Raw genomic sequence first — 57,671 nt, forward strand, 5'->3', positions numbered from 1 at the left:
CAAGGTCTTGCATTATTGAAGCTAGGGGATCAGAGTGCAGCGATGAAGCGGTTCAATAAGCTGGTGGATTATGGAGAAACCCATATTTTTGATGATATCAAAATCGATTATTTCGCTGTATCGCTGCCTGATCTATTGATATGGGACGAGGTTCTTAATGTGCGTAACCATATCCATTGTAATTATCTGATTGGGTTAGGGAAGTTTGGTAGGGGAGAAATATCCGCAGCTCAAAAAGCAATGAAAACAGCTTTAGACTTGGATGTGTATCATTTGGGCGTTCATTTTCATAAAGCACTAATGGATGATAATTATGTTATTTTCTAAAGTGGAATTTTGAAATAATCGAGCTTAGAAAATATAAGTATTTGTAGCAATTGAACAACCCTTAGGATATACCTAGGGGTTGTTTTTTATTTATTGTATATCTGAATAATAGTATGTATTGAAATTCAAAGCAGTTTTTTCTTATTTGATCTTTCCTACTTTTTATTCAGGTATTGTTGTGTTCTTGAAGGTCTTCATGAATGCTGTGCATTTCCATTGATGAAAATTTGGGGAAAAATCTAGGCGATGGAGCATTCTTCAAATTGAGTCAGTTTTGTTTTCAAATACGGTGATTTTGGCTCAATTTGATTTTGTGGTAGCTGCTTTTGGCTAAAAATGAGCGGATATAGGCTCGATGGTGATCGGGATAGGTTCTTTAGGCTGAGGAAACCACCTTAAACGAGAGAATCTGCCCTGCAAACAGGCTACTCGCTAAAAACAGTCACTGACTGTTTTTTTTTACACTCGTCCCTCCACGAAGCGAGTTAGCTCATATTTTTTACGCCTCAATCAATCGCCACAAAACCGAATGTCAAATGCCATTGGAAGGATTTTAGTTTAATATTTCATTATTACTTCATACAAAATCCTGGAAAGTCAGATTTCTTTTTTCTGTATATCCGCAATTGCACCAGTAAGGTTCACCGTCCAAAATATGTTCTCAAAAATAGCCCATATCTAACCGAAATGAAGAATTAAATCAGTGTAAATCTGTGGAATCCGTGAGAAATAAGGTGACTGGTGTGAAAACGGATAATCATATTCTTTTTTATTGAAGGATAGGTTGGGTGAAAATCCTTGATTATATCAAATGGCGGAAAACTAGTTTTATAAGGGAGAATGAAATTGTAAACTAGGGGCAATTGTATATTTTTCAAATAAGTGTAAATTACACAATTGTAAATAATCCCGAAATAGTCATGTTAAAAAATACCGTTATCACTATAGTATTTATTTGCTGCATTTTTTTGACGCCCCTCTTATCGGCCCAGGAAATCTGGGATAAATTGAAGGAGATGCCTCAGCGATTGGGGATAGAAAATGGCTTCATTGAATTAGAAAACCAGTCATTTAATATCAAGTTGGTAAAAGATGCCCAGACCTTGGCCAGTTTGATTCCCAAAGCAGATCCCAGTTTTGATTATTCCCCATTTGAGCATTTGGAAAAGCGTGGAGGGGATGGTGTATATCAGTTGGGGGATATTAATATTAGGCTTAAGGAAGTGGGAGCAAATGCATGGAAGGAATACTCCAGTGCCGAAAAAAGGGAGCCAATAACCGCTATTAACGGGAATAAAAAATCTTTGGCGGCAGCTGACCTTTCCAATACCTTCCCATCCGAATTTCCCCTTTCAATAAGTCGGTATTGGGAGGAGAATGGGGAGAATTTAGTGATGAGATTTGAGTTGAAGAACAATTCCTCCAAAGCGCTTGAAATTGGCGGATTGGGCTTGCCATTGATTTTTGACAATATTCTCCACCATAAAAGCCTGAAAGAAGCTCATCATCAAAAAGTGTTTTATGATCCTTATATCGGAATGGATGCAGGTTACCTGCAAGTAAATAGGCTGGATGGTAAGGGGCCTGTACTGTTGGTAATGCCTTATGGACAAACCCCTTTTGAAGCTTATAATCCACTATTAGATGACCCAACGCCCAAGGGGATTACTTTTGAGGGATTCCATGAATGGCAGGTTTTTACTAAGGCCTTTGAGGAGGAATGGGCAGGAGCAGCACCTTGGAATACACCTCATTTTAAAACTCTGAACCCTAGTGAGACAATGGAAGTGGGATTGAAATTTGCATTGGCAGATGGTGTGAGGGAAATAGAGAATAAATTGATTGAAGAGGAGCGGCCAGTGGCTATTGGCATTCCTGGATATGTTCTTCCCAAGGATGTTCAGGGAAAGTTGTTTTTGAAGTATCCTAAAGAAATAAGTTCCATTGAAATTTCACCCAAGGGTGCATTGACCATTAAAAAGACCAATCGTAAAGATGAGGCTTGGGCAGCCTATAATGTCATTGGAGAAAAATGGGGCAGGGCAAGCGTGGAGGTTGAATATACAGACGGCACAATTCAGAGCATACAGTATAAGGTGATCAAGCCAGAAGCAGAGGTTTTGGCCAATATGGGCAGTTTTCTTACCCACGAACAATGGTATGAGGATGAAGCAGACCTTTTTCATAGAAGTCCTTCTGTAGTATCGTATGATTATGAGGATAAACAAAAAGTCCTGCAGGACAGTAGGGCCTGGATAGCTGGGATAGGTGATGAAGGGGGATCGGGTTCATGGTTGGCTGCCATGATGAAACAGTTGGTGTCTCCTGATCCAGAGGAAATCCAAAAGCTAGAGCAGTTTGTGCATCAGACACTTTGGGGAGGCTTGCAGTATAGTGAGGGCGATCTCAAATACGGTGTGAAGAAAAGTCTTTTCTATTATGAACCGGACAGTATGCCCAAGGGTACCTACAGTGAGGATATCAACTATAACACTTGGGCTGCCTGGAGTAAGAAGGATGCCAGTTCCACTGGGAGATCCTACAATTATCCTCATGTGGTGGCAGCTTATTGGGTGATGTACCGGCTTTCTAAAGACTATATTGACCTAATAGATAAAGAAAAATGGGATTGGTATTTGGATCAGGCTTATGAGACTTCTCTGGCTATGGTCGCCCAAGCGCCACATTATGCCCAGTTTGGTCAGATGGAGGGAAGTGTTTTCTTGTATTTATTGAATGACCTCCAGCGGGAAGGTTGGATAGAAAAGGCAAGGGCTTTGGAAAGTGCCATGCGAAAGCGAGCAGATATCTGGGAATCCCTGGATTTTCCTTTTGGGAGTGAGATGCCCTGGGATTCCACCGGACAGGAGGAGGTTTATATGTGGTCCAATTATTTTGGCTTTGACAAAAAGGCTGAAGTAACATTGAATGCTATTTTAGCCTATATGCCCACAGTGCCACATTGGGGCTATAATGGCAGTGCCAGAAGGTATTGGGATTTTCTTTATGGAGGGAAAATCAGCAGAATTGAGCGGCAATTGCATCATTATGGATCGGCACTTAATGCCATTCCGGTTTTGGATGCTTATAGGAGTATGCCGGAAGATTTGTATTTGCTTAGAGTGGGCTATGCAGGAATGATGGGGGCTTTGGCCAATATTACTGAAGATGGTTTTGGCCCTTCAGCTTTCCATTCTTTTCCCAATACTTTGAAGATTGATCCTTTATCCGGAGATTATGGTCCTGGTTTTTATGGTTATGCGGTTAATACCAGCGCCTATTTGTATAAGGATGAACGATTTGGCTGGTTGGGTTTTGGAGGTAATGTAAAAAGCCAGCAAGGTAAGGTGGTTTTGGATAATACCACAGGAGCAAAGAATGCGGTTTTTGTGTCTCCAGCTAATGTTTGGGTTACTTCTAGGGTAGGGAAAATCACTCAGGTGACTTTTGATGAAAGTACCAAAGTGATCAGTCTTCAAATGCTCGGAGCTGCTCATGCACAAGTAGCCAAGTTAAATATAAAAGCAAAAGGATATCATCTTGAAGGCAAGCTTACTGAGGAAAAAGGGATTTTGGTAGTTCCTTTGGGAAGCGGGGAGGTAAAAAAGCTTGTTTTGGTGCCAGATGAAAATTAGCAAATTGGCCAGGTTGCAATAGGGGGGAAATCACTTTTGAAAACTGTCAGTAAAGTGATGTCAGCCTGAGCGGAGTCGAAGGCCAGAAAACGGACCTCGACTCCGCTCGGTCTGACACCTAACTATTTTAATTAAATAATATCAAAGATTAAAAGCGATTTCCCTGAGGTTACAATGGGATAGTAAATTTTATCTGATTATCCGCTATGATGCCAGTAACCATAAATCCTTTGCTCAAGTGGTCCGAAGACTGAAGTCTGAAGACCGAAGTAATTGATACTTTCTTCAAAAGGATCGTTTCGATTCCCTTTTAAAATTTACTGGTGAAATAGCGGATATACAGAATTTATTTTTTGATCAGTTTGATCTCACCGTAAACAGGACCTGCAGTATTATTTTCATGAGGTACAAATTTCACCTGAAAGGTGTCTTTTCCCTTTGTCAGTTCAAGAGGAATATCATAACTGATATGGTAAAATTTGCTGTCCTTATATTGGTTGAGATCCTCGGTGGCAATTTTTACATCGTCTACAAAAATATCAAAATTCCTGCCCCGGTTGTCCATTCCCCAATAGGAACAGATCAATTGGTGCTTCTCACCATTTTTGGGAGATAAGGTGAAACTAAAATAACCTCCATCTTCAGCAGAACGCCAGCGCTGACGGTGTTCCTCACCGGTTTTTGTCTTTTCGCCTTCAAAATCATGGTCCCGTTCAGGTTGCATTTCCCCTAAGCGTAACTTATCAACAGTTTTTGCTTCCAGCGCTAGTTCTTCCTGACGTTGTTGCGCTAAAATATTTTCTTGCTCTTCCCATTCTTCAGGCGTAAAGACATCCCAATAAACGGTATAATATTCTTCTTTCGTTTGGTTGAAGGGGATCAGCTTTACATCATTTGGTTGGCCAATATTATTGGTGGTAAAGATCAATGGGTTTTCTGGACTTTGCTGGATGATTTTATTAGGACTTTGGTCTTCACTTACCAAGGCAGGTATCCCTTTCAAAGGATCAGGCTCTGTATCTCCAAATACTCCCGATAGCAATACTGGCCCATAAAAATAAGCCTTCCGATTGTTATTGTCAGGCATTTCCACAGCATAGAGGTTCATCGGGAATTCAAAGGTAATTTGATCTCCATCTTTCCATTTTTTCTCTAAAATAAAATAGCCATTTGCTCCCAGTTTAGCCTCGTGGGTCTTGCCATTTATTTTAATTTTTACTTCTGAAGCGGCTGCCCAACTGGGCTTTCTAACCATTATAGGGAATTTAGATTTTTTGGAAGTATTGATCCTTAGCTTGGTTTTTCCATCTTTTGGTAGCTGGCTTTCTTGGGTGATTTTCAGCCCCTTTTCCTCCCAATTGAGTTCTGATGGAATAAACAAATTAACATATAAGCCTCCTGTGGGAGATTTGAAATAGATGGATTCACCATATTTTACATGGTTTTCCATACCTGTGCCCACACAACAGGTAAAACTGTGTTCTTTATTGCTATACCATTTTCTGGTTCCCATTCGTAAGGGGACAAAGTAGCACATCATACCGGTATCGGGGTTTTGCGATGCCAGAATGTGGTTATAAAGCGCCCGCTCATAATAATTCATCAGTTTAGCACTGGGTTCCAAAGCAAAGAGATGACGGGTCAATTTCAACATATTATGGGTATTGCAGGTCTCCATAGTATTGTCTGTCAGTTTATCATTGAGCTCGTCCTCTGCACCTAGGTATTCATAATTCGCATTGCCTCCTGGGGCATAGCTGTGGTGATCCACCATGGTGTTCCAAAAAAATGTACCAATGATCTGGTCATCCTTATTGCCAGTAAGTTCATATCTTCTGGTGGCTCCAATGACTTTGGGAATTTGTGTGTTGGAATGCTTGCCTGGCAATGGATTAATTTTCTCTTCCAAAGGTTTCAAAACAAAATTATCATGGAACTTATAGGATAATTCCAGGTATTTATTATTTCCCGTCAGTGCATAAGTATTGACCAAAGCTTCGTTCATTCCCCCATATTCACATTTAAGCATTTCCTGAATTTGGTCCTCAGAAAGCTCCTTCAGTAAATTATCTGCCCAGTCAGCTATGCCAATATTGATTTCTAGTGCTTTTTTATTTCCGGCATATAAATAGGCATCCATTAAGCCGGCCATGATTTTATGTACTGTGTACCAAGGCGCCCAGGCTCCGTTAAGGTCAAAACCTCTTGACCTGATATGGCCAGAGGCCACTTCTGCCCACATTTTGTCCTCATTGGGAATAGCCCCTATATATCCGGTTTTGCGGGCTTGCTGACAAAGGGCAAGTTCATCAACTGTATAATTGATACGGTCCAAAAACTCTTTTTTTCCGGTGGAGGCGTAATGCATGGAAAGTGCCGATAGGTAATGGCCCAAACTGTGCCCTGCCAAGCCCATGGATTCCCAGCCTCCATAGACCTCATCTTTTGGTTCCAGTCCGGCATGGCTCCTAAATTGGGATAATAGCCTGTCTGGTTTTAGAAAAAGCAGGTAGGACTCATCAGCTTCCATGGCATCCAAAAAGGGGCTGGGAAGTAATTTTACTTCATTTAGATTAAATGGGTATGCCTGAATAGCCACACTTGATTTAACCTTTAATTTTCCCTCTGATTCAGTGGGAAGGTAGGATTGACTTTGGGAAGATTGGATGGGAAATAATATCCCTATGGTCAATAATAGGAAGCAGGAAAAAAGCTGTTTAATGTATGGTTGGGTTCTAATAGGGCTTATCATGGTTTTGTCCTCTGGTGGTATGAATATTAATTAATGTAATTTATACACTTTAGTGAGAATAGCCACTATTTTTTCAAAAACATAATGGATCCTAAGCGATAATGGGCTGTTAAAAAATCTCATTGAACAATTTCCCTGTTGGCCAAGGGAATCCCCCGGGAGGGGATTAATGTGCCGATTCACTCATATATCTCAACCACCACTCTTCTTGAGGATAGTCTTGCCCAAGCTGGATACGCTTGCCAATAAATGGGTGGATCATGGTCATGTTCTGTAGCTCACTTTCCTTTTTAAATCGTGTTACCGGTTCAGTCCAAGAATGGGTAGATAAGTTAAAGGCTCCCCAGTGAATGGGCATGATCACTTTTGCTTTTACTTCATTTCCAGCGGCAACGCTTTGCTCTGGAAGCATATGGATGTCCGGCCAGGCATCATTATACTGCCCACATTCCATCAAGGCCAAATCAAAAGGGCCATATTTCTGGCCAATGTCTTCAAAGTGGGGACCATAGCCTCCGTCTCCACTGAAATAAATGGAAGTGTTTTCAGATTTGATAATCCAACTGGCCCATTGCGTTTTATCCCGGTCTGTCAATCCTCTTCCAGAAAAATGGCGGGAAGGACTGGCAATTATTTCAATTGAGCTTAGTTTCGAGTCTTCCCACCAGTCCAGTTCCGTGATTTTGGATGTAGGAATTCCCCAAGAAATGAGATGTGAGCCGACTCCCAATGGAGTATAGAAATGATTGGTTACTTCTTTTAGTTGAAGAATGGATTGGTAATCCAAATGATCATAATGGTCATGGGAAATAATGATCGCATCAATATCAGTCAGTTGATCTATAGGGATAGGGGATTCATATGGGAAGCGTTTTGTACCAATGGGAAGGGGAGAGGGATTATCAGTGAGCATAGGGTCAATAAGAATTCTCTTTCCTTCCAGCTCAATTAAAAATGCTGAATGACCATACCAGGTGATATAGCACAAACTATCCATTTTTTTGTCAGGGATAGGCTCGAAATTAACTTCAAATGGCTTAATAGGGGTGCTTTGCTCTGAGAATAGTAACTTTGGCAATAATGGTAATACATCCCATAGTGATCCGGTACTGGTCTCAATTAGGTTTTTGAACTGCTCGCCATCATAATTGGGAGAATTATTGATCCTTGTCAAAAAATCCCCTTCGGGAGTCTCGCCGAATTGTGGAGCGACTTTAGTGTAGGAGTAGGAAATGGTTCCAAAAATTAGAATAATTAGGACCAGAAAAATGGTGTAACGGAAAAGGGTATTTAATTTTTTATTAGCCATCACTTGGATCTTTGTGCAAACTATGGTTAAATGCTTGGGGGTTAGGAGAATACGAGTGTTATGTTAAATGTAATGTCGTTTGAGCAGGGTCTCGACTCTACCTGTTGGTTAGATAGGTCCCCTCGACCTGACAATCCTGCGTCACTTTGAGCACCTGAGTAACGATAGTTACGAAGTCGAAAGGTCATTTCGGAGTTAACACAACACTGGTTCTTTTAAGACTAAATCGAAAGAGTGGGTAATATAAAACTGGGCTAGGATACAATTTGTTGGCTCAAATATCATATTATGGACTCTAATCTCAATGTCAAAACCCCAATTCTTTACGCAATTGGTTGTAGATTGTTCAAGATAATTTGAATGAGTTTTGCTTGGAGACGTATTTCTATTATTTAATCTATATATCCGCTATTACACCAGTAAAGTTCACCCTTCAAAACATTCCCTCAAAAATGGCCAGATTTTACTGAAATGATGAATTAAACCTGTCTTCCATTAGGTAGATCAATGTAAATCTGTGGAATCTCCCGATAAATCGGGACAGGCTGTGAGAAATAAGGTTACCGGTGCGAAAAAGGATAATCATATTATTTAAAAATTCTTAATTGTTATCCATAATCCAGCATAATCAAAACATTTTAGCATCTCACTTGATATGTGAAATTCATCGGAATTTATTGAGCTTAAATAAGCTTAGAGGGAAAGGGCATTTATTCATTATAATAATGCTAATATTCACTCAAATATCAATTCTATTGGCGATTTTGTGCTAAAAGAAGGATTTCTGTTACTTTTTTGAAGGATAAGTGGTAGTAGGAAGGCTTGATGACTTTTTAACTTTGGGTTTTGGATTTGTTTATGGTTAGCAAAATCCTTTTAGCAAACAAATTAAAGCAAAAACATTAAACTCAAAACTACTAATGCGTACAAACAAACTTTTTGGAGTCGTTACACTATTTTGGTTGGTGATGAACGCCAGCGCTCAGCAGTGGACCTCCAAGCAAGCACCTTTAATGACTAAATTTGCCAAGGATGTGGATCCTGAAAATGTTCTTCCAGAGTACCCACGGCCACAGATGGTAAGAAAAGAATGGAAAAATCTCAATGGGCTTTGGCAATTCCAGCCCGGGACATGGGAAAGAGAACCTTATCCAAAAGGAAAGTTGTCTAGGAATATTCTTGTGCCTTTTGCTGTAGAGTCGGCGCTTTCCGGAGTACAAGAAACCACCCATGAGAGATTATGGTACCGTAGGGAATTTACGGTTCCTAAGGATTGGGATGGACAACGTATCCTAATGCATTTTGGTGCGGTGGATTATGAAGCGGTGGTGTTTATTAATGATAAGCCGGTAGGAAAACATGAGGGAGGATATGATCCATTTTCCTTTGATATCACAGATCACCTCACAGAGGGAACTCAGACGGTTACTGTTAAAGTTTGGGACCCAACAACGAGAGAGGGCTTCCCTAGAGGAAAGCAGGCCCTCAATCAGATAGATATCATGTATACTCCTGTGACAGGTATATGGCAAACCGTATGGCTAGAACCTGTAGCTGAGAATAGAATCGTGGACTTTGAAATGATACCGGATATCGATAATTCTGAACTTAATTTATCAGTGGAAACTTCAGGAGGAAGGTTTTTGACTTATACAGCGGAAGTTAGGGACGGAAATAAGGTGATTGCGACGGTTGATTCTAAGCCTAAGAAGCCAACAGCCATTTCGATCAAAAATCAAAAACTTTGGTCTCCCGATTCCCCTTTTCTCTATGATATGACCATTACACTGAAAGATGGAGATAAAGTCGTTGATGTAGTGGATACCTATTTTGGTATGAGAAAGATTTCAATGGAGCAGGAAGGAGAATTCCAAAGACTTTACTTGAACAATGAATTCGTTTTCCAAATGGGACCATTGGATCAAGGTTATTGGCCTGATGGCTTGTATACCGCTCCTACTGACGAAGCGCTGCGCTATGACCTAGAAATGACCAAAAAACTGGGCTTTAATATGACCAGAAAACATATTAAAGTAGAACCTAAGAGGTGGTATTACTGGGCAGATAAATTGGGATTAATGGTATGGCAGGACATGCCTTCTTCAAGCAGTTATACCCATGCTGCTCCAGAACCCAATAAAGAAGCCTTTACCAAGGAACTGATGCGTATGGTAGATAACCTTAAAAATGTACCAAGTATCGTGATGTGGGTGATTTTCAATGAGTCACAGGGACAGCATGACACAGAGCGATATTCAGCTTTGGTAAAAGGGATGGATCCATCAAGGATCGTTAATGAAGCCAGTGGAGGTACCAACCACGAAGCTGCAGATGTGGCAGACGTACATAGTTATCCTCCACCTGCCTATGCCCAAAGCTTTCACCAAGCTACCGTTTGTGGAGAATATGGCGGAATTGGCTATCAGATGGACGGGCATATCTGGAATCCTAATGATTTGAAGGAATATATCACTATAGACAGTGAAGAAGAGTACTTGTCCATGTATGATAGATTTGCGGATATGCTGGTGCAGTTTAAGACCAATCAAGGGTTGAGCGCGGCAGTTTATACTGAAATTACCGATGTGGAAATAGAACTTAATGGAATCATGACCTACGATCGCGTGATGAAGGTGGATGCAGATAAGATCGCTCCGATTAACAAGAAGATCATAGAGCAAGAGGATCATGTATATCCTTTGGTTTTGACGGCCAAGGAGCAAAATATTGACTGGAAGTATACTGTTGATAGACCAGGTAGCAATTGGATGAAACCAGACTTTTCCGCTTCAAACTGGAAAACTGGTAGAGCTGGATTTGGATCTAAAGGTACCCCAGGGGCAATAAATGGCACCACATGGGAAAGTGATGGGATTTGGTTAAGAAGGAATTTCGAATTGGGAGATCTTTCTAAGATCAACTTGGATGATATTCGCCTAAGAATCCATCATGATGATGAATGTGTGGTATATATCAATGGCGTTAAAGCAGCAGAGTTAGATGGATTTACTTCCAATTATATCAATACTGCCATTTCTGAGGAAGCTAAAAAGGCCTTGATAGCCAATGGCAACAATATTATTGCTATCCACTGTAAACAGGATATAGGAGGGCAATATATCGATGCAGGTCTTTCCATTGCTACTGGTGATAAAGCACTATCTGAGAAAACATTGGGAAGTTTATTGAATAAATGATTTAGGAGTGCATCCTGAAGAATAGCACTTTTAAGAGACCATCTCAATTAAAAACCTCGCTTCAAACAAACAGAGCAGGGTATTTATGAGATGGTCTATTTTTTATGAAAACTATCTTCAGCAATTATTACCAAGGCCAATTGATTCCTCTTTTTATAGAATTCAAGTGATCAATATATCCAAAATCGAATAATATAAAACGACATTTATTGAATGTTGCAATTGTGAGTGTTTATTGGATAAAAGCATTCAGGTTAATTGAACTGAAGGTCTGCAATAGCTGCCCATTTTCGATTATTTACTTCAGATACCGATACAAATTTCACGAATTTTGTAGGATAGCTTTGGTCAAAGCGTACAATTTGTTTTTCTGTGGAATTTTCAAACTCTCCTGAGGCAATGGGCTTGGACCAGGTTTTCCCATCTTTTGAAACGTAGATTTCATATTTCCTCACCCTTCCATTTTCGGAATCCTGTCGAGGAGTGTAGATGCATTCTGCTATGTTTTTTTCAGTTCCGAATTCAATGACGATATGATGTGAGTAACTTGCACGCCATTCTCCATTCCACTCACTACTCCAGAATGTATCCGGATTACCGTCCAAGACATCTCTGTAGTCATGCAAAGGCCATCTGCTAGAACCTTCTACCACCCTGTCAATGCTATTTGGGTCAGGAAGGAAGCTTGTTAGCTCATTCCAACTCATAGCAGTATTTGGGCTGAACTGATTGCTTTCCATATAGTTTAAGATGCTTTTTTTCAGCGTGGCAGCTTCTGGCCTTTGTTCAAGATCAGCATGAATATTCAAGCCACAAACCACCAACTTTCCTTTACCTACCTTGGTCTCAAATAGCGCCGCTAGTTTATTGTTTCTGTGGTAGTCATCTATGATCTGAACCAATGGATCGATTTTTTGCAGGTCATTTAGGATGAATGCATTGGCGTAATGGATGAGGTGCATCCATCTTGGGTCAGCGTAGAAATTGGTTGGGAATGCTTCAAATACCGGATGGTTGGGGTCACAGAGCATGCCTGCAGTACCAGGATAAGTTCTTCCCAAGGCTCCTCGGTTAAAGGACCAGAACTGGGGCGTAAACGAAACCTTTTGCACGTTTTTTCCAAAGCCATCTTTTGGCCAAATCAATAAGACTTTTTCCCCATTTTCTAATTTGTCTTTGGCTTTTTGATCCAAATTTTCTGTGATATAAACTGATTGAGGAGCAACGGCTGTTTGTTCCGGATAAACAAAGAATTCCCAATTGTTTTTATACGGAGTACCTTTTAATTCTAGCTCGACTTTATAGGCACCTGGTGCTTTCAGGTTTTCAAGGGGAAGCTTAATATGGCCGATTTTGGAGATTTTTCCCTGTGGTAATTGTTGAATATTAAACTGGCCTTTTTGGACTTCTTTCCCAGTTGAAGTGATAATACGCCAATGAATTGGGGTTTCCTGCATATCCTTTGGACCAAAATTGCTTAGCGAGGCTTGTGCTTCAAAGGTTTCATCTTGACGGTAAACCCATTTTTCAAATCGAAGCAGTGGTACTACGCTTTGGCAGAAATTCCTAAAGTCTTCTGGGCTGATATAGCCCTTGCTATCCCAAAAAGGATCCAATATGCCTACCATGGCTTCAGATTGGCCGGGGAAATCCTGTAATCCTAAATACTGAAAACCAGCAAGACCTTCAGTTCTGTACATGGATTCAAAGACTTGCTTGATATGCCATACGCCATGTTTTCCTGATGCCAAAGCCATGGCGCTGTCCTGCTTTTCTAGCCCGTTTTCTTTTAACCTTTCGAATAATGGGTAAAAGTTGTCAGGTTGTTTTACACCAGTGTATTTGTCCATAAAGTCAAAGCCCGGATACATTACCCATTGACCATTTTCGTGGATGATCAAAGGAGGCTCATTTTGGGATTTGCCATCAGAAAAATCAAAGTTGTTGGTAAGGATAAGCTCTTCTCTAGGCAGATTACAGCTTTCTCCATTTTCCCATTCTTTATTATAGCGAATATCACTGGATGAGTGCTTTTTATCTACATGGCCAGCTTGGGTAGAATAAAGTCTCCTTGGGTCGTGTTCCCTTAAGGCATTTACAACCCGGTTTTTAGGCGTATTGTCATCATGGGAAAGTTCATTTCCTAATGCCATTAGGACAAAGGAGGCATGGTTGCCATATTCATCCAATATTCTAAACCCATCATTATAGAGATATTTAAGTACAGGGCTTTCAAAACTCGGTTCTGGACCTCAAATTAATTCAGCCTGCAAGTATATTCCCAATTCGTCGGCTACTTCAAAAGCTACTTTGGGAGGACATACTGAGTGGTACCTTACATGGTTCATGCCATAGCTTTTAATGGTCTTCAAGGTCCTTTCCCATGATGGCCTGTCCATAGGCATATAGCCGGTTTTGGGATAGATAGCACAGTCCAAGGTACCACGTATAAAAACAGGCCGGTCATTGATCAGGATGGAAGAACCGCTCGTTTCAATTTTTCTGAATCCAAAATTTTCAGTGTAGGTATCAAAATGTTTTCCGTCTTCCGTTATCAGTTCTAAATGCGCAGTATATAATTCAGGAGTGAATTCATCCCATAGTGTGATGGGCTTTTGGATATCAAGATAGAGTTCCTTGGTCTTATCACCTTTCTCGAACTTTCGTTGAAATGTTTTTTCAGCTAAAATATTGCCTTTCTTGTCTTTTATCTGAAGTAGGAGTTTTCCTGGGGTAATTGTTCCACTTTGGTTGGATACAGTGGTTTCGACACGGACATTCTTATCGTAAATGTCTGTAAATATCCTAGTATTTTTAATGGACACTTGTTCATGAGGTCGAATCTCCATACTTCCCATGATGCCGTTCCAATTGGTTTGGGTATGGTAAGTATAACTATGGGCCATTCCACCAATGAGATTGGTGTTGTCTATGCAAATGGTAAGCAAGTGCTTTTCTCCTGGTTTTACAAAATCAGAGATATCAAAGCGTCTTGGCGTATAAAGCGCAATGTCCTCTCCTATGAAATTGCCGTCAATCCAAACCTGCATCTTGAATAGGCTACGCTCAAAGAATAACTCTGCTCGTTGGTTTTCCCAGTTTGTTGGAATCTGTATCTCTTTCTGATACCAAGCAGGCCCGATGTATTTATATTTACGGGACGGAGCTGTGTTTAGCTCATAAATCCACTTAGGGTTTTCAAAGTCCTTTGGAAAGGTGAACTGACGAGTGATGGAATCTTCAGGCCAAGGAAGCGTTTTATCCCCCTTTTCATTGGTGTCTGTGGACCCAGGAAGTTTGATGGAATCATTGAATTTTTTTTTAGATTCAAACCATCTTTCTTCAAGCCCTTTTTTTTTGTGGATCGAGCTGAAATTGCCATTGTCCAGAAAGGTTAATGTTTTTGTTTTGTGCAAATAGTCTATTTGAATGAGAAAAAAACAGTAATAAACATGCAATTAAATAGAGGTGGTTGATTTTGGGCATTCTACAATAATTTTGGATGATTCAATAATGATAATAGGTGCTTGTTACGTGTGTATGGAATATATTGGGTGGTTTTGGTTTTTATACAAGCAAACGTTTTGATTTTTGGTGCATAATTAGACGTATATTTCTGAACGCAATATTTTAAAAAAATAAAATGACGGAAGCTTATTGTTGAATGGATAAATTTTTGTTAATGATGGATTATATTGTGGTTTTTCCCTTTTAGGTCAAATTTTCCAAGTTATGTCTCATATTGTTTTTTTAAATACCTCAAAAAAATGAATTTTCAATGCTTTAACAAGTTATGAAAAATAGGATGAAAGGGGCTTTAAAGCTTCTATTTGCAGAATTTTTATAGACCCAAGATGGGATTGCTGAAAGGTAAGGAGAGAAGATTTCATTCAACCCAATTTGAAATAGAATGAAATAAATATATGTATGGTAGAGCCTTTTTTTTATGATCAAAACGGGACTATTTTAGTGCTAATTGAAAGCTGTGGTTGGAGAAGATGCATACTCTTATCGGCTTCCGAAGTTAGACAGTCAAATGCCTCTATTTATCAATCATGATTTTATTTAAATATTGCTAGGGGTATCAGGCCCAAACTTCTAGTTGATCTTTTTACCAAATTGATAATTGATATTTAACAATGCATCTACCAAGGTCTTAGGTTGTTGATTTTTTTAATCGTTCTATGCAAGAGAATGCTTGTCAATGAGTGGATAGTAAAAAATCTTGGTACTTATAGGCACGGTTCAGTTTCCTGTCTTAATCAAAGAAATTATTTAACAAAAAACGGGACGAAGGCTGATTAGCCTACCTACCTTATGGGGGGAAATCAACGGATAGGTGTTTTTTATTGATTTGAAGGAAGTCTGGAAGGATTTCATGTGCCCAACTTTTGAATTTTAGTTGCAGAGCTATTAAAAAAAGCCGTATAAATCTATGTGGCTTGTAGTTTATGTTGACCATTCGATACTTATTTCGAACTGCTTTGTGGAGGATTTGGAAATCGTTTTTAAGCTTTATGATGGTTTTACTAGGTCAATACATTTATAAAGTTGTAGTCTTAGTTTTACATGCAATTGATATTCCTATCTCTTAATATGAATTATGATGATTCCAAATGCTTTTGAAATAGAGGTGCTTTAATTAATCTGTAAAATATTTGTTCGTTTGAGGAAAAATAGAAATATTTACAAATATTTGAAGTTCTAAACTACGTAAAAGATAGTATATATCTGTTTCAAGTTTAAGAATTACATCATTTACTGTTAAGTATAGCCCTATTTTCCTAGATCTTTTTTGAGTCACAGTTTCAATTACTGTGATTGTGCTGAAAATTTATCATCACTCATTGTAAGTGATGCTTTTTCTTGCGTGACTCATCGTTTATGGTTTTCAATGTTGAATTGTCAATTGGTTAAACCATAAATAAACCCAGAATGGAAAATATCATTACACAATTTTTGGAAGTAGGTCCTTTACCCAAAGACCAAAAACTATTCCTCTCATTTCTTCAAAAGGAAATTCAATATATTTTGAAATTTCATACTGTGAACGATAGTCCACCCGCAGACTTATCTATATTTCTCAGGCATGCCTTAAGCTAAGGATTTGGGAAATTTCACCTAGCGTCATCCTTGAATTTTTGTTAGTACTGGTTGATTATCCTGATTTAAGGTATAAAAAGTCCTGAAAACCATGCCGCTTATGATTAATAGCGACAAGCTCAGAGGGAACCTGTATATGCTTAGATAAGTGTAATAAGTACACAAAATTTCAAAAGAGACTTAGGTGCCCAAACCTATCCCATAACTCCTGTACAGGAATAAATATTAGCGCAACTCATTTCAGATTTAATATTCAAAACAAACCCAAAATTTCAATAATCCATGAAAAAGCAATTCCAAAACAGCAGTTGAAATAGGTGCAGCATAAACTGACTTCGTCTTTAAGTCATTTTACTCAAGCAAAATCGATAAAGACAATTTTCAATTTTGATGCATACAAAACTTTTAAACAATATGGAAAAAGCAATACCCAGGCAAACTGAAAAGTTTTCCAAATATGTGGGGGGCTCCTTCTTATTGAAGTTGCTGATTATAGCAATTCTGGCCATAGGCCCAAAAGGAAAGGCCCATTCCAATATTATTGGAAATGAAATAGGTCCTCATTTGAAGGATGCTAATAACAATGATCCTAAGCATCCACTAAAGTCAGAGAGAGGTGGAGCAATAATTACTGAGGTAATTGAAATTAAAGGAAAAGTAGTAGATGGAGAAGGTCTACCTATCCCAGGAGTAACTGTAAGGATAGAAAGTACCACAAAAGGTACTGTTACCAATATTGACGGGGAATACAGCATTGATGTAAACGAAGGTGAAACCTTGGTGTTCAGCTTTGTTGGCTTTAAGGAACAAACCGTAAAGGTAGGTGCTCAAAGCATCATCGATATCGTCCTTGAAGAGGATCTTCAATCATTGGATGAAGTAGTGGTTGTCGGCTATGCCGAACAGAAAAAGGAAACCATCGTAGGAGCAGTTACCCAGACCGATGGAGAAGTGCTCAAACGTACCGGTGGGGTTTCCAATGTGGGACAGGCCCTTACTGGAAACCTGCCCGGCGTGATCACCACATCAAGTGTGGGAACACCAGGGGAAGAAATGCCCCAAATCGTCATCAGAGGGCAAAACAGCTGGAACGGCAATTCCCCTTTGATTTTGGTAGATGGCGTTGAACGTCCAGAGTTTTTTGCCAATATGGATATCAATTCCGTAGAATCTATCTCCGTTCTGAAAGATGCCTCTGCAACAGCGGTTTTTGGCTCTAGAGGTGCCAATGGTGTGATCATCGTTACCACCAAAAGAGGTCGACTAGGTAAAGCAGAAATTACTGCCAATATAAGCACCACCATGAAATCTGTTTCCAAACTACCCGGTAAGCTGGATTCATATGATGCTATTGGTGTGCGGAATCTGGCGATTGAACGGGAATTGTCCTTGAGCCCAAATAGCTGGGATGAGATGATTCCTCAAGATATGAGGCTAAAATACCGCTTTCCAGCCAATTTGGAAGAAATGGAGCGGTACCCGAATGTGGACTGGCAAGATGTAGTTTTCAAGGATCAGGCCATGGCTTATAATGCTAATGTGGGGATTCGAGGGGGGACTGATTTTACCAAATATTTTGCCAGTATAGACTACCAATATGAAGGTGATTTGTTCCGGAAATTTGATACGGGAAGAGGCTATCAAGCAGGCTTTAACTATAATAGGATCAATTTTAGGAGTAACCTTGATTTTCAACTGACTTCCTCGACCAAACTAGGGGTTAACCTAGGAGGTACTTATGGTGTTCGTCAAGCTCCTTGGGCCTATGATTTCCCAGAAAGTTATTGGAATTCTGCTTACAAAAGTCCGCCGGATGTTTTCTTACCTCGGTACTCAGATGGGGCTTACGGAACTTATACTCCTGACGATTATGCGGTTACAAACTCCTTGTTAAACCTAGCTGCGAGTGGGGCTGAGTATATCACTGATACCCGTCTGTCCACCAATTTTGTCTTGGAGCAGGACCTTGATATGATTTTAAAAGGGCTGAACTTTAGAGGTACCTTGGCTGTGGATAATTCTTTTCGGGAAGTGGATAGAGGGATAAATGACCTTTATAATAGCCCATTTACCAAATGGATTAACCCTTTTACAGGAGTTCCTGAATACAGGAATCTTTTGGATGGTAATACCCGATTTGATTTTGTCGAGGCGGTTACCTGGCAAAATGAAGGGGGGACCGTTCAGGGAGCGCAGCGAAGAATGTTTTATCAGTTCCAGATGAATTATGTCGGCAATTTTAACGATACACATAATTATAGCTTAATGGGCTTGATGAACAGACAGCAAGATGCCATTGGAAGCGTAATTCCTAGTTATCGTGAAGATTGGGTGTTCAGGGCTACCTACGATTATAAAAATAAGTATATGATCGAATATAACGGAGCTTATAATGGTTCCGAAAAGTTTTCGCCTGAATACCGCTTTGCCTTCTTTTCCTCAGGAGGATTGGGCTGGAATATCTCCGAAGAGAATTTTATCAAAAACCTATCCTTTGTAGACAGATTAAAGCTTAGGGCTTCTTATGGAGAAGTAGGTGATGATAATATCGGTGGAAGATTTTTATTTATGGATCAATGGGCCTATGGGGGCACATCTCAAATGGGAGTGATTGGTCAATCTGGTGAAGACAGCCCTTATACCTGGTATAGACAAAATGCCATAGGGAATCCAAATGTGCATTGGGAAACGGTTTATAAATACAATGTAGGACTGGAATTTGGCTTTTTTAACGGCCTGATCAACGGTAGTGTGGACTGGTTCCGCGACAATAGGGTGGATATCCTAATGTCCAGTGGTCGTTCAGTACCTAGTTACTATGGAGCCAATGCACCTGCAGCCAATTTGGGTAGGGTAGAGACAGAAGGTTATGAATTTACCATTGGACTGAATCATACTTTTGATAGCGGGATCAGGCTCTGGGGAGATGTTTCTATGACCCATGCCATCGATCAAGTGATTAATAGAGATGATCCGGAATTGCGTCCAGATTATCAAAAAAATGCTGGTTATCAGCTTGGACAATATAGAAGCCATATCAGTGCAGGTTATTATAATACCTGGGATGAGCTGTATGGCAGTCCTAGACACAATACCAATGATATGGCCAAACTTCCAGGAAATTACTATATCGTTGATTTCAATGGGGATGGTATCGTAGATGCCTTTGATTCTGCTCCTTATGGTTATTCAGGAGTACCTCAAAACACCTACAGTACCAATGTAGGAGTGGAATGGAAAGGATTGAGCCTTTACCTACAGTTTTATGGAGTAAACAATGTGACCAGGGATGTTTCATTGACCAGCTTGGCAGGAGGTCTGAATATAGTGTATGATGAAGGAAGCTATTGGTCCAAAGAAAATACCGGTGCAGATTCACCATTGCCTAGATGGCGGTCACAACCTTCCAGCTATAATAATGGTCCAAGGTACCTCTATGATGGCTCCTACTTGAGGCTGAAGAATGCGGAAATCGCCTATAATTTCCAGTCGGATTGGGTGAGGAATCTGGGCATGAACAATATGCGCTTATATATAAATGGCAATAACCTTTTGCTATGGACGGATATGCCGGATGACAGAGAGTCAAATTTTGGAGGACCTTCTTATCAAGGCGCCTATCCTACAGTTAAAAGAATCAATTTGGGTCTAAATGTTACATTCTAAACGAGCCAATCCAATGAATAATTATATCAAATCACTATTGAGGGGATCGATTTGGATAGCGATGTTTTTGATCGTTACCTCTTGCGAAGACTATCTGGAGAGAGCACCGGAATCCATCATTTCAGAGGAGCAGGCCTTCCAAAATTTCACCAACTTTCAGGGCTATGTGGAGGAATTGTACCATTGTGTACCCAATTTCACTTTGTCCGGTTATACCAGTTCCTGGAATTGGGGCGAGGATGAAATTGAATCCACTGCAGGTACTTTCCATTTATCCTATAATATCGACCGGGGCAACTTTTGGGCCTGGCAGGTAGAAAATGGGGCGGGAAATAATGGGTGGTTGGATGCTAACTCTGCCAACACCAACAGGGATCATAAAAATAAAGGACTCTGGCCGTTGGCTTGGTATGGTATCCGTAAAGCCAATATGGGATTGGAAAATCTTTCCCTGATGACAGATGCCACTGAAGAAGAACGGAGGTTGATTGAAGGACAGCTATTGTTTTTCAGGGCTTGGTTCCATTTTTCTTTGATCCAATATTTTGGAGGCATGCCTTATGTGGATCAAGTTTTGCCGAGTGATGAGCAGTTGACTTTACCACGCTTAAGTTACCATGAATGCGCCGATAGGGTGGCAGAGGACCTGAAAAGAGCAGCAGAATTATTACCTATTGATTGGGATGATACCACAACTGGAAGAAGGACATTGGGCAAAAATCAGCAACGGATCAACAAGATCATGGCCTTGGGCTATTTGGGTAAAAATTACCTTTGGGCAGGAAGCCCCTTGATGAATTCCGTATCTACTGGAAGTGCAACTTATCATGTGGAATATTGTAAGAAGGCTGCAGATACTTTTGGTCAACTATTACAACTAGTAGAAAGCGGGGAAACCCAATTCGCCTTGCTCCCTTTTGACAAGTATCATGATAATTTTTATACCACAAGTCAAAACTGGGCCTTGCCCGGTGGGACAGAGGCTATATTTAGGTCGGTGTACTACTCTGCCAATGATACCCACTGGCGAATTTCAAAGCAGTATAAACCTACCTTCATGGATGAAGGTGATCCGACAAATTTCTATCCTACTGCCAATTATGTTCATGATAATTTTGGGATGTCCAATGGCCTGCCCTTGCCAGATGATATTACCCAAGCAGATGCTGAATCAGGTTATGATCCTAACTATCCATGGAAAGGTCGTGATCCGCGTTTTTACAAGGCAATTGTGTATGATGGTGTAAAAGTGGTTCAAGGGGCTATTCCAGACCCAAATCAGCAAGTTAATAGATATGCAAACCTCCATACGGGTGGTAGCTATAGAGAAGTGGTGACAGGAAGCCTATCAGGGTATGCTTCGCGTAAGTTCTCTCCACTGACAGCCAATAAATATGATAGGGCCTATGATTGGGGAGTTGCCCTACATATCAATGTGCCTTATATGAGGCTGGCTGACATCTACCTGATGTATGCAGAGGCCACCTTGATGGGGTATAACAGTACAGCTGCCACTTCTTCAACCTTTGGTAAAACGCCTGTAGAGGCCGTAAATGTAATTCGTGATCGTGCCGGTATGGTCGGAATACATGATAAGTTTTTAGGATCTGTTGGAGACTTTCTAAGGGAATTAAGAAGGGAAAGAGCGGTGGAATTGGCTTTTGAAAGACATCGATTTAATGATCTTCGCAGATGGATGCTACTTATCGAGGAGCCTTATACCACCAAAACTTCATTTGAGTTTGATAGGTCAGGGGAATTCAATACCGATGACCCTACCCAAAACCGCATTGTGAACATGAGGGAGGAAGTGATCATTGAGCGAAATTTTACTTCCAAACATTATTGGTTGCCGCTCAAGCTAGCTGATGTGAGTCTTTATCCTGAATTCAATCAAAATCCGGGATGGTAGTATCAGTTTTTTTGTCCCTTTATAAAAATGAACAAACATGATGAAATATATAAAAATAGCTTTGCTCTGCTGTGCATATATGGTGTTGTTTCCACTGTGCCTTATTGCGCAGGAAACAATGAAAATCAGTATTGATCCGACGATCAAAACAAGTTCAGGCGAACCTGTTCGCGGTGCTATTGTCAAAAGTGACCAGGATGGGTACTCAGCAGTGTCTGATAGTTTGGGAACAGTGCATTTGGAAGTAACCTTAAATACCTATTTAGGGATAGAGGCTCCAGGTTATGAGACCAAAATACTTCAAGCGCACGCTGACCTGGAAGAAATTGTATTATTCCCCTACCTAGAGGGAGAAGAAGTTTTGGTGGCTTTCCAAACCAAGGATAAGAACGATCTGATGGGGGGAGTGTCATCTGTAAACATGCCAGAGATCATGGATAAGAATTACATCACCTATCCATTGGATGGTATGGAAGCTTTTGTAGGTGGATTTAATGGAAACCTATGGGGAAATAGCAGTTATTTGACACTTGTAGATGGTGTTCCCCGTGATATTGGTAGTGTAATGCCTACTGAAATAGCCCAGATTACATTTCTAAAAGGGGTGAACGCAATAGCACTTTATGGCAGTAGAGGTGCGAAAGGAGTGTTACTGATTACAACCAAACGCGGTGTAGCCACTAAGCAGACGATTGATGTCCGTACTAATATTGGCGTGAACGTGCCCAAAAGTTACCCTAAATACTTAGGGTCAGCTGAGTACATGAGCCTGTATAATGAAGCCAGGTCAAATGATGGTTTAAGTCCTCTTTACAGTGAGGAAGAAATCTATAATCACGCTTCCGGAAAGAATCCTTATCGCTACCCAAATGTGGATTACTTTTCAGATGACTACTTGCAAAAAGCCTATACCCGCTATGATGCCACCATGGAAATCCAAGGAGGGAATGAAAGTGCAAGGTATTATACCAATGTAGGCTTTTGGTCTGAAGGGTCTGTACTGGATTTTGGTCAGGCTGCAGAAAATGGCAATGAAAGGTTCAATGTACGTGGAAATGTGGACCTCAACCTTAACGACTATATTTCTGCCAAGGTTGATGCGGCAGCCATCTTTTATAATGGAAAAGGAATCAATGCGGATTACTGGGGTGGATCCGCTACACTAAGACCTTATCGTTTTGCACCCTTAGTGCCTATTGACATGTTATCTCCCGATGATGAAACTGCCCAGAATTATGTTCAGAACAGCCAACATTTGATCGGCGGGAAGTATTTGTTGGGAGGGACCCAACTGGATCAAACCAATCCCATTGCCGGAAGTTACGCAGGTGGTTCGTCAAAATATACCAGTAGGCAGTTCCAGTTTAATGCCGGCCTAAATGCCGATTTAAGAAATGTATTAGAAGGACTTTCCTTCAGTACACTTTTTGGACTGGACTATGCCACTTCTTATAACCTGTCATTTAATAATGACTATGCTGTTTACCAGCCTAGCTGGACGAATTATAACGGGATGGATGAAATTGCGGGCTTGACCAGGTATGGGCAGGATGCCAGCTCCAAAACCCAAAATATCAGCAATAACTGGTTTAGACAGACCTTGTCATTTTCCGGTCAATTGAATTACCAGAAAAGCATCGATAATAAACACCATATCTCTGCGATGTTGGTTGCCAATGGTTTTCAGACGGGTGAGTCCGGAATCTATCATAAGGTGAGTAATGCCAATCTTGGTATCCACGGTAGTTATAACTATAAATCAAAGTATTACCTGGATTTCAGTGGGGCGATGATCCATAGTGCCAAATTGGCCCCAGATAACCGCAAAGCTTTTTCCCCTACTTTGGCCCTGGGATGGAGACTTAGTGAGGAGGACTTTTTGGCGTCCTCTTCAGTGGTGGATGACCTGAAATTATCTGTGTCAGGAGGGATACTTCATACCGATCTGGACATTAATGAATATTACCTATATGAAGGTATATATACGGATGAAGGTTCTTGGTATGAGTGGAAAGATGGTTTGAACAATACGGCCACTGATGTTAGAAGAGGGCAGAATTATGATCTTGGATTCCCAAAAAGAGAGGAAATCAGTGTGGGGCTAGATGCGTCCTTGTTTGATAGATTCTTGACTTTGAACGGTTCCGTCTTTGTCAGTAGAATGAACGGGTTGTTCCTTCAGGACAGTAATATATATCCTAACTATTTTGTGACAGGATGGCCTATCTCTTCATGGATACCTTATGTGAATTATAATAATGACGAAAGAAGAGGTTTTGATTTTCAATTGAACTTGAACAAGCGGATTGGACAGGTGGACTGGAGTTTAGGCTTCTCGGGCATTTATTATGATACCAAAGCTTCCAGAAGATCAGAAAATTTTGAGTTCGATTACCAAACTAGAGTTGAAAAACCCTTGGATGGTATTTGGGGGTTAGAAAGCTTGGGCTTTTTCTCTGGGATAGATGATATAGAAAACTCCCCAGAACAAGCTTTTGGAGAAGTTAAGCCTGGAGATATCAAATACAAAGACCAAAACAATGATGGTATTATTAATGCGCAAGACGAAGTATATCTTGGTAGAGGAGGTTGGTCTGGTGCTCCATTGACCATGGGCATTAACCTATCAGCAAAATATAAAAACTTTACCTTCTTTGCTTTAGGGACTGCCCGTACAGGAGCCTATGCCATGAAGACCAATAATTACTTCTGGGTCAATGGTGATGACAAGTACTCCGAAGTGGTTAGGGGTAGATGGACAGAGGCTACAAAGAATACGGCCACCTTCCCACGTCTGACCACATTAAATGGTGCCAACAACTTCCGTGGTTCAGATTTTTGGATGTACAGTACCAATCGTTTTGATTTAACTAGGGTGCAGTTTTCTTATTCATTCCCTAGCAGCCTATTTGGTGAGCGGTTCTTAAAGGGGCTGGATATTTATGCCAATGGCGCAAATCTTCTGACGATTTCCCCAAATAGGGATATTTTGGAGATGAACATTGGAAGTGTCCCGCAGACCAGGTTTTATAATATTGGTGTTAAAGCGAAATTTTAACAAGACCCAAAATGAACATGAGAATAAATCTTAAAATAGCAGCTATCATTACAGGATTAGTGGCTTTGGCAAGCTGTAGTGATTTAATTGATCCGGCATTGGAAAATATCCAAAGCAAGGAACTGATAAGGGAAAGACCGGGCATGATACAGGGGCTATTATTGAATGCCTATTTAAGGATTCCTACCAATGGTTATAATTTCAGTGAAATGGCGACTGATGATGCCGTCAGTAATGACCTTAACAGTGGCTTTTTGAATATGGCTACTGGTCAGTGGGCATCGAATAACAATCCAGTGGACAGATGGACTTCCGCCAATTCAGCTATACAGTACCTCAACGAGATGTTATTGGAAGTAGGTAATACACAATATGCCTCCAATCCCAATGTCAACCAAATGTTTTTGGACCGTTTGACAGGTGAAACCTATGGTTTGAGGGCACTTTTTATGTATTATTTACTTCAGGCTCACGGAGGGATAGCTGGAGGAGAACTACTGGGCGTTCCTATATTTCTTGAGCCCCAAACAGTGGATTCCGATTTTAACATACCACGGGCAAGCTTTGAAGCCTGTATGGCGCAGCTATATGCGGATATTGAAAAGGCGATTGAGCTATTGCCCATTGATTATTATAATATCAATAATGAAGCGATGATTCCGTCCAAGTATCGGGAATCCGGAGCTCAGGTGAGTGATTATAACAGGGTATTTGGAGATGATGCCAAGCAGTTAGTGTCTGGTAGGATTGTTAGTGCCATACGTGCACAGGCAGCCTTATTGGCGGCCAGCCCATCCTTTAATCTGGACAATGACCAGACCAAATGGGAAGATGCCGCTACCTATGCGGGAAGTTTATTAAATGATATTGGAGGGGTAAGCGGACTGGATCCCAATGGCGTGACCTGGTACAATAATGCCTCAGTGATAGATGCTTTGGGAGCAGGAAACAATCCTCCTGAAATTCTTTGGAGGGGATCCATTGGAGGACCTTCCAATAACTTGGAAACACAAAACTTCCCTCCAACGCTTTATGGAGAAGGGCTGGTAAATCCGACACAAAATTTGGTTGATGCCTTCCCTATGGCCAATGGTTACCCTATAGCTGATCCGGCCTCAGGTTATATGGAGGATGCTCCTTATGCCAACAGGGACCCAAGGTTGGCCCAATTCATTTTGCTGAATGGAAGCTCTGCTGGACCATCAGGGACTACGATCAATACGGCATTGGATTCAGATACGAACGATGGGCTGAATAAGGTAGAATCCTCTACCCGTACGGGTTATTATATGCGCAAACTGCTACGTCAGGATGTAAACCTTGATCCTGTGGCCAATACGGGACAGCGCCATCTTCAACCAAGAATGCGGTATACAGAATTCTTCCTGATTTATGCTGAGGCAGCCAATGAAGCTTGGGGACCAATGGGAAGCGGCTCTTTTGGATTCTCTGCTTATGATGTGATCAAGGCCATCCGCGAAAGAGCAGGAATTGGAGGGGACAATGGCGATGCGTATCTGGAGTCCATTAAAAGTGACCAAGCGGCCATGAGGCAATTGATCCGCAACGAACGCCGCTTAGAATTGTCATTTGAGGGTTTCCGTTTCTGGGACTTGAGAAGATGGAAATCAGATCTTACAGAGACTGCTCGAGGCATGCGCATTGAAAATGAAAATGAATACGGCATTATCAATGTGGAAAATAGGGTTTATCAGGATCACATGATCTATGGACCTGTGCCATACAGTGAGCGATTGAAATTCAGTGCGCTTCAACAGAATACCGGTTGGTAATTGTTTTGAAAGCTAAGCATAACTGGTTTTTAAGTGAATTAAATTCAAAAACAATGAAAAAGATACCATATATATTAATAGCGATTGTCTTGATATTTTCATCCTGCGAGAACGAGGATTGGGAATTCCCGGACTTTGATTACCAAACGGTATACTTCGCTTATCAATTTCCAGTCCGTACCATCACTTTGGGGGAAGATATTTTTGATACTTCACTGGACAATGAAGGGAAATTTAAGTTGATGGTCACCACGGGTGGTGTATACTCTTCTCCAAATGATGTGTCTGTGCAGATCGAGGTGGACGAATCATTGGCCGAGGGACTGTTATTTGAAGAAGGAGGAGATGAAATAGAAGTCTTGTCTTCTGAATATTATCAGTTGAGCACAGAAACCGTGACGATACCAAGAGGAGAAATCGCCGGGGGAGTTGAGGTACAGTTAACCGGGGCTTTTTTCAATGACCCAAGAGCCATCAAGAAAACCTTTGTGTTGCCCGTTAAGATTACCAATATCACCAATGCCGATTCGGTTCTAGCGGGTGTGCCTGTGGTGGAAAACCCTAATAGGGCCATTGCTGATGATTGGTTTCCTGCCCCTAAAGATTTTACCCTCTATGCCCTTAAATATGTGAACGAGTGGCATGGAAACTATTTAAGGAGAGGTAAAGATATCATTACAGGAAAGGAAACTGGTATATCTGACGAAACCATCATCAGACATGAAGAGAATGTTGAGGACGATGAAATCAATGAATTGCTTACCCAGTCGCTTTCAGAGGTTGTGTTACCATTGACCTTTGCTGGTGAAGGAGGAGAAAATATTCATGCAGACTTGTTACTGACTTTTGATGATCAGGGGAACTGTACAGTTTCAGCAGCAAATGATGGTTATACAGCTTCCGGGAGCGGGAAATTTGTGAAGGATGGTGAAAAATCCAGTTGGGGAAATCAGGATAGAGATGCCGTTTACTTGGAGTATGAGATTGATTTGCCCCAAATGCATGTGGCCACATTGGACACTTTGGTGCTGAGAGACCGTGGAGTGGGCATGGAGGTATTTAGCCCTGTGCTGAAATAATCTATTGATGAATTAATCCGAGATTAACATGAAAAAAAGATATATCAATTTTCTAGGCGGAGTAGCCTTGTCATTAACTTCATCCTGTGTGGATTATGTTTCTACGGATGAATACCAAGTCGAAAAACCAGAGAGTATTGCCCTTCAAGAAGAACTGAATTCGTACAATACCCTTAAGACCTATATAGATAGCATCGCTAATCCTGATTTTGTTCTGGGGGGAGCAGTGAGCCAATCCGAATATGCCAATAAGGGTGTTTTATACCGGCTGATCAATAGTAATTTCCAAGAAATCACTGCTGGATATGGTATGAAGCATGGAGCAGTGGTACAATCTGATGGAAGTCTGAGCATGGATGCCGTCAATGCGATGTACCAAGCGGCAGCAGAAGCCGGAACTTCGATTTATGGTCATACCCTCTGTTGGCATGCCAACCAAAATGCGGGCTACTTGAATGGGCTATTGGAGCCGCTTGTGGTTAATTCCCCTGCTTTTGCCAATGAATTGGACCTGAACGGACTTATGGCAGGAGAGCTTTCAGCTAACCCTACCAATGGTGATGTATCCATAGCAGCCAATAAAGGCATGGGAGAGGGAACATCCGCCATTAAGTTGACTACTGGTGCCAGTGTGTCTTCTCCAGGAGACCTTCAGTTCGTTATCCCTGATATTCCTTCTGAGGCAGGAATGGAGTATGAGATTGTAGCCTATATCAAATCTGATATGCCTGGTGAGGGTAGGATCAGTTTTGAGGGCTTGGGCAATAATGAGCCGGAGATAGATTGGATGGGAACAGGCATGGCTTCTTCTTCTTTCCAAACGTCTATGTCCTGGAGAGAAATAAGGTTTAGCTTAAATGATTTTCAAGGCGATTCCTTCAAATTGAAGTTTGATATGGGATATGCCCCAGGTGTTACCTATTACTTGGATATAAATAACTTATATGTTTATGATCCTAACGGAGAACCTGTGATCAATAATCTGGTGGCAGATGGTGATTTTGAATCCGGTTCCGGCTGGGGAGGCTGGGGTAATGGTTCTACTCGAGGAATAACTGAAGACGGAATGGGATTTGGTGGAGAAGGCAAAGCTTTTTTTGTCACCAACCCATCTGTAACTGGAGGTTTTTGGGAAGTGCAGACATCCTATGGATTCGCTGAGCCACTTGAAAATGGAGAAACCTACAAATTGAGTTTTTGGGTTAAAGGAGACGCTGAAGGGATTATCCGTCCGGAATTACAAAGTCCTAATTATTCCTCCAATGGTTTTGGCCAGGTGATGGTTACCAAAGAATGGCAGCAGGTAGAGCTGACCACCACAGCGACTGCGGACGACAGAAGCAGGCTTATTATAAGTTATGGAGAATATGCGGGTACGGTGTACATTGACAATGTGGTTTTGAGCAGTGCCTCACTTTCTGGGGGTAGTACCACTTTGGTACAGAAAACACCGGAGGAGAAGGAATCAATCATTTCTGGAGAGTTGGAAAGATGGATATCAGAGATGGTTACCAATAGTGCTGAGCATGTGAAAGCCTGGGATGTAGTCAATGAGCCTATGGACGATGGTAATCCCTATGAACTGAAAACAGGAATTGGAAAAGCTGATAAAGCTGCTGATGAATTTTATTGGCAGGATTACCTGGGTAAAGATTATGCCGTTATGGCTTTTCAATGGGCCAGGTCATATGGCAATCCGGACGATCTTCATTTTATCAACGATTATAACTTAGAATATAATCTGGACAAATGTCAGGGACTTATCGATTACGTAACCTATTTGGAAAGTCAAGGAGCTCAGGTGGACGGCATTGGCACACAGATGCATATTGGTATTGATTCCAACAAGCAAAATATTGCCATGATGTTTGAAATGCTGGCGGCAACAGGAAAGCTGATCAAAGTTTCAGAACTGGATGTCAGGGTGAACTCGGCTAATCCTACGCCTGAAATGCTGGAGCAGCAGGCAGAGATGTACAAATATGTAGTGGATACCTATAATGAATATGTACCGAAAGCGCAGCGATATGGCATTACGGTATGGGGCATTACAGACAGCCCTGATGATGCCTCCTGGCTGCCAGGAGAGCGTCAGGGACTTTGGGATCTTAATTTTAACCGGAAACCAGCCTATGTTGGTTTTGTTGAAGGACTTCAAGGATTATAATTAGGGGGTAGCCGGTGGTATGTCTTAGGACTATCACTGGCCTTTCCAACCTTTAACGAATCTTTCATTTTAATTTTTATAAAATATGAAGAATGCCTCTTATTTGGGCATAATAGTAGGCCTTTGTTTTTTCTGGGGATGTGCTGGTACTGATGAACATGTTCCAGAGAAACAAAAAGATGAAGAGGAAGAGATTCAATCCATTTCCTGGCCTAATCCTACTCCTCCGCTGCATGTAGCAGGCAGGTTTCTGAAAGATCCCTGTGGCAATACCGTAAACCTGCATGGAGTGGCCATGACCCCTAGCCCTTGGTTCAATGGGGGGCATGTTGGGGAATGGCGATGGAACAATTATGACGTGGACGCTTGCCTTGCCTATAACAAGTCCGTGATGGACAAACTTGCAGCAGGGGATGAAGATGGCTGGTTCCTGAATTACGTTCGCTTACATATCGACCCTTATTGGTCCAATACCCCGGGGGAACCCATTCCGGAAAATGATATTTCAAGATTTGACTTTGACCGTTTTGTCACGGCTGTAGATGAGGTCATCGTGCCTTTGATAGCGCATGCCAAAACCAAGGGGATGTATATCATACTGCGTCCTCCAGGGGTCTGTCCGCATCAAATCGCCAAGGATGATGAATATTATGATTACCTGATGAAGATTTGGAACCATGTTTCGCAACATCCTGATCTGAAAAATACAGACCATGTGATGTTTGAATTGGCCAATGAGCCGATTCATATTTTGGGCACCAATGGTGAATATGGTAGTGATACGCCTGCCCATTACGAAGCCTTGCAGCAGTTTTTCCAGCCAATTGTAAATAGGATCAGGGACAATGGTGCGGAAAATATTCTCTGGATTCCCGGTTCGGGATACCAGTCCCATTATCGGGGTTATGCAGACTATCCCCTTCAGGGAGATAATATCGGCTATGCTGTGCACCTGTATCCCGGTTATTGGGGTCAGGATCTCAATGATCCCGCAGTTCTTCGACAGCAGTGGGAAAGAAATTTCAAACCTGTAGCTGATTTTGCTCCTATAGCGGTAACGGAAATCGATTGGGCTCCTGAACAATATGGTGTATGGGGCAAAGGTGGCATTACCGGTGTAGCCAATGGCTGGGGCTTTGGCGCCAATTTTAAGTTGTTGGCAGATGAAATGGGCAATGTCAGTTGGAACCTGCTGTCTCCAGAAAACCTGATTGACAAGGGAGATCCCGAAGGAGGGATTGCTTTTGATGCTGACCCCGATGCCTGCGCCAAGCCGGTAAATGAGTGGTTTAGGGAATATGCTGGAGAAATGGAAATCTGTGCAGGTGAATAAAACCTTAATAATATTAAATTAGATAAAATGAGCATTCAAGTTTTTCAAAAGCGATTAGGCTTTATACTTATTTGGGGAGTGTTAGTGGCGGTAGGAGCCTGCAGTACTTCAGGAGAATCTCTTAAAAACACTCCTGTTGCCTTAAAAACTGCTTTTCAAGAGAAGTTTGTAATTGGTACAGCGCTAAATGCTTGGCAAATAACAGGCAGGGATACCTCTTCCATTCAAATTGTAAAGGAGCATTTTAATGGTATTGTCGCTGAAAACATCATGAAAAGTGGTCGGATACAGCGGCGTGAGGGGGAGTTTAATTTTGATTTGGCCGATCAGTTTGTGGAATTCGGAGAAGAAAATAATATGCAGATCCACGGCCATACACTTATATGGCATTCGCAGGCTCCCAGATGGTTTTTTACCGATGAAGAGGGGAATGAGGTGTCGCCAGAAGTACTGACTGAGCGAATGCGTAAGCACATCTATACTGTAGTGGGCAGATATAAAGGTCGGGTGCATTCCTGGGACGTGGTCAATGAGGCCATATTGGATGATGGAGCTTATAGAAATAGCAAATTTTATCAAATTTTGGGCAAGGACTTTATCAAACTGGCCTTTCAGTTTGCCCATGAAGCCGATCCAGACGCAGAACTGTATTATAATGATTTTTCTATGTCCCAACCTGGCAAGCGTGAGGGTATGGTCAAGATGGTAAAGGAACTTCAGGAACAGGGTATACAGATAGATGGTATAGGTATGCAGGGACATATAAGCTTGGAACATCCGGAAATTGAGGAATTTGAAAAGAGCATTCAGGCGTTTGCTGATTTGGGTGTACAGGTTATGGTTACCGAATTGGATCTTTCTGTGCTGCCTTCTCCTTGGAGAAATAGGGAAGCTGGGGCCAATATCTCGGACAAAGCGGATTATGAGGACAAGATGAATCCCTATCCCGAGGGTATGCCGGATAGTGTGGCACAGGCTTTTAATGAAAGGTACCTGGAGTTTTTCGAGCTTTTTCTAAAGCATCAGGACAAAATATCTAGAGTTACCCTCTGGGGTGTTTCAGATCACCATTCATGGAAAAACAATTGGCCGGTAAGAGGGAGGACAGATTATCCCTTACTCTTTGACCGGGAAAATAAAGCAAAGCCTATTGTAGAAAAACTGATTAGGGTGGCTAACCAATAAACCATAATTGAAATAATCATGGTAAAGTATATAATTAAAAAAAAGGGAGATTTACTAACGATATTAGCTTTTTTGATGACGGTTATGTGGAGCCAGGCAGTGTTGGCCCAAGGTAAGGCCGCAAAAAATCCTATAATCCATGCGGATGTTCCGGACATGTCCATGGTACGTGTTGGTGATACTTATTATATGAGTAGTACCACCATGCACATGAATCCAGGTGTTCCCATTATGAAATCAAAGGATTTGTCCAATTGGGAACTGGTCAGCTATGCCTATGATCGATTGGGGGAAGTAGATGCCATCAATCTGGAAAATGGCAAGAAGGCCTATGGAGCGGGGTCTTGGGCAAGTTGCCTGAGATTTCATGAAGGGACCTATTACCTCAGTACATTTTCTTCCACCACAGGTAAGACCTATATTTTTACCACCAATGATGTGGGAAAAGGTTTATGGAAAACACATTCCTTTTCTCCTTCCTATCATGACCATACCTTGTTTTTCGATGAGGATGGCAAAATTTATATGATTTGGGGAGGGGGAAAGCTCCGCATGGTGGAGTTAAAAGAAGATCTATCGGGAGTCAAGCCAGGTACGGAAAGGGTGTTGATAGAAAACGCCACTGCTCCTTCGGGACTTAATGTGATGCTTCCGGCAGAAGGATCACAATTGTTCAAGGTAAACGGAAAGTATTACCTCTTCAATATCTCTTGGCCCCAAGGGGGGATGAGGACGGTCATTGTCCATAGGGCTGATCAGATAACCGGACCCTATGAAGGAAAGGTCATGTTGCAGGACAAAGGAGTCGCTCAGGGAGGACTTATTGATACGCCAGAAGGGACATGGTATGCCTATTTGTTTAGAGACTATGGGGCTGTTGGCAGAATTCCTTATATGGTTCCCGTTGAGTGGGTTGATGGTTGGCCTGTACTGGGAGAGGAAGGGAAAGTACCCGACCAATTGGACCTTCCCGCCAATGGAAGCCTGATCCCCGGTATTGTGGCTTCAGATGATTTTAAGCGTAAAAAGCAGGACAGGGACCTGCCCTTGGTTTGGCAGTGGAACCACAACCCTGATCCGGCATATTGGTCGGTTAGGGAAAGAAAAGGATACATGCGCTTAACCACGTCCAGGGTAGATGCTTCTCTTATGGAAGCTAAAAATACCCTGACCCAGCGGACCATAGGCCCAAAATGTACAGGCGTCACCAAAATTGATTTAGCGGGGATGAAGGATGGGGACTTCGCTGGCCTTGCCCTGCTCCAAAAACTTTACGGACAATTAGGGGTGAAAGATGAGCATGGCCAAAAGGTGTTAGTGATGATCAATGCAGATTCCGGAGAGGCTAAAGAAATTGCACGTGTCCCGCTCAACACAAGTTCAGTTTACCTGAAAGCCACTTGTGACTTTACCGATCGCCGCGATGAAGCCAATTTCTTTTACAGTCTTGATGGCAAAGATTGGAAGGCTATCGGGTCGACCCTGCACATGAAGTATACGTTGCCCCATTTTATGGGCTATCGTTTTGCCTTGTTCAATTATGCGACCAAATCACCGGGAGGGCATGTAGACTTCGATTACTTTCATATCAAAGATAATATTGGTGACTGATCTAACCTGTTCATATTACTTAAAAGGGATAAAACCTGTCAGGTTTTTATATGCACCAGGAGTCAATTTCGGCGTGTCCACTCCTTTAAACCTGACAGGTTTACCAATCTATTTCAACCATTGCAAAATAGGACTAAGTGTATTAGGATATGAATATTAAGAATTTGTTCAATAGAAGTATATGGACGGCCAGTCTAGCTGTATGTACTGGTACTGCCGTAATGGCCCAGAATCCTTTGGTCAAGGACCAATTCACAGCGGATCCATCTGCCATGGTAGTAGGGGATAGGGTTTATGTTTATCCTTCACATGATGTTTATTGGGAGGAAAATAACGGTAGGGAAAATTGGTTCTGCATGCAAGATTATCATGTTTTTTCCTCCGAAAATCTCACCGACTGGACGGATCACGGGGTTATCCTCCGGCAAGAGAATGTCCCTTGGGGAAATCCCACTGCCAATAGCATGTGGGCACCTGACTGTATCGAAAACAACGGAAAATATTATTTCTATTTTCCTGACCATAGCAATGCATCCAGTGTGAATGGTGAGGGCTTTACCATTGGGGTGGCTGTGGCAGACCATCCGGAAGGGCCATTTGTTCCCCAAGCAGAACCGATAAAAGGGGTAAAGGGAATAGATCCGAATGTGTTTATTGATGATGATGGCCAAGCTTATCTCTATTGGTCTCAAGGACATATTTATGGAGCAAAGCTCAAAGAAAATATGCTGGAGTTGGCATCAGCGCCTGTGATTTTACAGGAGCTCCCGAGCAAAGGTCTGAAAGAGGGACCCTATATGTTCAAAAGAAAAGGTGGTTATTACCTGACCTACCCTCATGTGGAAAATAAGACTGAAAGACTTGAATATGCCCTGGGCAATAAACCTTTAGGGCCATTTGAGTTTCAAGGGGTGATTATGGATGAATCTCCCACAGGCTGCTGGACCAACCACCATTCGATCATCGATTTCAAGGGACAACATTATCTTTTCTACCACCATAATGATTATTCTCCTGATTTTGATAAAAACAGGTCTATAAGAGCTGATAGTTTGTTTTTTGAAGCAGATGGAAGGATTCGAAAGGTAGTGCCTAGCCTACGGGGCATAGGATTGAGCAGTGCTTTTGAGAAAGTCCATCTGGATCGTTACAGTCAGCTCAGTGAAACTGGAGCTACTATTGCCTTTTTGGAGGAGTCAAATCCATTTCTAGGCTGGAAAACGATTTTGGGAAATCAGGAAGGCTGGGTCAAATTTGATGCGGTGGATTTTGGTAAAGGAGATGCCCGAAGTATGACCTGGAGGGTCAGGGCTCCCCAAGGTGGAAAAGTTCAAATCAGACAAGGAAGCAAAGAGGGACAGTTAATCAGTGAGGTAGAGCTGGAGAGGAACGCAGAATGGCAATCCATCACGGTTCCGGTGGCACATAGCGCTTCTGGTATTCAGGATTTGGTTTTACAAGGAAGCGGAACGATAGAAGTGGATTGGGTAAGGTGGGAAAAGCCCACGGAAGGGCTGGGAAGCTTATCGAAGTGAAGTGGATATATAACTGAGTATGAATGTTTACAAGCTTGTATGTAGAAGGATGTTCTTTGCATTTTGCTCTAATGCTGGTTATTGTCCTTTTCCATTGATGAAAAGGACCAAAAATCTAGGCCAGTGGAGGATTCTTCAAATTGAGGCAATTTCGTTTACGAAGAGGTCACTGTTGGCTCAATTTGATTTTGGACCAATTGCTATGGGCTGAAAATGAGTGGATCTCGCTCGTCCACTTCGCGAGCTAACTCATTTTCTTAACGCCCTCCACAATTGTCCCAAAACCGAATGCTCCAAAAGGCCGAAACTGTGATTCCTATTTAATATATCGACTTTGCAAAATTACTTAAACCCATACTAATAAAACTCAACAATGAATAAACAAATAACCCTTTTAACAATTTTTATTTTGCTTTGTCTGTCCTGTGGGACTTCCGAAAAGGTGGACCAAAGCATCGAGGTTTCGGATGTCCATTTGCGGCTTTGGTACGATGAACCTGCGAAAAAATGGGTGGAAGCTTTACCGGTCGGAAATGGCCGATTAGGGGCGATGGTATTTGGCGACCCCAAGAAGGAGACCATCCAACTCAATGAGAATACCTTATATGCCGGACAGCCTTATAGAAATGACAAGCCCGATGCCAAAGAAGCTTTAGCAGAAGCCAGAAAGCTGATTTTTGAAGGGAAGTATGATGAAGCGCAAGGACTTATCGATCAGAAGTTTTTTAGTGGTGTTAATGGGATGCCTTATCAAACATTGGGAAACTTAAGGTTGGATTTTAAAGGCGAGGATCCTACTTCCGATTATTATAGAGAGCTTGATCTGGAAACAGCCATAGCAAGCACCCGGTATAAAAAGGGCGGCGTAAACTATGAAACCAAAGTGTTCTCCTCCTTTCCTGATCAAGTGATTGTGGCCCAAATAACGGCAGATAAGACAGGTACCATCCAATTTTCAGCCACCATGGACCGTCCGGAGCAATTTGATCTGCACACCAATGGCAATGATGAATTGATCCTGACAGGAATTTCCAGCGATCATGAAGGCATCAAAGGAGGAGTAGCATTTGAAGCACAGGTAAAAATTGTCACTGAAGGTGGTGAAATAACTGCTAATGGCAAAACTTTAGATGTAAGCGGTGCGGATATGGCCACCTTGTACATTTCCTTGGCTACCAACTTTGAAAACTACCAGGATATCTCCGGGGATGCGACTGCAAAAGCCAATGGCTATCTGGAAAAGGCTATCAACAAAGGTTTTGACGATATTTTAAATGATCATGTGGCCGATTACCAACAATACTTTAAGCGGGTGGGCCTTGATCTAGGGGAAACTGCCTCCGTAAATAAGCCCACAGATGACAGAATTGCTGAGTTTTCACAGGGAAATGATCCGCAGTTAGTGGCCCTTTATTTTCAGTTTGGCCGTTACTTGTTGATTTCTTCTTCCCGTCCAGGAGGTCAACCGGCCAATTTACAGGGGATATGGGCAGATCAGCTCAAGCCTGCTTGGGATAGCAAGTATACGGTCAATATCAACACCGAAATGAACTACTGGCCTTCGGAGATCACCAATCTAACTGAGATGAATGAGCCCTTGGTCCAAATGGTCAGAGAACTATCCCAAACAGGGAAGAAAACGGCTAGAGATATGTACGGAGCTTCGGGTTGGGTGATGCACCATAATACGGATATTTGGCGGATTACTGGACCAGTTGATGGGGCTTTTTGGGGACAATGGCCCATGGGTGGAGCCTGGCTTTCCCAACATTTGTTTGATAAATATGAATATGCCGGTGATAAAAACTACCTGGAGTCTGTTTACCCTATTCTCAAGGAATCTTCCCAATTCTATTTGGACTTTTTGGTGGAAGAGCCAGACAAGGGCTGGTTAGTAGTGGTGCCTTCAGTATCACCTGAAAATGCACCTGCTACCGATCATGGCGCATCGGTTTCGGCAGGAACCACCATGGACAATCAACTGGTTTTTGATGTTTTTACCAAAACTATACGTGCTGCAGAGGTGCTGGGAGTGGATGCAGAGCTGAGACAAAAAATTGACGAAAAGCTAGGGAAATTGCCTCCAATGCAAATAGGAAGCTGGGGTCAGCTGCAGGAATGGATGTACGATTGGGACAATCCAGAAGATCATCACCGACACGTTTCTCACCTATACGGGTTATACCCTTCCAATCAGATTTCTCCCTATCGTAATCCAGAACTGTTCAGTGCTGCACAAACATCTTTGGAAGCAAGGGGTGATGAATCAACAGGTTGGTCCATGGGCTGGAAAGTAAACTTATGGGCGCGATTACTTGACGGCAACCATGCCTTAAAGCTGATCCAAGATCAGCTGTCACCATCGATACAACCTGATGGAAAACAAAAAGGAGGAACCTATCCCAATTTGTTTGATGCCCATCCACCTTTTCAGATCGATGGGAATTTTGGTTGTGCAGCAGGAATTGCTGAAATGTTGTTACAAAGCCATGATGGTGCTATCCATCTTTTGCCTGCTTTGCCCGATGCTTGGGAAGATGGTAAAGTGAGTGGTTTACGTGCCAGAGGTGGATTTGAAGTGGCGATGGAATGGAAGGAGAAAAAAACTCAGCAGGTAGTCATCAAGTCCTCTCTGGGGGGACTGTGCAGGATTCGATCTTATTTCCCCCTGAATGGAAAAGGACTTCAACCAGCCACTGGGAAAAACAGCAATCCATTTTTTCAGACTCCCGAAGTAAAACCGGCTTTGCTTGCTTCTGAAACTACATTAGTGCCACCCGTTTTGGATGAAATATATGAATACGATTTGTCCACCAAAGCAGGTGAGAAATATGAACTTCAAGCTAAATGATCCTCATCATATAGTAACATGCTAAGACTGATTAAGCAATACAATAATAAAAGGCCGAATAGGAAGGCGCTAATGGTATCAATTCTGGTGTTACTGAATGTCCTGTCATTGATGGACTGTGGACTTCAGGCCCAAGGTTGGAACCGTGACAGCCTTAATTGGCAGACCCAGCTGGACTACGGAGAAATGAAACAAAAGTTGGGACTTAAAGCCGCTATGCGTCCAGGACCTTCCGGGGACCCTAGTGCCTCTAATGCAGCAAACACTGATGAATCTAAAGTGAGAAAATATACTTTGCCAGATCTTTTGGTGGCCAATGAGGGGGACCTGATTACATCAGAGGATGCTTGGTGGAAGGTAAGAAGGCCCCAAATTCTCAAAGATTTGGAAACGGAAATGTTTGGAACTCTTCCAGAAAACTTGCCCGATGTGACCTGGCATTTGGTTGCTGAGAAGGATACCGTAATTGCAAATTATCCGGTAACCGAGAAGTTGCTTATCGGTAAAGTGGACAATGCTTCTTTTCCCGAAATAGATGTGGAGATTGAACTGCTAGTGGGAATACCTGTAGCAGCTACCAAAGCAGTACCGGTTGTAATGGAGTTTGGGTTTATCCGCTGGCCATTTGGCAGTCCTCCTGCGGAGCCTAATAGTTATTTTATTTCTCCTTATGAACCACGTTGGAAACAGCAATTACTTAGCAAGGGATGGGGATATGCTATTCTGGTTCCTTCAAGCATTCAGGCTGATCACGGTGCAGGCTTAAGATCAGGTATCATAGGTCTGGCTAACAAGGGCAAATTCCGGAACCCAAAACAATGGGGAGCCTTGCGGGCTTGGGCATGGGGAGCCAGTAGGGCCATGGATTATTTCGAGTCAGATCCTGATGTGGATGCTTCCAGAATCGGTGTTGAAGGAACTTCACGTTATGGGAAAGCAGCATTGGTCACTATGGCATTTGACGACCGGTTTGCGCTTGGGTTTATAGGCTCTTCTGGAGCTGGTGGTGCATCAATCCTGAGAAGGAACTTCGGTGAGCAGGTAGAAAACTTGGCCTCATCGGCTGAGTACCATTGGTTTTGTGGTAATTTTCTGAAATATGCCAGTGACCTTACCGTGGATGATCTTCCAATAGATGCCCATTCCTTAGTGGCGCTTTGTGCTCCAAGGCCTGTATTTATAAGTGCTGGTTCACCTTTTATAGAAGGACAGTGGGTGGATGCCAAAGGAATGTTTTTGGGCGGAGTCCACGCAAGTCAAGTTTATGAGCTTTTGGGCATGAAAGGATTTACCTCTTCGGGTTTTCCGGAAATGGGCGCTTCAATGACTGAAGGGGAGATTGCATACAGGCAACACGCAGGAGGCCATTCCACTGGACCCAACTGGAGCACATGGATCGCTTGGGCCTCCCGATATTGGAACCAATTTAAATAAAGAAATAATATTCTAAGCAAATAAAAAATGAAACAGATATTCCGTTTAACCTTTCTTTTTTGTGTTGTAGTGATGGGGAAATCTTATGGCCAGAACCCTATCATCCGTGAGGTTTTCACGGCAGACCCGGCACCGATTGTCTATAATGATACAGTCTTTTTATATACCAGCCATGATACAGCAAGTGTAGATGCCACCAACTACCAAATGAAAGATTGGTTGGTTTTTTCTTCCACTGATATGGTCAACTGGACCAATCATGGGGCGCCACTTTCCCCAAAGTCTTTCTCATGGGCTACGGGTGATGCTTATGCAGCCCATTGTATTGAAAGAAATGGTAAGTTTTACTGGTATGTATCCACTTTTCACAAAAAGGATGAAAATAGTGGAGGTGGTGCGGCCATTGGAGTGGCAGTTGCTGACAGCCCTACAGGACCTTTTAAGGATGCTTTAGGAAAGGCTTTGATTGTTAATGAAATGACTACGGATAACGAACATGGTTGGGATGATATTGACCCGGCAGTTTTTATTGATGATGACGGTCAGGCTTATCTCTATTGGGGCAATGGAAGCTGTAAATGGGCCAAGCTCAAAGACAATATGGTAGAATTGGACGGTCCTATTCACCATTTTAAGCCAAAGCATTTTATAGAAGGCCCTTGGGTATACAAAAGGAAAGACCTGTATTACTTGGTATATGCCAGTGCCGGTACCCAACCTGAAATGATAGAATACTGTACTGCTTCAAGTCCTGAAGGTCCTTGGACCTATCAAGGGATAATTATGGACAATGTCCCCAATAGTTTTACAGTCCATCCTGGAATTGTGAATTATAAGGGGAAGGATTATTTCTTTTATCATAATGGGGTGCTGCCTAGCGGAGGAAGCTATCGCCGTTCGATCTGTGTGGACTATATGCACTATAACCCAGATGGCACCATTCAAAAAATAGAACAAACCCAACAGGGGGTACTGTCGGCAAAATAATCTTTAAAGCAAACAATCAAACCAATGAACATGAAATTGAGATGGATTCCTTTGACCCTGATCCTTATTGTCATGGGGTTTTCAAGCCAAGCACAAGACAAGAACTTTTACATTTTTCTGGCTTTTGGCCAGTCCAATATGGAAGGAGCTGCAAAGTTTGAGGAACAGGATATGGACGTGGACCCGAGGTTTCAGGTGCTACAGTCTATCGATTGTCCTGACCTGAATAGAGAAAAAGGCAATTGGTATCCTGCTGTGCCTCCCTTGACCAGATGTCATACGGGGCTTACACCTGTGGACTATTTTGGTAGGACTTTGGTGGAAAATCTCCCTGACAGTATTCGGGTAGGGGTGATCAATGTGTCTGTGGGAGGATGTAGAATAGAGCTTTTTGAAAAAGACAAGTATAAAGCCTATGTGGAAACAGCCCCTAATTGGCTTAAAAACATGGTCAAGGAATATGACGGAAACCCTTACCACCATTTGGTAGAACTGGCAAAAACTGCCCAAAATGATGGGGTCGTCAAGGGAATACTACTGCATCAGGGGGAGTCCAATACAGGGGATAAAGACTGGCCACAAAAAGTAAAAGGAGTATATCAAAATCTACTGGCAGACTTGGGCTTGGCTTCAGAAGAAGTTCCTTTATTGGCTGGTGAAATGGTCAGCGCAGCGCAAGGGGGAAAATGCGCCAGTATGAATGCCATCATTGCTACTTTACCTGAAGTGATCCCAAATGCACATGTAATTTCATCTGAAGATTGTGAGGCCGTTTCCGATGGGCTACATTTTTCAGCAGCAGGATACAGGGAACTGGGTAGACGATATGGAGCGCAAATGCTTTCGATTATTGGCAATTAACTTTTAAAAAAATTATGAAAAAAATAACCTACTTATTGATTTTACTTGTTGGGACCGTTGCTACAAGCTTTGGTCAGCAAATAGAAAAAGAAGCTCCAGAGGGTTTTGACCAAGTGCAAAGTGGAATTGCACATGGAAAGTTAGATACGGTGGAGTATCAATCAAAAACCGTGGGCACAAAGCGCAAAGCAGTTGTTTATACCCCGCCGAACTTTAATAAGAATAAAAAATATCCCGTATTGTACCTGCTGCATGGAATAGGCGGAGATGAAACAGAGTGGTTACGCGGTGGACAGCCTCATGTGATCATGGATAATCTCTATGCAGCAGGAAAGGCCGAACCTATGATCATCGTCATGCCCAATGGCCGGGCGATGAAGGATGATCGGGCTACCGGAAATATCATGGCCAAAGACAAAGTGGAGGCCTTTTCCACCTTTGAGAAAGACCTGCTTCATGACCTGATACCTTTTGTTGAAAATAATTATCCCGTGTTGGCGGACAGGGAACACAGGGCTATTTCAGGCTTGTCCATGGGTGGTGGCCAAACCCTGAATTTCGGCTTGGGAAATTTAGACCAATTCGCCTGGGTAGGCAGTTATTCTGCAGCACCTAATACCAAGAGTCCTGAAATACTCGTTCCTGATCCAGCCTATGCCAAGGATAAATTAAAGTTGCTTTGGATCTCTTGTGGAGATCAAGATGGGCTTTTGGGTTTCAGTCAGCGCACCCATGATTACTTGGTAAAAAATGAAGTCCCCCATATTTATTATTTAGAGGAAGGTGGCCATGATTTTAAGGTATGGAAAAATGGACTATACATGTTCTCCAAAATGCTTTTTAAGCCAGTTGACCCATCCAAATTTAACCAATACAGTCCCTTGGGGATTCCCGCTTCTACTAACGTCAGGGGAGCAAAATATCCACAAATTATGCCTGATGGAAGCGCTAAGTTTAAGGTAAAGGCGCCTGTAGCCGATAATGTACAACTTGATTTGGGAAAGAAATACCCAATGACCCCAAATGGTAAGGGGGAATGGGAAGTGACCACGGATCCATTGGGAGAAGGTTTTCACTATTACTCCTTATTGATTGATGGAGTACCTGTTGCCGATCCGGCCAGTGAGGCCTATTATGGTATGGGCAGGATGGCCAGTGGAATCGAAGTGCCTTTCGATGGAGATGATTATTACGCAGTGAAAAAAGTTCCTCACGGAGAGATCAGACAGGTCAGGTACTATTCATCGCTATTGAGATCATGGAGGAGGTTTTTACTGTATACTCCTCCCGGCTATGATTTGGACACTGACCGGGCATATCCGGTACTCTATATCCTGCATGGAGGAGGTGAAGATGAAAGAGGCTGGGCACAGCAGGGGAGAACTGACTTGATCCTCGATAACCTTATTGCTGAAGGGAAGGCTCAACCTATGCTGGTAGTTATGCCTGACGGAAATATGCCTATAGCTGCTTTTGAGGAAAGAGGGCTGCAAATGTTCGAAAACGAATTAAAGAATGAGATCATCCCTCATGTGGAGAAGCACTACCGCACGCAAAAAGGTGCTAAGAATAGGGCCTTGGCAGGACTTTCCATGGGGGGAATTCAGACACTTTATGCTGGAATCAATAATACAGACCTGTTTTCCCACTTGGGTGTCTTCAGTTCAGGATGGATCTCTCAGCGTCAAGGTAGCATAGCTGAGGGTCAATACGCTTTTATGAGTGAAAATGCAGAAAAGATCAATAATGACCTAAGTCTTTTTTGGATTTCCATGGGAGGAGAGGAAGATATCGCCCACAATAATTGTGAGAAAATGCTTGGGGAGTTTGATAAGATGGGGATAGACTATGAGTATAGCGAGTATCCCGGAGGACATACCTGGCCCGTATGGAGGCATGATCTCCACAGTTTTGCTCCTTTGTTATTTCAATAAGTGCCTAAGCAATAATGGAGTACTATTGAAACCTGACAGGTTTTTCCTTGCTCTCAAATACAAATAGTAAGATTGTTGACTTCCAAATAATTCAAAAGTCCAAAAATGAAAATTATTTCTTTTACGCTATTATTCGTCTTCTGCTTGTTGTTTACTGGGGAAACTCATGCACAAAATACCAAATCCGTTTCCAGTCCTGATGGCCACCTTGAAGTCAGGGTGTCTATAAGCAATGGCAAGGCCCAATATACGGTTCACTATCAGGATAAGGTAATGTTGGATAACTCTCCTTTGGGACTGGTGACCAATGAGGGAGACTTTACCTCCAATATGAGTTTTGTGGATGCTTCTACTGGGAAAATCGACAAGTCCTACACCCAGGATAAGATCAAGGCTTCCTCTGTAAAGTATCAGTCCAACACCTTGACTTATATGGCAAAGAATGAGGAAGGAAAGCAAATTGCTTATCACTTTCAGGTGAGCGATCATGATATCGCATTTCGGTATGAATTGCCCAAATGGGGAGATACCAGGGTAACAGTAGTGGAGCGGGAAGTGACCGGGTTTAGGTTTCCTTCAGTTACTAGCGCTTTTCTCTCTTCCATGATGAAGCCCATGACGGGCTTTGCACGAACAGCGCCCAGCTATGAAAGTGGCTATGTGACGGATGCGGCTTTGGAAAGCACCACAGCGGAATATGGCTATGTTTTTCCTGGCTTGTTTAAAATCGGTGAAAATGGATGGGTACTGCTCTCTGAAACCGGGGTAGGAAGTAATTATAATGGAGCACACCTCAGTAGCTTTAAAGATGGAGTGTACACCGTGGAATATCCCCAAATGGAGCAAAATAATGGCTTTGGGAGCACAGGCGCACAAATAGGTCTTCCGGGCTTTACGCCTTGGCGCACCATTACCGTTGGAAAAACGCTCCAGCCGATTGTGGAAACCACCATTCCTTTTGATGTGGTGGAGCCGCTGTATGAGGCTTCCCAAGCTTACCAATATGGGAAAGGCAGCTGGAGCTGGATCGTATGGCAGGACAACAGTATGAATTATGAAGACCAGGTGCAGTATGTGGATTTGGCTGCAGCCATGGATTTTGAATACATCCTGATCGACGCCTGGTGGGATGAAAGAATTGGCTATGAAAAGATGGAAAAACTGATCGACTACGCCAATTCAAAAGATGTGGATGTATTCCTTTGGTACAATTCCAACGGGACGGCCAATGATGCTTTCCAGACACCTTTGAACAAAATGAATACCTCTATCGCCAGGAAAAAGGAAATGAAATGGCTGAAGGAAGCAGGGGTGAAAGGATTGAAAGTGGACTTCTTCGGTGGGGACAAGCAGGAGACCATGCGGCTATATGAAGACATCTTGGTGGATGCCAATGACCATGGCTTAATGGTGATTTTCCATGGGACCACACTTCCTAGAGGATGGGAGAGAATGTATCCCAATTTTGTGGGAAGTGAAGCTGTCCTGGCATCGGAAATGCTCATATTTTCCCAAGGTGTCCGCGAGAAAGAAGCATTTTATGCCTCCTTGCATCCCTTTATCAGAAATGCAGTGGGCAGCATGGAGTTTGGAGGGGTTTTGCTTAATAAATTTCTTAATAGGGGAAATAGACAAGGCCAAGAGCGCTTGACCACAGATAGCTTCCAATTGGCCACTGGGGTACTATTTCAAAACCCTGTTCAGATGTTTGGTTTGACGCCAAACAACCTGACCGATGTGCCTGAATTTGAACTGGACTTTTTAAGAAAGCTGCCTACTACCTGGGATGAAACAGTCTTTATTGATGGATATCCGGGCAAATACAGTGTCTTGGCACGAAGAAGTGGCAAGCATTGGTATATCGCAGGAGTCAATGCTGAAAATACTGCCAAGACCTTGAAAATTGATCTTCCTATGCTCAAAGGGCAAGAGGTATCACTGTACAATGACGATAAAGAAAGACAGCCCAAACTCCAAACTGTGAAAGTTGGGAAAAATGGAGAATTGACCGTTATGGTTCAGCCAAGGGGAGGATTTGTGTTAACTCACTAAATAGAAGACCCGGATAAATGATGAAATCTAGCATAATCCCCAATGGATAAGGGCAAAGACCTGTCAGGGTTGTATATCCCTGTTAAACAAACCTGGCAGGTCTGCAACGATCGGACATCCAATAGGCATTGGTCTTCTGAGATGATTAATTCGTGATAATAACCAATTGCCTCATTTATAGGGTAGTATAAAAAATATAGACAGATGAAATTTATTTTCAGAATACTCATAATATCCGTGCTTATTTCAGGTACGGGTATTCTACAAACAAAAGCACAAAACCCTATCATTCAAACCTCCTATACTGCGGATCCCGCGCCTATGGTGTACAATGATAAGGTCTATTTATACACCTCCCATGATGAGGATAATTCAACCTGGTTTACCATGAATGACTGGAGGCTGTACACGACCCAAGATATGGTCAACTGGACAGATCATGGAGCTGTGTTGTCCTATAAGGAATTTAGCTGGGGCAAGATGAATGCCTGGGCACCTCAGTGTATAGAACGGGACGGGAAATTCTATATGTATGTGCCGATTACTGATAGAAACCATAAAAACGGCATTGGTGTAGCGGTAGCGGATAGCCCTTATGGCCCTTTCATCGATCCATTGGGCAAACCTTTGATCAGCAATAGTATGGCCGATATAGACCCGACTGTTTTTGTGGATGATGATGGTCAGGCATACCTGATGTGGGGAAACCCGGTGTGTTATTATGTGAAACTGAATGAGGATATGATTTCTCTTGAAGGGGAGATAGGACAGTTTCCCAATACGATATTAGCATTTGGCAAGCGTGAAGGGAAAGAGGATCCGCGACGTCCCACGACCTATGAGGAAGGCCCTTGGTTGTATAAAAGAAATGACCTGTATTACCTGCTCTTTGCGGCGGGTCCATTACCTGAACATATTGGCTATTCAACCAGTACCAGTCCGACTGGCCCATGGAAATACCAAGGCGTATTGATGCCCACCGAAGGCAGGAGCTTTACCAATCATCCAGGAATAGTGGATTTCAAGGGGAAAACCTATTTGTTCTATCATAATGGCGCCTTGCCCGGAGGAGGTGGATTTACCCGATCCGTCTGTGTAGATGAGGTGAAGTTCAAAGAAGACGGGACCATTGTTCCCATGACAATGACAGCAGGAATCACCAAGAGTTTAGGAACAATCAATCCTTATATCAAAAATGAAGCGGAGACCATTGCTTGGTCGGAAGGGGTAAAAGCCAATAAGAATGAGGTAGTGGGAAATTTTATAATAGCCACCAAAAACGAGGCCTATATCCAAGTAAAGCAGGTGGATTTTCGTGATAAAGGTCCTGCTGAATTTACGGCAAGGGTCGGGACTGTCCACAATGGCAATGTAAGTATAGAGATCAGACTTGACAGTATAGATGGAGCGCTATTGAGTACGGTCAATGTGCCGCTAACAGGAGGAGATGACAGGTGGTCATTGGTGTCCACCGAAGTAAAACAGGTGGAAGGTGTCCATGACCTGTATTTTGTTTTCAAAGGAAAAGCACCCAATAATATCCTGTATTTCGACTATTGGAGGTTTTCGGATTAGCCAAGTCTTTTTTCTGAACGAAATTTTGAAATCAGCAACAATACATTGAATCAATTCAAAAACAATAAAATGAAAAAACAACCTATTATCCTATTGGCTTTTTTATGGGCCACCTTTGCTTTTAATCAAGTTTTGGCAAGACAGAAGGCAGACAATAGTCCTCTGTTTACCAAGGTCATTTATCAGGGAGATGATCAGGTTTATAATGAAAATCCACTTGAAAAGGATGAATTTTATAACCCGATTCTTCAAGGATGTTATCCTGATCCGGCCATTACCAGAAAGGGTGATGACTATTATATGGTAGTATCCTCTTTCGCCATGTTCCCGGGGGTGCCGATTTTCCATTCCAATGATTTGGTGAACTGGACTCAGATCGGTCATGTACTGGACAGAACCTCCCAGCTAGATGTGCACGATACAGGAATCAGTGCAGGAGTGTATGCTCCGGATATCCGTTATAATCCGCATAACGATACCTTCTATATGATTACCACTGCATTTGCCGGAGGTTTGGGGAATTTCGTGGTAAAAACCAAAGACCCCATGAAAGGCTGGAGTGAACCGTATAAGTTGAACTTTCAAGGGATTGATCCCGCCATATTCTTTGATGAAGACGGGAAGGCCTATGTGGTGCACAATGATGCACCAGCGCAGGGAGAGGAATTGTATAATGGTCACCGCGTGATTAAGGTTTGGGAATATGATCTTGAGAAGGATCAGGTTATTGCGGGAACAGATAAAGTGATCGTCAATGGGGGAGTGGATCTTTCTAAAAAACCGATTTGGATCGAAGCCCCACATATCTATAAGAAGGAAGGTAAGTATTATTTGATGTGTGCTGAAGGTGGTACCGGCGGCTGGCATAGTGAAGTGGTTTTTGTCAGTGATGATCCAAAAGGCCCTTATGTCCCAGCACCAAGTAATCCGATTCTTAGCCAACGGTATTTATCCCAAAACAGACAGAATAAAGTGGACTGGGCAGGTCATGCAGATTTGGTATTAGGACCGGATGACAAGTATTATGGTGTTTTCTTGGGTATTCGTCCCAATGAAAAGAATCGGGTAAATACAGGCAGGGAAACCTTTATCCTACCAGTGGATTGGTCAGGAGAGTTTCCAGTTTTCGAAAATGGTTTGGTGCCGATGGAACCCAAGCTGAAAATGCCAGAAGGCGTGGAGAACAAAACAGGACAGGAAGGGTACTTTCCAAATGGTAACTTCACTTTTACAGAGGATTTTACTTCAGAGAAATTGGATTACCGTTGGATAGGCCTAAGGGGACCAAGGGAAGCATTTATTTCCAAAACTAAAGGCGGCTTGCAGATCAAACCTTTTGACACCAATATCAAAGAGGTCAAACCTACTTCCACGCTCTTCCACAGGCAGCAGCACAAAAACTTTTCTTTTACTACTACCATGGAATACCAGCCCCAGTCGGAAAAAGACTTGGCAGGTTTGACCAGTGTGCAAAGTGAAGCCTTCAATTATGTGTTTGGAGTTACCAGATCCGGAAAGAAAAATGTACTGGTACTGCAGCGAACTGAAGCACAGGGTAGAGGAAGAGACCGTGAGGTGAAGTCTGAAATCTTGGCGACTACGGAGATTGACCTCAAGAATCCTGTGTCATTAAGAATAAGTGCTAAAGGAGATGAATTTCAGTTCAGTTATTCCACCAACGGAACTGATTTCCAAAATCTGGGAGGTACAGTATCCGGTGATATCCTTTCCACGAATGTAGCCGGTGGCTTTACGGGCAATTTGATCGGTCTTTATGCTACCAAAGCCAATGATGCCTATCCTACGGAATAGATAGACTTAAAAATCCATTAACTCCAAAGCATGAAATACCTTTTTAAACCACCAACCTTAAGAAGTGGGGACTTTATGTCCTCACTTCTTTAATGACTATATCCTGAGTTGAAAATACCGAAGAATTAGGTAAAAAAGCCCTGCTCGAATAGGACTTTGGAGACCTTGACTTGTATGGGGTTAAGTCCAATGATATAATCGATTAATTTTAACCTATTTAATAACCTTATTATGTTTTATGTGATGAAAAACCTTACCAAAACCGTTTTTGCAATTGTCTTGCTCTTTAGCATCAAGCCTACGATGGCGCAGGATGGCACCATGTATCCAATTGACAACCCGGAGGAACCCAATGCCATCCCACTGGGTACAGGAGGTGTGGAAGGTCAACCTTCTCCCGAGAGCTGGTTCCGTCAATGGGGCGACCCAATGGCCAGAAATATCAGTACTGCCACCCTGACCCCTTTCTTTCCAGAACCCGGCAAGGCCAACGGCACGACAGTGATCGTAGCGCCCGGAGGTGGTTTTAGATGGCTTTCAATGGGCAACGAAGGTTGGGAAGTGGCCGAAGCACTAGCTGAGCAGGGGATCACAGCATTTGTACTCAAATACAGACTACATCCGACTCCCGAATCTTTGGAAGATTTTAGTAATTCCATGAACAGAACCTTTGAAGCAGCCTCTAAAGATACACAAGATGGAAAGGCTCCTCCGCGACCACGCAGGAACCTTTCGGATCAACTTGAAGACGCCGAAGCCGCCTATGCCATGATTGTTGAGCGCGCCGAAGAGTGGGGGGTAGATACAGACAGGATAGGTATGATTGGCTTTTCGGCAGGTGCAGGACTTACCATGCATTGCACACTCAACTCAGAGACCATGGATTTGGCCTTTATCGGTCCGGTTTATGGAGGTATGGGAGAAGTAGATGTGCCAAAGGATGCACCTCCAATGTTCAATGTAATTGCCAGCGATGATTTTTTGTTTAACGGGCAATTTGGTGTGATCCATTCTTGGTATAAAGCTGGTATACCGGTAGAGTTTCACCTTTACCAAAATGGAGGTCATGGTTTCGGTCTTGGAAACCCCGATCGCACCAGCAACAGTTGGTTTGAGGCTTTTATGCACTGGTTGGATGTGAATGACTTTCTGAAGGGGGACGACAAGTGAAAAAGTGGAGCTGGAAGTAAAATGATTTCATCAAAATGACCTTATCATGAATATGAAAACTAAAGAGAAACCACTTATACACAAATTAGGATTTAGTCATAGTACCATGGGGTTAAAATATTGGGGATTAGGCTTCCTATTTTACTTTTTGGCCGGAAATATGGCTATCCAGGCCCAGGAGGGTAACCCTGATTTTTCCTTTTTGGATACAGGACTGAGCTTTGAGGAGCGGGTGGATATTCTGGTGGATCAAATGACCTTGGAGGAGAAGGTAAGCCAAATGATGAATGCCTCTCCGGCCATTTCCCGTCTAAAGGTGCCCGAATACAATTGGTGGAATGAATGTCTACATGGTGTGGCCAGGGCAGGATATGCTACCGTTTTCCCCCAGTCCATTTCCGTTGCGGCTTCTTTTGATAAAGGTCTTATGAAGGAAATAGGCACAGTGATTTCAGATGAGGCTAGGGCCAAGCACCACGAGTTTATCAGAAATGGCAAAAGGGGAATTTATACCGGACTGGATTTTTGGTCACCCAATATCAATATATTTCGGGATCCACGATGGGGAAGGGGCCATGAAACTTACGGGGAAGACCCTTATCTCACTGGAGAATTGGCCTCTCAGTTTATTGAGGGCTTGCAGGATCACGATGGGAAATACCTGAAGACCATTGCGACTTCCAAACACTTTGCCGTCCATTCCGGTCCGGAGCCACTTCGGCATTCTTTCGATGTGGATGTGAGTGATAGGGATCTCTATGAAACCTATCTTCCGGCATTCCGCAAAACGGTCAAAGAGGCAAAGGTGTATTCCATAATGGGGGCTTACAATCGTTTTAGAGGGGAGTCCTGCAGTGACCATGACTTTTTGCTGAATAAGGTTTTGAGGGAGCAGTGGGGATTTGAAGGCTATGTGGTTTCGGACTGTGGCGCGATCCAAGATATTCATACGGGTCATAAGATTGCCTCAACAGCAGCGGAAGCAGCGGCAATTGGGGTTTCTGGTGGTTGTGATTTGAATTGTGGGAATTATTACACCCACTTGACGGAAGCGGTAGAAGAGGGGCTGGTAAGCGAGGAAGAGATTGATGTTGCTGTAAAGCGACTGTTTTTGGCCAGGTTCAAATTGGGAATGTTTGATCCTGAGGAAGCAGTTTCTTATGCCCAAATTCCTTTCGGAATCGTCTGCTCCGAGGCCCATAATACCTTGGCAAGGCAAGCAGCCCAAAAGAGCATGGTGTTGCTCAAAAACAAAGATAATTTGCTGCCACTATCGGTGGATCAAGTCAAAAAAATAGCGGTAATAGGCCCCAATGCGGACAATATAGAATCGCTTTTGGGCAACTATCATGGCATACCCAAAAAGCCGGTTACCTTTTTGGAAGGAATAAAGCGTAAAGTGGGCCCCAAAGCGGAGGTATTGTATTCTGAAGGCGTGCATCCGGCAGAAGGCTTTTATAACCTGAAGCCCATTCCTTCTGCTTATTTTGAAACTGAAGACGGACGTCAGGGCCTTAAAGCTTCCTATTATAATAACCTAAATTGGGAGGGTGCACCGGTTTTGGAGCGGATAGATGACCAAATTGATTTTTCTTGGGAACACCAGCCCATTTCGAAAGAGCTGATCGATAACTTCTCTGTAAAATGGGAAGGGTACCTGGTTCCTCCGGCAAATGGACGTTATGAATTCGGTGTGTTTTCAAAAAGAGGTATGAAAATACATATCGACGGGAAAGAAATTTCTAATGGAGCTGGTACCATCCACCGGGGAAGGTATGCCACCGATATTGTTTCCTTGGAAGAGGGGAAAAGGTATAAAGTTGAAGTGACTTTCTTTAGTGATGAGACCAATGCCATTGCCCAAATGCTGTGGGCCAGACCGGATGTGAGCAAAATAGATGAAGCGGTCAGGTTGGCCCAAAGTGCGGATTTGGCCGTGGTGGTGCTGGGATTATCCCAAAGACTGGAAGGGGAAAGCATGGATGTGGTCACTCCGGGATTTGATGGAGGAGACCGTACCGCGATCACTTTGCCTGCCCAACAGGAAGCTTTGCTCAAAGCTGTCAAAGCTACGGGAAAACCGGTGATTTTGGTGTTGAATGCAGGAAGTGCCATGGCCATTAACTGGGCCAAGGAAAATGTGGACGCCATCATCAGTGCTGGTTATCCAGGAGAAGAAGGTGGTAATGCGCTTGCAGATGTGGTCTTTGGAGACTATAATCCTGCGGGCAGGTTGCCAATCACCTACTACCAATCGGTGGAGGATTTGCCACCATTTGAAGATTATGATATGAAAGGCAGGACCTACCGTTATTTTGAAGGTACTCCGCTTTATCCATTTGGCTATGGACTCAGTTATACCCATTTTGAATATACTGAGCTGACAATTCCTGCTCAGGTAAAAGCTGGAGAAGCTGTATCCTTACGGGGGACAGGGCAGGTGATGAGGTGGTCCAGTTATACCTGACAGACCAAGAAGCTTCTACGTTGCGGCCAATTCGGCAATTGGAAGCTTTTGAACGGATACATCTGAAACCTGGAGAAAGTAAAGAAGTGCGTTTTACCTTATCCCCTAGACAGCTTTCCATGATCAATGCCCAATCCAAAAGGGTCATTGAAGAAGGACGTTTTACGGTGCATTTAGGTGGAAAGCAGCCTGGCTTTGAGGGTGATTTGGACGCGGAAACTACCATGGTGGTAAAAGGTGAATTTCAGGTCAAGGGAAGTCAGGAGCTAGCTGATCTGTAATTGCTTAAAGTTTGTGATTTTAGCAGTAGGCAATGTAGGAACGATCCCTTATGATTAAATTAAAAACCATTGTCCCATTAATAAGGAGGGACAATGGTTTTTCCATTCAAATTGAGAAAGGTTGGTTTTAAATTAAGCGCTTTTGAAAACCATATTTATTCCAAATGAACCAATACCAAGTTTTCCCATCCACTCAGGTCTTTATTGTGGCCGACTTTTTCCATAGCCTGGGTGATTTTGTTTTTGAATGTCCAGCAGGTTTCTCTTCTCAGGTCCAAGATTTCAGAAAGTTCATTTAGGGTAAGATCCACATCCTTTCTGTTGGATAGGTATAAAATATAGAAGGCTTTTTCTATTGGGAATTTTAGTTTATGGAATAAGGTTTCCACGGTCGGTGATTCAAAATAATTACAGTTTTTACATCTTCTGCCATGGTTAGGCGCCTTGGCATATTTATTATATCCGCATTTTTTACATATGTATTTGTCCTTCCATTTAAGTTCAGACAAAAACTGTAGGCAACTGTCCTTGTCAGGAAATACATTTTTGAAACTTTCAAAATCCAAGCCCTTCATTAGTGCCAGGTTTTTTGTTACTTCTTCCATATTAGTCCGAAGTTGTTCATTGTTTTTTCTCAGGTATTCATTGATCTGATTGACTTGGGTGTTGAGCTCTTGTAGTTTAAGATTGGTCGTTTGAAGTTGTACATTTTTGCTGGCCAAATCTTTTGCCATGTTTTCAATCTTTTCTGTTCTTTCTTTTACCTTTTGTTGGAGTTTATTGTTGAGCTCATCTGCTAAGCGGTTTTTCTCTTCCAATGCCATTGTCTTTTCCTCACTCACTGTTTTGTATTGTTCCTGAAGAAATTTTATTTGGTTGAAAATAGAAAGGGAAAATAGGACCACTTCCAGAAAGATTACCGGATGTACAAAATACCAGTTGATCACTTGGTCATCAAATAATGCAAAGGCGATGGTATGACTATTTATGATGACCAAAAATAAGCAGGCATAGGCGAAAATGTAGGACCAAGAGTAGATCTTGGATTTTAACAATAGTCTTAATCCAATGGAAAATGGTACCAGCATAATGGATATTGTAAGACCTATATAGGTTTTTCCTTCTATGTGAAATAGGGTGTCCTGGGCAAAAAAGAGGATACATTTAAGGATGATCGCAATGATGGTTGCACGAAACATCAAGCTACTTGTATTGTATTTTTGGACAAACCTGTTTGAAAACAGCAAAGTAGCTATTACCACGGCTACTTGTGTGATATTTCCTTGAGTTAAAAAATTGAACTCAGGATGATTTGGCCATAAATATTGAAAGCCCAAGCCGTCTCTGCCAAAGGAAAACCATATACAGGCCAGTATCAAGCCGGCAAAATAAAGGTATAAAGTATCCCGCAGTTTATAGACGAGATATAAATTGAAGACAAGAATAAGTGCTAATACACCGTAGTAGATTCCCAGAAAGTAATATTCATTGAGCGTATGCGCTATGAATTTTTCATTGGTCCGCAAATGCAGATTAAAGGCAAGCGGATAACTTCTCCTTACCTTAAAATAGTATGTCTTTTGCTCTCCCGGCCTTATATCAAGCAGGTAATTAAAGTTTTTGTGTTTGATATTCCTTTGGTAAAATGGAAAATCATAGCCTGAGGTATTAGCAGTAAAGCTACCGTCAGGATTGGGAAAATAATAAGTGAATTGGTTGATGTCAAAACCCCAAGATTCGAAATACCACGAATGATTATGGACTTCTTCCTGATTTTTGATTTTCAATCTTAACCAAATATTCTGGTCAAGGGCTTCATAAACAACATGAATATCAGAAACCGGCTCAAATTTATTTTGGTATGCTGAAGATGAAATATCCTGAATGCTTAGTTGTGATGAAGGGTCAACATAGTAATCCATATATTCTATGATATTGGCATAGTCTTTAACTTCTTTGATATAGAATATATTATCATTTTTTGACTGCCTACCATATGAATTTTGGAAAGCGATTAATGAATAGAGAATTACACTAATAATAAAATAATAGCGATTCATTTTACTTCAAAGGTTACTTGGGTATAAGATTAAGTGTTGAATATACGAATAAAATGCAAAGGTGCATAGCATTAAATTATACTAGTAATTAAGGCAATCGGATGAGATGGATTTATTTTCTTTAAGCGAAATATAAATAGGGTTTTGATAAAATTTGTTTTTTAAACAACTGAAAATCAATTGTTTGATTAAAGCGCAATTATCCCCTGTGTCACTGCTTCAAATTATTGAGTGAATTTCATCAAAAGTTCATTCAATGATAATGTGAGCGAAGTTTTTAACATAGGCTGTAGGGGCAAACTGTTTGATATTTAAGCGGATAAAAAAGTATTAACATCCTGTTTATCAGTGATTTGTGTGTATTTGTGATACTTTTAAATTGATTTTGTTTGATTTAAGTTTGTTTTGTGTCCAGATGATAAAGTAGTTTTTTGTTTGGATATATTAATAATAACCAAATAATAATCGTGAATTAAGTATGAGGAGTACTTTATTGAAAAGGAGTTCTTTAGTCGGCATAATATTTATTTTATTGAGCGGCTTTAGCACAAATGACCAACTTGGCTTCAAGGAGGTATTTATAGATGATTTTTATATAGGATCGGCATTGAGTGTACGAAACATAAATGCGGATAATAATAAGGTGAAACAAGTACTGTCAAAGAACTTTAACAGTATCAGTCCAGAAAATTTATTGAAGTGGCAATCAGTTCACCCAAGACCGGAAACCTACATTTTTGAATCCGCAGATCGCTATGTCGAATTAGGCGAACAGTTGGATATGTTTACCATTGGACATACCCTGGTGTGGCATAATCAAACACCTTCCTGGGTATTCAAAAATTCAGATGGAGAATTATTGGATGGCAATGCACTTACCAAACGCATGGAAGGGCATATTGAAACCGTGATGGGAAGGTATAAGGGAAGAGTACATGGTTGGGATGTGGTAAATGAGGCCTTTACTGATGATGGAGAATACCGCCAATCAAATTGGTATAGGGCAATAGGTAAAGATTATATCAAAACAGCTTTTCGGAAAGCCAAGGAAGTAGATGCAGCCGCAGAACTATATTATAATGATTACAATCTTTGGAAGCCTCAGAAGATAGATGCTGTGATGGAGATGGTGAAAGAAATGCAAGCAGAGGGCGTGCATATCGATGGAGTAGGCATGCAAGGACATTACGGACTTGATACCCCAACATTAGAACAAATAGAAGCATCGATCAAAAAAATTACCGATCGGGGTTTGAAAGTAATGATCACGGAATTGGATATTGATGTATTACCAAATCCCACCAATAGGCGTGGTGCAGATATCGATGACAATTTTGCATATGAAGCACAATATGATCCCTTAAAAAATGGTGTTCCGAAGGAAATCAAGGAAAAATTGGCCAAACGATATTTAGCGCTATTCCAATTGTTTCAAAAATATCGGACAGATATAACTAGGGTGACATTTTGGGGGATTCGCGACCAGGATAGCTGGTTAAATAACTGGCCTATAGTGGGAAGGACGGCTTACCCATTGGTTTTTGAAAATGATTACTCCATAAAGGAAGAAGTGATAAAACAAATAGAAGTGCTCAAAGATCAAGAGGAAGTGATGCCTTGATCAAGATGCATTTACCAAATACAGATTATTAAATCAAACCTATTAAACCAATTAAAGGAATCATGAGATATCCAATATTAATCACGCTTGTTGTTGTTGCAGGAAGCATTATTTCTGGATGTGGAAGGGGAAATACTGAAGAGTACAAGAAGGAGTTTACTTCAGATGCAGAGGAAGCGGTCGAGTTTCTTAATCCCCCTTTGATCAAGGAAATATATACGGCTGATCCTTCGGCACATGTTTTTGAGGGTAAAATATATATCTACCCATCTCATGATGTGGAATCGACAGTGGAAGAAGATGATTCTGGTGCTCAATACAATATGAAAGACTATTTTGTTTTTTCCTTGGATAATGCAGGAGGGCAGGTAGTTAATCACGGCAAGGCTTTGGATGTCGAGGATGTAAAGTGGGCTAAGCGACAAATGTGGGCCCCAGATGCAGCAAAAAAAGACGGTAAGTATTACCTCTATTTTCCTGCAAAGGACCATGATGACTTGTTTAGGTTGGGAGTAGCGGTGTCAGGTAAACCATCAGGTCCTTTTATACCTGAAGAAGCGCCTATGGAAGGTAGTTTCAGTATGGACCCAGCTGTTTTCCAAGATGATGATGGGCACCATTATATCTATTGGGGAGGAATTTGGGGCGGCCAACTCCAAAAATGGAGAACTGGAAAATATATCTCGACCGGTAATAGCCCTTATGATGATGAGCCTAATGAAGACGAACCTGCCATAGCGCCCCAAGTGGCCATGTTAGGTGAAGATATGCTGCAATTCAAAGAATCTCCAAGAGATATTATCATTTTAGATGAAACTGGAAGTCCCATAAAGGCTGGAGATCATGAGAGAAGGTTTTTTGAAGCTTCATGGATGCATAAGTATAATGGTACCTATTATTTCTC

General features: G+C 42.1%; 31 protein-coding genes (2 of these 31 cut by a window edge). 26 read left to right on the forward strand and 5 right to left on the reverse strand.

Annotated elements, in window-relative coordinates; translation table 11 throughout:
- Positions 1-327 carry the 3' portion of a DUF5107 domain-containing protein gene (locus KMW37_RS10640; protein ID WP_215224610.1) on the forward strand. The gene continues 2,988 nt to the left of window position 1, outside the view, so the window shows 327 of its 3,315 coding nt (coding positions 2,989-3,315); its start codon lies beyond the left edge, outside the window; its stop codon occupies positions 325-327.
- A 1,016-nt stretch (positions 328-1,343) separates the two neighbouring features.
- On the forward strand, positions 1,344-3,962 hold the full coding sequence (locus KMW37_RS10645) for a DUF5695 domain-containing protein (RefSeq protein ID WP_215224611.1): 2,619 nt from the start codon (positions 1,344-1,346) through the stop codon (positions 3,960-3,962).
- A gap of 346 nt (positions 3,963-4,308) precedes the next feature.
- Here the strand turns inward: KMW37_RS10645 and KMW37_RS10650 are convergent, their stop codons facing one another.
- Complete coding sequence (locus KMW37_RS10650) at positions 4,309-6,714, reverse strand: glycoside hydrolase family 127 protein (protein WP_215224612.1); 2,406 nt, start codon at positions 6,712-6,714, stop codon at positions 4,309-4,311.
- A gap of 166 nt (positions 6,715-6,880) precedes the next feature.
- Complete coding sequence (locus KMW37_RS10655; RefSeq protein ID WP_215224613.1) at positions 6,881-8,023, reverse strand: MBL fold metallo-hydrolase; 1,143 nt, start codon at positions 8,021-8,023, stop codon at positions 6,881-6,883.
- A 920-nt stretch (positions 8,024-8,943) separates the two neighbouring features.
- Here KMW37_RS10655 and KMW37_RS10660 point away from each other — a divergent pair.
- Positions 8,944-11,220, forward strand: a complete 2,277-nt coding sequence (locus KMW37_RS10660; protein WP_246581440.1) for a glycoside hydrolase family 2 protein — start codon at positions 8,944-8,946, stop codon at positions 11,218-11,220.
- 254 nt (positions 11,221-11,474) lie between these two features.
- Here the strand turns inward: KMW37_RS10660 and KMW37_RS10665 are convergent, their stop codons facing one another.
- A complete protein-coding gene (locus KMW37_RS10665) occupies positions 11,475-13,373 on the reverse strand; it encodes a discoidin domain-containing protein (RefSeq protein WP_215224614.1) in 1,899 nt (632 codons plus the stop codon).
- A gap of 99 nt (positions 13,374-13,472) precedes the next feature.
- Positions 13,473-14,636, reverse strand: coding sequence for a sugar-binding domain-containing protein (locus KMW37_RS10670; protein WP_215224615.1), 1,164 nt, complete (start codon positions 14,634-14,636; stop codon positions 13,473-13,475).
- A 2,101-nt stretch (positions 14,637-16,737) separates the two neighbouring features.
- On the opposite strand from KMW37_RS10670, the gene KMW37_RS10675 reads away from it, so the two are divergent.
- From KMW37_RS10675 to KMW37_RS10775, 21 genes are all read left to right on the forward strand, one after another.
- Complete coding sequence (locus tag KMW37_RS10675) at positions 16,738-19,989, forward strand: SusC/RagA family TonB-linked outer membrane protein (protein ID WP_246581441.1); 3,252 nt, start codon at positions 16,738-16,740, stop codon at positions 19,987-19,989.
- A 13-nt stretch (positions 19,990-20,002) separates the two neighbouring features.
- Positions 20,003-21,901 carry a RagB/SusD family nutrient uptake outer membrane protein gene (locus KMW37_RS10680; protein ID WP_215224616.1) on the forward strand — a complete coding sequence of 633 codons (1,899 nt, stop codon included), beginning with the start codon at positions 20,003-20,005 and terminating at the stop codon, positions 21,899-21,901.
- 37 nt (positions 21,902-21,938) lie between these two features.
- A complete protein-coding gene (locus KMW37_RS10685; protein ID WP_246581442.1) occupies positions 21,939-24,959 on the forward strand; it encodes a SusC/RagA family TonB-linked outer membrane protein in 3,021 nt (1,006 codons plus the stop codon).
- Between the two features lie 11 nt (positions 24,960-24,970).
- Positions 24,971-26,752, forward strand: coding sequence for a RagB/SusD family nutrient uptake outer membrane protein (locus KMW37_RS10690; protein ID WP_246581443.1), 1,782 nt, complete (start codon positions 24,971-24,973; stop codon positions 26,750-26,752).
- Between the two features lie 53 nt (positions 26,753-26,805).
- Complete coding sequence (locus tag KMW37_RS10695; protein WP_215224617.1) at positions 26,806-27,831, forward strand: DUF5627 domain-containing protein; 1,026 nt, start codon at positions 26,806-26,808, stop codon at positions 27,829-27,831.
- A gap of 28 nt (positions 27,832-27,859) precedes the next feature.
- Positions 27,860-29,998 carry an endo-1,4-beta-xylanase gene (locus tag KMW37_RS10700; protein WP_215224618.1) on the forward strand — a complete coding sequence of 713 codons (2,139 nt, stop codon included), beginning with the start codon at positions 27,860-27,862 and terminating at the stop codon, positions 29,996-29,998.
- Positions 29,999-30,083: 85 nt separating this feature from the next.
- On the forward strand, positions 30,084-31,331 hold the full coding sequence (locus tag KMW37_RS10705) for a glycoside hydrolase family 5 protein (RefSeq protein WP_215224619.1): 1,248 nt from the start codon (positions 30,084-30,086) through the stop codon (positions 31,329-31,331).
- A 27-nt stretch (positions 31,332-31,358) separates the two neighbouring features.
- On the forward strand, positions 31,359-32,516 hold the full coding sequence (locus KMW37_RS10710) for an endo-1,4-beta-xylanase (protein WP_215224620.1): 1,158 nt from the start codon (positions 31,359-31,361) through the stop codon (positions 32,514-32,516).
- 18 nt (positions 32,517-32,534) lie between these two features.
- A complete protein-coding gene (locus KMW37_RS10715) occupies positions 32,535-34,127 on the forward strand; it encodes a glycoside hydrolase family 43 protein (protein ID WP_394369615.1) in 1,593 nt (530 codons plus the stop codon).
- Between the two features lie 149 nt (positions 34,128-34,276).
- Positions 34,277-35,662, forward strand: coding sequence for a family 43 glycosylhydrolase (locus KMW37_RS10720; protein ID WP_215224621.1), 1,386 nt, complete (start codon positions 34,277-34,279; stop codon positions 35,660-35,662).
- 373 nt (positions 35,663-36,035) lie between these two features.
- Complete coding sequence (locus tag KMW37_RS10725) at positions 36,036-38,513, forward strand: glycoside hydrolase family 95 protein (RefSeq protein WP_215224622.1); 2,478 nt, start codon at positions 36,036-36,038, stop codon at positions 38,511-38,513.
- An 18-nt stretch (positions 38,514-38,531) separates the two neighbouring features.
- Positions 38,532-39,947, forward strand: coding sequence for a glucuronyl esterase domain-containing protein (locus tag KMW37_RS10730; protein ID WP_215224623.1), 1,416 nt, complete (start codon positions 38,532-38,534; stop codon positions 39,945-39,947).
- Positions 39,948-39,974: 27 nt separating this feature from the next.
- Positions 39,975-40,934: a glycoside hydrolase family 43 protein gene (locus KMW37_RS10735; RefSeq protein WP_215224624.1), complete on the forward strand. Its 960-nt coding sequence runs from the start codon at positions 39,975-39,977 to the stop codon at positions 40,932-40,934.
- A gap of 30 nt (positions 40,935-40,964) precedes the next feature.
- Positions 40,965-41,795: a sialate O-acetylesterase gene (locus tag KMW37_RS10740; RefSeq protein WP_215224852.1), complete on the forward strand. Its 831-nt coding sequence runs from the start codon at positions 40,965-40,967 to the stop codon at positions 41,793-41,795.
- 14 nt (positions 41,796-41,809) lie between these two features.
- On the forward strand, positions 41,810-43,729 hold the full coding sequence (locus KMW37_RS10745) for an alpha/beta hydrolase-fold protein (RefSeq protein ID WP_215224625.1): 1,920 nt from the start codon (positions 41,810-41,812) through the stop codon (positions 43,727-43,729).
- A gap of 105 nt (positions 43,730-43,834) precedes the next feature.
- Positions 43,835-45,781, forward strand: a complete 1,947-nt coding sequence (locus tag KMW37_RS10750; protein WP_215224626.1) for a glycoside hydrolase family 97 protein — start codon at positions 43,835-43,837, stop codon at positions 45,779-45,781.
- Positions 45,782-45,985: 204 nt separating this feature from the next.
- On the forward strand, positions 45,986-47,356 hold the full coding sequence (locus KMW37_RS10755) for a glycoside hydrolase family 43 protein (protein WP_215224627.1): 1,371 nt from the start codon (positions 45,986-45,988) through the stop codon (positions 47,354-47,356).
- 69 nt (positions 47,357-47,425) lie between these two features.
- Positions 47,426-49,168: a glycoside hydrolase family 43 protein gene (locus tag KMW37_RS10760; RefSeq protein WP_215224628.1), complete on the forward strand. Its 1,743-nt coding sequence runs from the start codon at positions 47,426-47,428 to the stop codon at positions 49,166-49,168.
- A 243-nt stretch (positions 49,169-49,411) separates the two neighbouring features.
- Positions 49,412-50,338, forward strand: coding sequence for an alpha/beta hydrolase (locus KMW37_RS10765; RefSeq protein WP_246581444.1), 927 nt, complete (start codon positions 49,412-49,414; stop codon positions 50,336-50,338).
- Positions 50,339-50,384: 46 nt separating this feature from the next.
- The gene (locus tag KMW37_RS10770; protein WP_215224630.1) at positions 50,385-52,805 is read left to right on the forward strand and encodes a glycoside hydrolase family 3 C-terminal domain-containing protein; all 2,421 of its coding nucleotides are present in this window, start codon (positions 50,385-50,387) and stop codon (positions 52,803-52,805) included.
- Entirely contained in the window at positions 52,787-53,086 is a 300-nt protein-coding gene (locus tag KMW37_RS10775) for a fibronectin type III-like domain-contianing protein (RefSeq protein ID WP_215224631.1), read from the forward strand. The genes KMW37_RS10770 and KMW37_RS10775 overlap by 19 nt, the downstream gene beginning before the upstream one ends.
- Before the next feature lie 155 nt (positions 53,087-53,241).
- On the opposite strand, the gene KMW37_RS10780 is transcribed toward KMW37_RS10775, so the two are convergent.
- Complete coding sequence (locus KMW37_RS10780) at positions 53,242-55,146, reverse strand: 7TM-DISM domain-containing protein (protein WP_215224632.1); 1,905 nt, start codon at positions 55,144-55,146, stop codon at positions 53,242-53,244.
- Positions 55,147-55,624: 478 nt separating this feature from the next.
- On the opposite strand from KMW37_RS10780, the gene KMW37_RS10785 reads away from it, so the two are divergent.
- Both KMW37_RS10785 and KMW37_RS10790 read left to right on the forward strand, forming a co-directional pair.
- Positions 55,625-56,767, forward strand: a complete 1,143-nt coding sequence (locus KMW37_RS10785; RefSeq protein WP_215224633.1) for an endo-1,4-beta-xylanase — start codon at positions 55,625-55,627, stop codon at positions 56,765-56,767.
- Between the two features lie 62 nt (positions 56,768-56,829).
- Positions 56,830-57,671 carry the 5' portion of a glycoside hydrolase family 43 protein gene (locus KMW37_RS10790; protein WP_215224634.1) on the forward strand. Its footprint extends 262 nt past the window's final position, so only the first 842 of its 1,104 coding nucleotides appear in the window; it begins with the start codon at positions 56,830-56,832; its stop codon lies beyond the right edge, outside the window.

The sequence above is a fragment of the Echinicola shivajiensis genome (assembly GCF_018642165.1).
GTDB lineage: Bacteria > Bacteroidota > Bacteroidia > Cytophagales > Cyclobacteriaceae > Echinicola > Echinicola shivajiensis.

What these genes read in the sequence shown, in the direction of transcription:
- KMW37_RS10735 (WP_215224624.1), top strand. Translation starts at nt 39,975, where the DNA reads ATGAAACAGATATTCCGTTTAACCTTTCTTTTTTGTGTTGTAGTGATG.
- KMW37_RS10685 (WP_246581442.1), top strand. Translation starts at nt 21,939, where the DNA reads ATGATGAAATATATAAAAATAGCTTTGCTCTGCTGTGCATATATGGTG.
- KMW37_RS10725 (WP_215224622.1), top strand. Translation starts at nt 36,036, where the DNA reads ATGAATAAACAAATAACCCTTTTAACAATTTTTATTTTGCTTTGTCTG.
- KMW37_RS10675 (WP_246581441.1), top strand. Translation starts at nt 16,738, where the DNA reads ATGGAAAAAGCAATACCCAGGCAAACTGAAAAGTTTTCCAAATATGTG.
- KMW37_RS10705 (WP_215224619.1), top strand. Translation starts at nt 30,084, where the DNA reads ATGAAGAATGCCTCTTATTTGGGCATAATAGTAGGCCTTTGTTTTTTC.
- KMW37_RS10695 (WP_215224617.1), top strand. Translation starts at nt 26,806, where the DNA reads ATGAAAAAGATACCATATATATTAATAGCGATTGTCTTGATATTTTCA.
- KMW37_RS10755 (WP_215224627.1), top strand. Translation starts at nt 45,986, where the DNA reads ATGAAATTTATTTTCAGAATACTCATAATATCCGTGCTTATTTCAGGT.
- KMW37_RS10745 (WP_215224625.1), top strand. Translation starts at nt 41,810, where the DNA reads ATGAAAAAAATAACCTACTTATTGATTTTACTTGTTGGGACCGTTGCT.
- KMW37_RS10785 (WP_215224633.1), top strand. Translation starts at nt 55,625, where the DNA reads ATGAGGAGTACTTTATTGAAAAGGAGTTCTTTAGTCGGCATAATATTT.
- KMW37_RS10765 (WP_246581444.1), top strand. Translation starts at nt 49,412, where the DNA reads ATGAAAAACCTTACCAAAACCGTTTTTGCAATTGTCTTGCTCTTTAGC.
- KMW37_RS10770 (WP_215224630.1), top strand. Translation starts at nt 50,385, where the DNA reads ATGAATATGAAAACTAAAGAGAAACCACTTATACACAAATTAGGATTT.
- KMW37_RS10650 (WP_215224612.1), bottom strand. Translation starts at nt 6,714, where the DNA reads ATGATAAGCCCTATTAGAACCCAACCATACATTAAACAGCTTTTTTCC.
- KMW37_RS10710 (WP_215224620.1), top strand. Translation starts at nt 31,359, where the DNA reads ATGAGCATTCAAGTTTTTCAAAAGCGATTAGGCTTTATACTTATTTGG.
- KMW37_RS10655 (WP_215224613.1), bottom strand. Translation starts at nt 8,023, where the DNA reads ATGGCTAATAAAAAATTAAATACCCTTTTCCGTTACACCATTTTTCTG.
- KMW37_RS10645 (WP_215224611.1), top strand. Translation starts at nt 1,344, where the DNA reads ATGCCTCAGCGATTGGGGATAGAAAATGGCTTCATTGAATTAGAAAAC.
- KMW37_RS10690 (WP_246581443.1), top strand. Translation starts at nt 24,971, where the DNA reads ATGAACATGAGAATAAATCTTAAAATAGCAGCTATCATTACAGGATTA.
- KMW37_RS10740 (WP_215224852.1), top strand. Translation starts at nt 40,965, where the DNA reads ATGAAATTGAGATGGATTCCTTTGACCCTGATCCTTATTGTCATGGGG.
- KMW37_RS10750 (WP_215224626.1), top strand. Translation starts at nt 43,835, where the DNA reads ATGAAAATTATTTCTTTTACGCTATTATTCGTCTTCTGCTTGTTGTTT.
- KMW37_RS10715 (WP_394369615.1), top strand. Translation starts at nt 32,535, where the DNA reads ATGGTAAAGTATATAATTAAAAAAAAGGGAGATTTACTAACGATATTA.
- KMW37_RS10730 (WP_215224623.1), top strand. Translation starts at nt 38,532, where the DNA reads ATGCTAAGACTGATTAAGCAATACAATAATAAAAGGCCGAATAGGAAG.
- KMW37_RS10780 (WP_215224632.1), bottom strand. Translation starts at nt 55,146, where the DNA reads ATGAATCGCTATTATTTTATTATTAGTGTAATTCTCTATTCATTAATC.
- KMW37_RS10665 (WP_215224614.1), bottom strand. Translation starts at nt 13,373, where the DNA reads ATGGCATTAGGAAATGAACTTTCCCATGATGACAATACGCCTAAAAAC.
- KMW37_RS10760 (WP_215224628.1), top strand. Translation starts at nt 47,426, where the DNA reads ATGAAAAAACAACCTATTATCCTATTGGCTTTTTTATGGGCCACCTTT.
- KMW37_RS10660 (WP_246581440.1), top strand. Translation starts at nt 8,944, where the DNA reads ATGCGTACAAACAAACTTTTTGGAGTCGTTACACTATTTTGGTTGGTG.
- KMW37_RS10720 (WP_215224621.1), top strand. Translation starts at nt 34,277, where the DNA reads ATGAATATTAAGAATTTGTTCAATAGAAGTATATGGACGGCCAGTCTA.
- KMW37_RS10680 (WP_215224616.1), top strand. Translation starts at nt 20,003, where the DNA reads ATGAATAATTATATCAAATCACTATTGAGGGGATCGATTTGGATAGCG.
- KMW37_RS10700 (WP_215224618.1), top strand. Translation starts at nt 27,860, where the DNA reads ATGAAAAAAAGATATATCAATTTTCTAGGCGGAGTAGCCTTGTCATTA.